This window comes from Thioalkalivibrio sp., assembly GCF_041685615.1.
In the GTDB taxonomy this organism is placed as follows: Bacteria; Pseudomonadota; Gammaproteobacteria; order Ectothiorhodospirales; family Ectothiorhodospiraceae; genus Thioalkalivibrio.
In genome coordinates this window covers 1-55,588 of the sequence record NZ_JAWLFK010000003.1, presented here as the reverse complement: position 1 = coordinate 55,588, position 55,588 = coordinate 1, and the positions used below count along the sequence as shown (strand labels likewise).

Below are 55,588 nucleotides of genomic sequence, written 5' to 3'. Positions count from 1 at the left end.
TGCCCGAGGACAAGGACGCCACCTACATGGACGAGGTCACCCGGCTGGTGGCCGTGGAATGGCCCATCCTGGAGGCGAGCGATGCGGTGTTTGCCGATCCGGATGCCCTGATGGATCGCTCGTTGCGCGAGTTGGCGCGCTACGCCGAACGTGACCCCGGCCTGAGCCTGCGTCTGGTACGGCGTGCCAACGCCTCGCGCCGCGGCCTGCGCCAGGAAGTGCACTCGGTGGGGGACGCGATCGCCATGCTGGGGCTGCAGAACGTCCACCGGGAGGCGGCCGAGGCCCCGCGCGTCGAGGATGCGGTCAGACGGCCGCAGGCCTACCGCGAACTGGCGGCGCAGTCGCGGCTGGCGGCGATGATCGCGACCGAGGTCGCGCGCGAGCGCCACGACACCGAACCGGGCGAACTGGCCCTGGCGGCCCTGCTGAATCAGCTGGGTCTGCTGGCACTGTTGGTCGAGGGCGAGCCGCGCCTGGATCGGTTGCTCGAGATGCTGGAACTCAGCGCCCTGCCGGACGAGGCGAGCTATGCCGCGCTGGGGTATGCAACGGACGACCTGTCGCGGGCCATGGCGGAAGAGATGGCGCTGCCGGAACTGGTGCAGGGCACCCTGCGCGCGGTGAACGCGGCGCATCACCGGGCCTACGAGGTCATGGTCGCGAGCGCTGTGGCCTGGCAGGTCTTCCGTGGCATGGATACCGCGCGTGGCGACCGCGACCTCGGGCTGCTGGCCGGCCTGATGGGGCTGTCGGACAAGGAGGCTGCGGACCGCGTGGCCACCGTGATCGAGCGTTTCAACGAGGACATCGCGGTGTACCATCGCGCGGCACTGGACCCGCAGATGCCTGGCCGCGTGTGGCTGGGCGAGCGCTATCGGCCGCGCCTGGCCCTGATGCCGCGGGCCGACCTGCTGGACAACGGCCTCCGTTCCCTGGAGCAGGAGCCGAATCGCGAGGTCCGCGTGCGGCGGATGCTGCGGGTGATGCAGTTCGGAGTGGGTCTGAACCGGGTGGTCTTCGCCCGCCTGTCCCGGGACGGCGAGACCCTGCGCGCCGAGCACCTGGTCGGGACGCTGCACGAACCGGAGTTCAGCCACTTCGTGATCAACCGGTCGGCCCTCGGGCCGCTGGCCCAGGTGCTGGATGACGATGCACCGCAGTGGTGGGACCGCAAGCGCATCCGCGAGCAGATGCCCGCGGCCGTGCGCCATCTGACCGGCGGGGTGGACTGCCTGGTGGCGCGCCTGTGCGACGGGGATCGCGTGCTGGGCATGGTGTATGCCGACCGCCGGTCCCGCGATCTGGAACTGACATCGACCGCCCTGGAAGGCTTTCGGAAGGTCCTCGCGGCCGCCTCGCGCCCCGCCGGTGGATGAGCGAATGTTTCAGGCGGACGTGAGGCTCAAGTCTGCGTCGCGGCAGTCGATACATGTACAAGGTCGTATATAGACGACCATAATCCGCAGCACTCATGAGGGTCGGCCACGGCGAATGGGCGACCCCGGGAGACGCTGGTTGAATCACTCGAACGCGCGATTCAATCAGCGTCTCCCAGGCGGGCCTGGCGCCCGCAGAAAAATCAAAAGGACGTGCGACATGCGCAAGAACCTGCCCGTCACCCAGACGGAGTATTCGCTGGATCAGCACGGGGACCTGATCTCCGCCACCGACGAAAAAGGGCGCATCCGGTATGCCAACGACGACTTCGTCCAGGTCAGCGGCTTCGACTGCGAGGAGCTGGACGGTGTCGCCCACAACATCGTGCGCCACCCGGACATGCCGGAGGCGGCCTACGCGAACATGTGGGAGACCCTGAAGGCCGACCGGCCCTGGATGGGGATCGTCAAGAACCGGCGCAAGAACGGCGACCACTACTGGGTGGACGCCTTCGTGACGCCCGCCTACGAGAACGGGCGCAAGACGGGCTATGAATCGGTGCGCGCGACCCCGGCGCGCGAACACGTCGCCCGCGCGGAGAAGGTGTATGCCGCGATCAACCGGGGCCGGAGCTTTGCACGGCGCTGGTACCACGGCCTCACCTGCCGCCTCGCGGGGACCTGGACGGTCGGGTTCCTGCTGGCGCTGGCCGTAGTGATCCTGGCGTCCGAGCCGCTGGTCCAGGCGGGCCTGCTGGTGCTGATCTTTGCCGCCGGTGGCATCGTCTCGCTGGCGCTGACTTCTGGCGTCCGACAGGCCGTCAACCGTGCCCGGGACCAGTTCGACAACCCGGTGATGGAGGCCATCTACACCGGGCGCCGCGACGACAGCGCCTCGCTGGAACTGGTGCAGCATTTCGGCGAGGCCAAGTTGCGCACCGTGCTGGGGCGGATCGAGGACAAGGCCGATGCGGTGAACGCCGACGCCCATGCCATGGCCAGCAGCGTCGACCAGACCGCCTCGGGCGTCGAGCGCCAGCAGAACGAGATCGATCAGGTCGCCACGGCCATGAACGAGATGACCTCGACCATCCAGGAGATGGCGAGCAACTCCGCGCGGGCCGCCGAGGCCGCCAACAACGCCGAGAAGGAGACCGGGGCCGGGCAGGATGTCGTGAACGACACGGTGTCCGTGATCAACCGCATGGCGGCGGAGGTCGAGTCCACCGCCGAGAAGCTGGGCAAGCTGGAGGCCAGTACCGAGGAAATTGACAAGATCCTGAGCGTGATCCGCGAGATCGCCGAGCAGACTAACCTGCTGGCGCTGAACGCCGCGATCGAGGCCGCCCGGGCCGGCGAGCACGGTCGCGGTTTTGCGGTGGTGGCGGATGAGGTGCGCTCACTGTCGCAACGCACCGACGAATCGACCGTGACGATCCGCAACATGATCGAGGGCCTGCAGTCCGGGGCCCGCGAGGCCATGTCCGCGATGCGCGCCAGCCAGGAGCAGGCCGCCGACGGGGTGGAAAAGGCGCAGGCAGCCGGTGACTCACTGACCACCATCCGCGAGGCCGTTGCCCAGATCACCGACATGAACACCCAGATCGCCACCGCAGTGGAGGAGCAAAGCGCGGTCTCCGAGGAGATCAACCGCAACGTGACCTCGATCCGCGACGTGGCCACCGAAACCGGCTCGGTCTCCGTCCATGCCCGCGACGCCAGCGCCCGCATGCAGGCCGAGGCCGACGAGCTCAAGGCCCTGATCCAGCGCTTCGAACAGACGTAAGTCCGATCACGCTTACTGGGTATGACACGGGCTGGTGCGGCTACCTGCTGATGGCTGGTTGCAGCGTCTACTTCTGACCGACCGCGAGGGAGGGTGTGCCGTGGTTTGGTTTTTCGCCATGAAACGCACGGAGGCACGAAGTAGGTCAGGGGTGATCGACAGGAAGACGCGAAGGCTGGAAGAGGGATTGGGTCAAACCGTAAAGGGTGTAGAGGGGGCGCTAGCCACTACCCCACACCTCAATAACCCTTCCCATCTTCCAACCTTCCTGTAATGCCCTTTTGACTGGGCTTTTCTTCGTGTTGCGCGTGAGCGCTACGCGGTCTGGCCGTAGCGGCGTTCGATGTAGGCCTCGACTCGGGCCTGGAATTCCTCGGCGATACGCTCGCCCTTGAGCGTCACGGTCTTCTCGCCGTCCTCGTAGACCGGGGCCACCGGCTGTTCTCCGGTGCCGGGCAGAGAGATGCCGATGTTCGCGTGCTTGCTCTCGCCCGGGCCGTTGACCACGCAGCCCATCACCGCGACGGTCATCTCCTCCACGCCCGGATACTGTTGCTTCCAGGTCGGCATCTGGTGGCGAATGTAGGTCTGGATGTCCTGCGCCAGATGCTGGAAGTACTCGCTGGAGGTGCGCCCGCAGCCGGGGCAGGCGACCACCGACGGCAGGAAGCTGCGCAGTCCCATGCTCTGCAGGATCTCCTGCGCGACCAGGACCTCCTGGGTACGGTCGCCGCCGGGTTCCGGGGTCAGCGAGATGCGGATGGTGTCGCCGATCCCCTGCTGAAGCAGGACGGACAGCGCCGCGGTGGAGGCGACGATGCCCTTGGCGCCCATGCCGGCCTCGGTCAGGCCCAGGTGGAGCGGGTAGTCGCAACGCGCGGCCAGATCCTGATAGACCGATATCAGCGGCTGTACTCCACTGACCTTGGCCGACAGGATGATGCGGTCATGCGGAAGGCCAATGCGCTCGGCCTCGGCCGCGCTCTCCAGTGCCGAGGTGATCAGCGCCTCCTGCATCACCGCCTCGGGCGCGGCCGGTTCGGCGCGCTGGCTGTTCTCGTCCATCATCCGGGCGAGCAGGGCCTGGTCCAGGCTGCCCCAGTTCACACCGATGCGCACCGGCTTGTCGAAGCGGATGGCGGTCTCGATCATCGCTGCGTACTGCGCGTCGCGTTTCGAGCCGCGCCCGACGTTGCCCGGGTTGATGCGCAGCTTGGCCAGTGCCTCGGCGCACTCCGGGTATCGGGTTAGCAGCTTGTGGCCGTTGAAGTGGAAGTCGCCGACCAGCGGCACGTCCAGTCCCATGGCCTCCAGCCGCTCGCGGATTTCCGGCACGGCCTTCGCCGCGTCTTCGGAATTCACCGTGATGCGCACGACCTCGGAGCCGGCACGTGCCAGCCCCGCCACCTGCACGGCGGTACGCAGGGCATCGGCGGTATCGGTGTTGGTCATCGACTGCACCATCACCGGGTGGTCGCCCCCGACGGTGACGTTGCCGACGCGGACGGGGACGGTCTTGTGGCGGGTGGGGATCGTGTTCATGTTGATCTGCGCGGGCGCGAGGAAACGGTGCGCGGAGTGTAACGCAGCAGTGCGCGACTGCCGAGACGCCGCTCTCGTGCCGGGGTTGGGCCTCGTTACGGATACCCATGTCGCACCCGTCGGTGATCCGGGATCTCCACGCTCAGGGCTGTCGTGGCGTGGGAGATCCCGGCTCTGCGCTTCGCTCCGGCCGGGATGAAGAGATGCTTGTGGCGCCCTGTGGCTTGCCGGACCCCGCAGTTTGGATCAGGGGGGCAGGCCGGCCTTCCAGGGCTGGAAGGTGTTTTCGACCGACGCGCGGCTGGCCGCATGGCGTGCTTCCACGCGCTCGGCGATGGCCTGCTGCCACGCCAGTCGGGTCTCGGTGTGCAGGGCGTCCAGGGCCTCGTGCAGGGCCTGTTCGAGGTGTTCGCGGTGGCGGGTTTCGTCGAGTCGCAGGAGCAGCCAGTCCACGCCGATGATCGTGGCCCCGGCGGCGGTGACGCCACAGCCCAGTGAGAACGGACCGCTCCAGGCGCAGACCCCGGCACCGATCGCACCCGCACGTCCGGCGCGCCCCAAGCTGCGGGCCAGCCCCGCCTGTGTCGCGCGGGCGGCCAGCCGGGCCTGCACGGCGCGGGCGATCAGCGGGGTGGCCAGACCGGTGCCGGCGGCGACCTTGGCGGCCAGGCCGGTGCGCCGGTCGAAGCGTTCGAGGTCGACGTCCAGCGCCGCGTGCAGGGCATGGCCTTGCTCGACCTCGACGGCCGAACTCCCACCGGCGCGCGGCGGCGGATCCGGGATGCGTGCCTCCGCGAGGCGGTCCGCCAGCTCCAGACGCCAGGCGTCGCGGACCTGGCGCTGCTGCTCGTCCAGGCCCCATTCGACGGTGGTCGCGAGTTCCTGCAGGGGCGTGTCCCACAGGGCCTCCGGCAGCAGGCGTTCGCGCAGCATGCGGGCGCCGGCATCCGGGTCGGATTCGCTCACCCACTGCGCGCCGCGCCGCCACAGGCGGCTGTATTCCGCGCCGAGGGAGTAGTACCACTCCGCAACGTCGGGAACGCGGTCGTGCAGGGCCTCGAACCGGGCATCGAGCTCTGCGTCCACGCGGCCCTGCCAGTGCTCCCGGGCTGCGGTGTCGCCGGCCTCCAGCCATTCCAGCGTGTACCGCTCGAGCGCGGTGAGTCGCTGGCGGTCGAGCTGGTACCGCTGTTCGCCCAGTTGCAGGGTCAGCGGCTGGTCGCCCGCCCAGGTACGGGGTTCGTGCTGGCTGGCGAGCCAGAGCAGGGCGAGGCTCGCCAGCAGGGTCATGGCCAGCCAGACGCCGCCCCGGGCCTTCCAGGCGGCCGTGGCTTGCGGCGCCGGCGTGAGCGTGGTCACTGAAGGGCGTCTCCCAGGGCCCGGACTATTCGATGACGGGCGCGTTGCGCGGGTCGCCCAGGGCGTCGGTTGTCGGCCGCAGCGGCAGCAGGCCGTTGGCCAGCAGCAGGAAGCCGGCCGCCAGGAAGGCCTGTTCCGCGAGCACCAGCAGCCAGCCGAGCAGGGCCGGCAGGGACTCCACGCCCTGCGGGAACCACTGCTGACCCAGCCACAGCCGCAGCGCGTCCTGGGTGGCGGCGAGCTGCAACCCGGCCTCCAGCAGGTGACTGCGGGCGGCCTCGCGGTGCACCAGGAACCAGACCGCCTGTTCCAGGGTGGCGCCGGTCAGGTCGGGGTAGCGGGCCTGCAGGGCCAGCACCAGCAGGGCGACGGTCAGCAGCAGACCCGTGACCCGCAGGGCCCCGCGGCGGACCAGTTCGGGGGCGAACCGTGGATGGGCATGGCCGCGCAGCAGGCGGGCGAACAGGACCTCGCTGATTACCAGCACGAACGCGGCCACGAGCAGAGCGACCCAGACCTCCTGCGTCGGGATGCGCGCGAGCGTGATCAGCAGTAGTCCGCCCAGTAGCGCGCCGATGGCCAGGTGACGCAGGGCCATCAGCGGCCCGCCGTGCAGGCGCCGGGGCCACTGGCTGGTGGGCTCCAGGTAGCCACGCAGGAATGCCGCGCGCCGAATCCGGTGGCGCCGAAAGCCGCCATGGGCGATCAGGAGGGTCACCGCGATCCACAGCGCGACGACGCCCGCTTCCGGCAGGACCCGCAGGTTCATGTGCGTCAGCCACAGTCCGATCACCAGCAGCGTCAGGGTGAAGGCATGGCGCAGGGCGATGTGCCGCGTCGGGAGCAGGCTGGATTCGGCGGACGGGGAAGATGGGGACACGGGGGCTCCACGGGGATGTGCACGTCCTGATGGTAGCAGGCGGCGGGCAAGCCCCGTGGAGCGGTATCCCGCGGGATGTTCGGGTTTCGTTCAGCCGGATGCGCTATAAGGGCGGGATGATGCGACTGCGATCTGACCGGTGTGGGTCTTCGTCCGCTGCATTGGCCTTGATGGCATGGCTGGTGCTGGCCTGGCCGGGCCCGTTGGCGGCGGAGGAACTGCGTCTGCACGCGGTCTTCGGGGACCGTGCGGTGCTGTCGGTGGGGAACGAGCGGGCGGTGGTCGCCAGCGGCGAGGCCGGACCGGGAGGCGTGCGCGTCCTGCGCACGCGTCCGGGTGCGGCCTGGGTGGAGTTCGACGGCGAGCAGCGCGAGTTGCGGGTGCAGCCCCGGGCCGGGCCGGGGCTGCCGGGTGCGTCGGACGGGGACGGTGAAGAGGTCCGGGTCCATCGGGATTCCCGCGGCGAGCACGCGCTGACGGTCGGGCTGAACGGGATTGCCGTCACGGTCGTCGTCGATCCGCAGGTGGATGCCGTCCTGTTGCGAGCCAAGGATGCCGAACGGGCCGGGATCGATGCCGACCAGGGTCGGTCGGTGCGCTTCCGGGGCGAGCACGGTGCGCGCCATGGTCAGAGAGTCCGCATCGAAGAGGTTCGGATCGGAGCGCTGCAACGCCGGGGCGTCAGCGCGATCGTGCTGCCGGACCACGACCTGCCGCGTTCGCGCCTGGGCCGCAACTTCCTCGATCACTTCGCAGTCGACACCGATGGCGATGCGTTGAGGATCCGGGAGCGGTGACGGCGCAGCGGCGAAGCTGCGTTAGCATGAGCCCCCTTATGGTCCCCGGAAACCCTGCATGCCGCTGATTCGGCGCTACCTCGAGAAAGCCCCTGCGCCGCGCCGCGAGATTTTTGGCTGGGCGATGTTCGACTTTGCCAACCAGGCCTACACCCTGCTGATCATCACGGTCATCTTTGGCGACCTGTTCACGCGGGTGATTGTCGGCGACGCCCCGGACTATCGCCTGGGCAACCTGCTTTGGAGCCTCGCGCTGGCGGTCAGCTATGCGATGGTGATCGTGGCCGCCCCGTTCGCCGGGGCGATCATGGACGCCACGGCCGCGCGCAAGCGCTTCCTCGCCGCCTCGTGGGTGCTGACGATCATCACCACGGCGTTGCTGTACTTCGTCGAACCGGGGCTGGTGTTCTTCGGCATGGCGCTGCTCATCGCCTCGAACTTTGGTTATGCCATCGGCGAGTCCTTCATTGCCAGCTTCCTCCCCGACCTGGGGCCACCGGAGAAGCTCGGCTGGATCTCCGGGCTGGGCTGGGGGCTGGGCTATGTCGGCGGGCTGGTGGCGACCGCCTTTGCCCTGGGGCTGCTGGGCGAGGTGAGCGCGGACAACTTCGAGCGGATCCGCTGGGTCGGGCCGTTCGCGGCCGCGTTCTTCCTGGTCTCGGCGTTGCCGACCTTCCTGTTCCTGAAGGAGCGCGGCACCCGGCGGCGCATGGCGCGCAACGTTCAGATGGGGCTCGGCTGGAAGCGAGTGAAGGCCTCGCTGGTCACGCTGGGCGAGCGCCGCGACCTGCGCGCGCTGTTCGTCTCCATCTTTTTCGTGATGGCCGGCATCTACATCATCATCGCCTTCACCTTCATCTATGGCGCGCAGGTGATCCAGTGGAGCGAGCCGGTGCGGGTGCTGATGTTCGTGGTGACCCAGGTCACCGCGGTGGTCGGTGCCGTGGGCTTCGGGTTCCTGCAGGACCGTGCGGGTCCGGTGCGGATCTATCGCATCACGCTGGTGCTGTGGTCCCTGGCGGTGCTGGCGATCTTCGCCACGCCGACCATTGCCCAGTGGCTGAGCGTGCTCCTGGCGCGTCCGGTCGAGGCGCAGATGGTGTTCCTCGGTGTCGGGATCCTGGCCGGGCTCTGTCTCGGTTCGGCACAGTCTGCCGGTCGGGCGCTGGTGGCACTGATGGTCCCGGCGCGCGAGGCCGGGCGCTGGTTCGGCTTCTGGGGGCTGTCGGCCAAGGCCGCGGCGATCTTCGGCCTGCTCGGCATCGGGTTGCTCCAGGCCTGGCTGGGCCTCGAGAACGCCATCCTGTTCTGCCTGTTCCTGTTCCTCGCCGGGCTGCTGGCGTCCATCCCCATCCGCCTCGCCGACCGCCGCCGGGCCGCGGCGGTTTGATTCACCACGAAGCGCACGCATGTGCGAGAAAGGTCAAGGGCGATTTACAGGAAGACGCGAAGATGGGAAGGGTTTTGGGGTGCGGGTCCTGGCTGGCGCCCGGGGCATACCTGGACCACCCGCCATGCCCTCTACATCTCAACCCAATCCCTCTTCCGATCTTCGCGTCTTCCTGTGAATCGCCCTTGACCTGCCCCTCCGGTTTTTACATCCGAAGAGCGGCGGGTGGCCGGGGCTATTCGGTGGCGTGGTGGGTCGTGGTGGCGCCGCGGTCGAAGCGGCCTTCGTAGAGGCGCAGCAGGGCCGGGATCACGAACAGCACCAGCACGGTGGCAACCGCGAGGCCGAAGACAATGGAGATTGCCATCGGGATCAGGAACTGGGCCTGGACCGAGCGCTCGAACAGCAGCGGGGTCAGCCCGGCGATGGTGGTGACCGAGGTCAGGATGACCGCGCGCAGGCGCTGGCAGGCGGCCTCGACGATCGCCTCCTGCAGCGCCAGCCCGGCCTCTCGCAGGCCCTGGTAGAAGCTCACCAAGATGATCGAGTTGTTGACCACGATCCCGGTCAGGCCGAACAAGCCGAACAGGGACAGGATGGTCAGCTCCACGTTCATGATCCAGTGCCCGACCAGGGCGCCGAGGATGCCGAACGGGATAATTGCCATCACGATCAGCGGCCAGCCCCAGGACCCGAACACCCAGGCCAGGGTGATGTACATCAGTCCCAGTGCCAGGATCAGCCCCGTGCGCATGTCGGCGAAGGTCTCGGCCTGGTCGGCGGCGCGTCCCTCGAAGGAGTACTCGATGCCGTGGCGGGCCGCGAGATCGTCCAGTGGACCGTCCTCCAGCGCGGCGCGGATGCGCGCGGCGTTGTTCACGCTGCGGTCGACCTCGGTGGAGACCTGGATGGCCAGCCGGGTATCTGCATGGCGCAGGGTCTCGAAGCCCTGGCGCGAGCGCAGGTCGACCACGTTTTCCAGCGGAACGAATTCTCCACTTGGCACGCGCAGGTTCAGCTGTTCGAGGGTCTCGCTGGAGTGGCGTTCGGGGTCCGGCAGGCGCACGCGCACCTCCACCTCTTCCAGCCCGTCCTGGTAGAGCTGCGCCAGGTGGCCATCAAAGGCATTGCGCAGCTGGGCGCCGACCGATTCGGTGGTCAGGCCCAGGGCGCGGCCCTCCGGCTTGACCTGGAACACCAGCTGCTCGCGGCCGAATGGTGTGTCGTCATTGGTGGCGAACGTGCCGGCGAAGTCGTCGAAGATCTCCGCCAGTTCCAGGGCCGCGTTCTTCAGTACGTGCGGGTCGTCCCCGGTCAGGCGTACCTCCAGGTCGCGCCCGGGTGGGCCGGTCTGGCGTTCGTCGATGCTGAAGTTCTCGATCCCCGGGGCCTGGCGGACGCGGTCTTCCCAGGCCTGGAGGAAGTCGCGGTTGCGCACCTCGCGCTGTTCCGGCGATACCAGCTCCACCTGGATGTTGCCGAACTGGTCGCCACGCGGGGCATTGCCGTCACCGGGGTCGATGCCGCGGCCGAGGCGCGTGACGGAGGCGCGCACCAGATCACCGCCGAGCGCCTCTTCGGTCTCGGCCAGCGCCTCCTCGACGTGGATCAGGAAGGCCTCCACCCGCTCCGGTGGCGTTCCGGCAACGAAATTGACCCCGGCGTTCACGATGGTGCCCTCGGGCGACGGGAAGAAAGTGAAGCCGATACGCCCGCTGGCGGCCAGGCCGATGGCGAGGATCAGCGCGCCGACCGCTAGCGCCAGGGTCGTGCCGGAGTGGTTGACCGACACCGTAACCGCGCGGCGGAAGGCCCGGTTGCGGAAGGTCTCGAAGCCGCGGTCGAAACGCTCGCGCGGGCTGCCGGTGCGCGGGGGCTTGAGCCGGTGCATCACGCCCTTCAGGTGCGCCGGCAGGATCAGGAAGGCGATCAGTAGCGTGGCGACGATCACGCAGATCACCACCAGCGGGATGTCGAACAGGATGTTGCCGATGACCCCGCCGATCAGCATCAGCGGCAGGAAGGCGGCCACCGTGGTGAGCGAGGCCGCGACCACCGGGCCGACCATGCGCCGGGCGCCGTCGCGCGCGGCGCGCCCGGCCGGGAGCCCGCTCTGGTGCAGGCTGTAGGCGTGCTCCGAGACCACGATCGCGTTGTCGACGATGATCCCCAGCGACATGATGAACCCGAACAGCGAGATCATGTTGATCGAGCCGCCGACCACCCACAGCACCACGAATGCGGCGGTGAACGCGATCGGGATGCCCAGCGCCACGCGCAGGGCGATGTGGCGGTTGAGGAACAGGAACAGGATTGCCAGCACCAGCAGCAGGCCGCCCAGGCCGTTCTTCAGCAGCAAGTTGATGCGCTCGGCGAGCAACTCCCAGAAGGCGTCGGTGACCTGCAGCTCCACACCTGGGGGCAGGGCGGGGCGGGTCTCGGCCAGCCATTCTTCCAGGACCTGGGCGGCCTCCAGCGAGTCGCCCGTCTCCGAACGCATGAGCTGCATCTCGATGGCACGCTGTCCGTTGGCCCGGGCGCGGACCTGGCCATCGCGATGGCGCAGGTCGATCGTCGCGATATCGCCCAGGGTCAGGCGGCCCAGCTCGTCGTCACCGCGCAGGACCAGGCGCTCGAAACTGACGATGTCGCGCGCCTGTTCCAGGCTGCGGACCTGGCGTGCCGTGTCGTCGCGGCCCACCGAGCCTGCCGGCAGGTCCTGCGCCATCGCGCGGATCTGCTCGCCGATGTCCGCCAGTGTCATGTCCAGCCGGTTGAGCGTCGCGGACGGTATCTGGATGGCCATCTCGTCTTCCGTCAGGCCGGTGAACTCGATGCGGGCGATGCCGGCATCCAGCAGATCGCGCTCGAACTGGCGGGCGAGGATGCGCAGTTGCTGCGGATCATCCGGGCCGGTCAGCAGGAGCCGCGCCACGGGCTCGTAGCGGATCACGCGGGTGACCACGGGGGTCTCGGCGGCCTCCGGCAGGTTGCGCTGCTGGCTCACGCGGTCGTTGACCTGTTCCAGCGCCAGGGTCATGTCGGTGCCGGCCTCGAATTCCATGGTCACCACGCCGATGCCCAGTGCCGCGGTGGAGGTCATGTTGCGCAGTCCGTCCACCGTGCGCAGGTCCTGCTCCAGAGGGTTGACGATGGCGCGCTCGACATCTTCCGCGCTGGCTCCAGTCCAGGGTACTTCGACGGTGACGATGTCGAGCTCGAAACTGGGGAAGAACTGGGTGTTCAGCTTGGTCAGTGCGAAGGCCCCGGCCAGCAGCATGAGCGCAATCAGCAGGTTGGCCGCGAGACGGTGTTCCAGGAACAGCTGGATCGGGCCGCGCGGGGGCGGGCCCTGATCCTGCGCGCCGCCACCGGGCATCGGCTGCCCGGATTCCGGCGCGCTGCCGGTCTCCGCTTCGCTCATCGACCGGAATCCTGTTCTTCAACCTCGACCCGCAGGCCGTCCACGGCATTCGGCAGGCGTGTGGCAATGAGGGTGTCGCCGGCGGCAATGGCATCGCTTCGGATCAGGGCCAGGGTGTTGCCGTCCGCGTCAATGAAATCCCCCAGCCGCTCGACCTGCAGGGACTCCAGGCGCCCGTCGACCACGCGGAATACCCGGTCGCGGCCGAACAGTGCCTCGAAAGGTACCGTGAGGCTGTCGGGCTCCTCGGGCAGTTCGAGGCGCAGCTCGACAAAGCGGTTCAGGGGCAGGCGCTCGCCTCCGGAGCGCACCTCGAAGACCCCGCGCATCCCGGCGTCGCCGGTGCGGGTCTCGCCCTCCAGGCGCATCAGTTCGGTCTTGATCTCCTGGCCGCCGACCGTCGCCCGGGCGGTCAGGGTGGTGCCCGCCTGCAGGAGGCTCTCCACGCGGGCCACCAGGTGTTCCGGGAGGCTGGCGCGAATCTCCAGCTCATCCACCGCGAACAGTCGCAGCAGCGGGTCTCCCGGACGGGCTCGCTCGCCACTGGCGACTTCGACCTCCACGATGCGGGCATCGAACGGGGCGCGGATGGTGGTGCGCTCCAGGTCGATCTCTGCCTGGGATTCAGCGGCGCGGGCACGCGCCAGGCGGGCCTCGGCCTGGGCCTTGCGCATCGGGGCATCGGCGACGGCCTGCTCGCGACTGTCCACGGTAATGCTGGCCTGCTGCAGGCGCTCGCGGGCGGCATCGACATCGGATTCGGAGCCCAGGTTGCGCTCGCGCAGGTCGCGGGCGCGCTCCAGGCCGCGCTGGGCAATGGTCAGCAGCTCGCGTTCGCGCTGCAGGGCCTCGCGATCGAAGCGGGCCCGCAGGTCCTCGCTCTCCACCGCGCCTTCCAGTTCCCGTCGCTCGGCTTCGCGCTGGTCCAGCAGGAGCCGGGCCTCGCGCGGGTCGATGCGCACGAGGGTGTCGCCGGGGGCCACGCGTTGCCCGGCGCGTGCCGGCACGGCCTCGATCTCGCCCTCCACGGCGGCGCGCAGCAGCGCGTTGCCGGCGGAGCGGCTACGCCCGTTGACGATGACCACCGGCCGGTGCGTCCCGGGCTCGGCGGTCAGGCCCTGTACCGGCCAGGTGCGCTCCCCGGCCTCGGGCGGCGGTGCCTCGGGCCCGGTCGCGCGCAGGACCATGAAGCCCACCACCGCGATGGCGAGGATCAGGACGGGGAGAATGGCTCGGCGTAGGGCGCGCGGCATGGGCGTCTCGATTGTGGCTCGGCAGCTTTGCGGGCCGGGCATGACCCGACGCTTGGAGGCGCGTGCGGGGTGGAGGTTCCCGCCGCGGGCGTTATCTTATCACTGGGATTTTTGAGGGAACGGCAGCAGTTGCGTTCGACCCCTAGTGTGGCAATATTACGTTCTACTTAACCAAGGATAAAGGCGATGAAGCGATCCAAGCGGATTTTGGGGGGGCTCCTGTTGTCTGGCCTTCTGGCGAGCGCGGTTGCGGCCCCGGTGGTGGCCGACGAGCCGCAGATCTGTGATTGCCGCGAAGGACTGGAGATGGAGGGCACACCCTGGATTCGCCTGATGCCGGGCGACATGACGGGGGGATACTTTGTGCTCCACAACCACGGCGAGCGGGACTACCGGATCGTGGCCGCGGACGCACCGATCTCCGAGGGGGTGGAGTTGCACGAGCATGCCCACGTGGATGGGGTCATGCGCATGCGCCAGGTCGACGCACTGGAGATCCCGGCGGGCGAGAGCCTGGTGCTGGAACCGGGTGGCCTGCACCTGATGTTCATCGGCCTGCACGAGCCGCTGACGGCGGGCGACTGGATCCCCGTGATCCTCGAGTTCGACGATGGCGGGACCATGGAGATCCATGCCCGGGTGCAGCGGGGCGAGGGCGCCCATGACAGCCGCCCGGGGGGCCAGATGATGGGCGACGACGCCACTCGAATGGATACGGAAGGCGGACATCCCGAGCATTGAGGCCCGGCAGCGCTCGGCCTTGCCCGTTTACTGATTGGCAGGCCGGGCCGGGATCTGGATGTCGGCCTCTTCGCGCAGCGTCTCCAGGAACTCCTGGATGGCGCGGCTTTCGAGGATCTCGACCAGCTCCGCCCGCACGTCTTCCAGATCGGGGACCGACGCGTCGCGGGTCTCCTCGAGACGAATGATGTGCCAGCCGAAGCGGCTCTCCACCGGGTCGGCGGTGGTCTCGCCCGTCTCCAGTGCGACCGCGGCCTCGCTGAACGCAGGCACCATCTGTTCGGGGGCAAACCAGTCCAGCTCGCCGCCGCGGGCGGCCGAGGCGGGATCGATGGAGTGGGCCTCGGCCAGTTCTGCGAAGTCCGCGCCGTCCTCCAGCTCCGCCAGGAGTTCACGGGCCTGTTCCGCCTCCTCGACCAGGATGTGGCGGGCCCGGTATTCGGTGTCGCGCATCTGCTCGACCTGGCGTTCGTATTCCGCCTCGAGGTCGTTCTGGGTGATCTCCAGATCGGCGGTGATGCGATCCATCAAGAGCGAGGCCAGCAGGTTGGTCTCCACCATGCGCAGGATGCGCCGGGTTTCCGTATCGGTGTCCAGCCCGCGTTCCACCGCCTCCTGGCGCAGTAGCTCCAGGCTGATCAGTTCCTCCAGCGTCCCGTCGCCATCGGCCAGACCCGGATCTTCGTCCATGCCGGTATGGGTGAACAGGTCGGCACGGGTGATCGGCTCGCCATTGACCGTGGCGACGGTATCGACGTCCCCGGTCTCCGTGGCGATCCCGTCCGGGCCGGTCTCCGACGTGGGCGTTTCCTGCGTGTCACAGGCGGCGAGCAGGCCGGCGAATACCAGGGCGCCCAGGGTCGTGATCAGGGGGTGACGTCGCATCAGAACACCTGCTTGAACGGCCGCACGTCGACCACGGTGTACACGCCGGCCGCCACGTAGGGGTCGGCGTCGGCCCACTCGCGTGCGGCCTCCAGCGACGGGAACTCCGCGACGATCAGGCTGCCGGTGAAACCGGCCGGGCCGGGCTCGTCGCTGTCGATGGCCGGGAAGGGGCCGGCCAGGACCAGCCGGCCGTCGTCGCGCAGGGCCTGCAGTCGGGTGACGTGTTCCGGACGCGCGGCGAGCCGGGCATCCAGCGAGTCGGGGGCATCCTCGCCCTGGATCATGTACAACATCGGCATTCTCCTCGGTAAGGGCATCATTCTAGCGATGTCGGTGGACGGGTGCCGTGTATGGCGCGTCCTTATGGGCGTGCCGGTGGATGCGCTACACTGCGCAGCCCATCACCGCGCCGACACGTTCCATGATCTCGATCCACCCCGACAACCCCCAGCCCCGGCTGATCCGGCAGGTCCTGGACCGGCTCCAGGAGGGGGCCGTGATCGCCCTGCCGACGGATGCCTGCTACGCGCTGGCCTGCCTGCCGGGAGACAAGACCGGGGCGGACCGGATTCGCCGTATCCGCCAGGTGGACGAGACCCATCATCTGACACTGCTGTGCCGCGATCTGTCGGAACTGGGCGTCTACGCGAAGGTGGACAACACCGCCTTTCGCCTGATGAAGGCCCTCACGCCGGGCCCCTACACGTTCATCCTGCCCGCGACCCGCGAGGTTCCGCGACGCCTCCAGCATCCCAAGCGCCGTACGATCGGTATGCGCGTGCCAGCGAGCCCGATCCTGTCGGCGCTGCTGGAAGAGTTGGGGTCGCCGCTGATGTCCGCGACCCTGCAACTCCCCGGGGACGAGAACCCGCTGAGTGAAGCCTGGAAGATCGAGGATCGGCTGGGGAAGGTGGTGGATCTGGTGGTCGATGGCGGAGCCGGGACCCTGGAGGCGACCAGCGTCCTGGACCTCACCGGCGACGCGCCCGACGTGATCCGGCACGGCCTGGGTGATGTGGGATTCCTGGATGAATAGCCCCGGTCGAGGCCGGGGCCCGCGAAGCGGCACGGCCGCAGGGAGGCGCAATGCGTAAGTGGGTGGTTCTCGCAGTGGTCGTGCTGGTGATCGCCGCCGCGTGGCCGGTGGTGGTTGGCACGCAGGTGGAGGGGACCGTCACGGAGATGCACGAGGCCCAGGTGGGCGAGGTGCATCTGCGCCACGAGATGCTCGAATACGAGCGCGGCTACCTGGGGGCCAGTGGCCGCAGCCGGCTGATCCTGGAGGACCCTGACGGCCGTTTCGAGATTCCGCTGGTGCATGACGTCCGTCATGGTCTCCTGGGCGCGCGCGGCGACTCGTTCGTGGACCTGGATACCCTGGCGGCACCAGCGGATTCCCTGATCGGCCACCTGCTGCGCTCGCTGGACATGCAGGTGCATTCGCGGGCGGGACTCGGCGGTGGCGTGACCACGCGTGTCGCGTTCGACGACCTGCGCATGGACCTGATGAGCGTGCCCGAGGTGGCCGAACATGCCGCCACGATGGATGGTCCGCTATGGCTGGAGCTGGCGGCGGGCCAGGGGCGCTTCGCCTGGTCGGCCGAGCAGATTCTTGTCAGCCTGGACCTGCCCGCGTTGCAGCTGTCGGACGACGATTTCACCTGGGACGCAGGCGATGCCCGCTACGCCACGGTCTTCGAGGCTGACGCCGACGGGGTTTTCGGGCGCCTGCCGGACTACGAGGGTGGCCTGGCAGCGTCCGCGGTCGAACTGCGCGAGGGTGACGCGACCCGTCTGCGGGTGGAACGCCCGCGGCTGGATGCCTTCCAGCAAACGACCAACGACCGCATGGACTCGCGCCTGCGCCTGCAGGTCGATCATGCGCGCGTGGATGATGGCGCCGGGGATGCGCTGACGCTGTCGGCCCTGGACCTGCAGACGGGTATCCTGCGCTGGGACCGCCCCAGCTTGTTGCGGCTTCTGGCGGAGCTGGAGTCGATCGACGCGCGTGGCCTCGAGAGCGAACAACGCGACGCGCTGATCGGTTCGGCGATGATCGATGCGCTGGGCGGGATGATCGAACACCGCCCGGCGATCGAACTCAAGGCCTCCCTCAACGAGGAACCGCCGCGCCAGCTCGCACTGGATGCCGAGTTGAGCCTGCAGGGAACCCAGCAGGACTTTGCCACGCGCCCGCTGGAGACCGTGCGGCTGGACAGCGAGCTGCGTCTCGGGCTGGAATGGGTGGCCGAATTCGACGCCGCATATCCGGATATCGACCTGGATGCACAGCTGCATGCGCTGGCCGCGGATGGATGGCTCCGACGGGATGCCGAGGCCGGGCACTGGCACAGTACCCTCGCGATGGCGGGCGGTCGCGTGCACATCAACGATGTGGACCGCACCGCGATGCTGCTGGCCATGCTGTTTGCCTTTTCCGGCGGCATGTTCTGAGACGACTGACCGGGCGTGGCTGCGTCCGAATTTCTCCGAAGGAAGGGATTGATTCCGTGAGCAGTAATCAGGGTAGCAACCAGCGGGTACTCTCCGGCATGCGGCCCACCGGGCGCCTGCATCTGGGCCATTACCACGGTGTGCTGAAGAACTGGATCGAGCTGCAGCACAACTACGAGTGCTTCTTCTTCGTGGCCGACTGGCATGCGCTGACCACCCATTACGAGGATCCGGGCGACCTCCAGCAGCACGTGACCGAGATGGTCATCGACTGGCTCGCCGCCGGGGTCAGCCCCGGTTCTGCTACGCTGTTCGTGCAGTCGCGCGTGCCGGAGCATGCCGAGCTGCACCTGTTGCTGTCGATGATCACTCCGCTTGGCTGGCTGGAACGCGTGCCGACCTGGAAGGACCAGCAGGAACAGCTGCGCGAGAAGGACCTGGCCACCTACGGCTTCCTCGGCTATCCCGTGCTGCAGAGCGCCGACGTGCTCGCCTACCGCGCCGGCATGGTCCCGGTAGGCGAGGACCAGGTCTCGCACCTGGAGGTCACGCGCGAGATCGCGCGACGCTTCAATCACCTCTACGGCCGCGAGCCGGGCTTTGCCGAGAAGGCCGAGGCCGCCGCCGACAAGATGGGCAAGAAGGCCGCCAAGCGCTACCGCGACCTGCGCAAGCGTTTCCAGGAGCAGGGCGAGGACGAGGCGCTGGAGGTGGCCCGGGCGATGCTCGAGTCGCAGCAGAATATCTCGCTGGGCGATCGCGAACGCCTGTTCGGCTACCTCGAGGGTGGCGGCAAGATCATCCTGCCGGAGCCGCAGGCACGCCTGACCCCGGCCTCGAAGATGCCGGGGCTGGACGGGCGCAAGATGTCCAAGAGCTATGGCAACACCATCAGCCTGCGCACCGAGCCGGCCGAGGTGGAGAGCCTGATCCGCACTATGCCCACGGACCCGGCGCGGGTGCGGCGCACCGATCCGGGCGATCCGGAAAAGTGCCCGGTCTGGGATTTGCACAAGGTCTACACGAGCGAGAGCCAGCGCGAAGAACTCTACTCAGGATGCACCACGGCCGGCATCGGCTGTCTCGATTGCAAGCGCCCCCTGATCGAGGCGGTGCAGGCGGAACTGGAGCCGATCCAGCAGCGGGCGAAGGAATACGCCGAGGACCCGGCGCTGGTGCGTTCCATCATCGTCGAGGGTTCCGAAGCGGCCCGCGAGGAGGCCCGCGAGACACTCGAGGAAGTGCGCCGTGCGATGGGGCTGGACTACCTGCGATGAGTGATGGACACGCGCGATGAACTGAACGCAGCCCCCGACCCGTCCGCGACGGCAGAGACCGGCGCGGACGGGGAGGTGCTTTATCGCGTCCATGGCGAACCGGTGGCGGAGTTGCCGGCCGACCTCTACATCCCGCCCGATGCCCTGGAGGTCTTTCTCGATTCCTTCGAGGGGCCGCTCGATCTGTTGCTGTACCTGATCCGGCGACAGAACCTCGACATCCTCGCGATTCCCATTGCAGAGATCACCCGCCAGTACATGGCCTATATCGAGGTGATGCGGGCCCTGCGCCTGGAACTGGCCGGCGAATACCTAGTGATGGCCGCGCTGCTGGCCGAGATCAAGTCGCGCATGCTGCTGCCGCGGCCGAAGGAGGCCGACGCGGACGAGGATGCCGATCCGCGCATGGCCCTGATCCGTCAGTTGCAGGAGTACGAGCAGTTCAAGACCGCGGCCGAGCGCCTGGATGCCCTGCCGCGCATGGATCGCGACGTGTTCGCCGCCGGCGCGAGTGTCGAGGCGCTGGAGGGGCCACCGCCCCCGGCCCCGACCCTGGACGAGCTGATGGAGGCCCTGGCCGCGGTGATGCACCGCGCGAGCCTGATGGCGCATCACCACGTCTCCACCGAGCAACTGTCGGTACGCGAGCGCATGTCCAGCATCCTCGACAGCCTGCACCCCGAGCGCTTCACCGACTTCGTGGCCCTGCTGATGACGGCCGAGGGGCGTCAGGGCGTAGTGGTATCGTTTCTCGCGGTGCTGGAACTGACCAAGGCGGGCCTGATCGAGTGGGGACAGAGCGAGCCCTACAGCCCGATCCGGCTGCGCCGGCGCGGGACGCCCGTGGACGATGAAGAGGGAGGGCCGGTGTGAGCGAGTCGACCCCGGTGGATTATCACACGCCCGCCGAGCGTGGGGACGACGAGCAGATGCGGGCGGTCGAGCTGGCGCTGGAAGCGGTGCTGTTCGCGGCCGCCGAGCCCGTTGCGGTCCGGGAGTTGAAGGCGGCCTGCGAGGGCCTGGGCGAGATCGACCAGGCATTGCTCGAGCAGGCGCTGGGCCGCCTGCAGGAACGCTACCAGGGGCGTGCCATCGAGCTGGTTCGGTCCGCCGGGGGGTACCGCTTCCGGGTGCGATCGCGTTTCTCCGCGACGGTGCAGGCGGCCCAGCCGGAGCGGCCGGCACGCCTGTCGCGGGCCCTGCTGGAGACCCTCGCGATCATTGCCTATCGCCAGCCGGTAACACGTGCGGAGATCGAGGCGGTGCGCGGGGTGGCGGTCAGCTCCGGGATTATGCGCACCCTGCAGGAGCGCGAGTGGGTTCGCGTGGTGGGGCACAAGGAGGTACCGGGCCGGCCCGCGCTATACGCGACCACCCGCCGCTTCCTGGATGACCTGGGCCTCAAGCGCCTGGAGGAACTGCCTCCGCTCGAGCAGATCCGCGATCTGGCCGACGTGGCCTCCGACGCCGGCCTGAGCCTGGCGCCGCCGGACACGGAAGAGGACGCCGGCACGGGCACGAACCAGCGCCTGGATTTCGATACCGGCGATGCCGACCTGGAGCCGGTTCCCCCGACGCGCTCACTCTGAGTTCAGCACTGGGCTGTTTCGGCGACCTCTGGACAGTCGTGCTCGACCGGGCGGTCGTCCGCCAGCCATTCCATGATGCCGTCGGTCACGTTGTAGATGTTCTCGTAGCCGAGGCCGTTGGCCAGGGCGCGGGCGAGGGCGCCGGTGCGGTTGCCCACGCGGCAGATCAGCACGACTTCCTCGTCGGGCTTGACCAGGTCCGTGAACTGCCGGCCGAAGTCCGGATGGAGTTCGCCGTCCTCGTCGAAGGCGGTAATCCGATGGCTGCCCTCGATTACGCCGGTCTCGGCCCACTCGTCCGGGCGACGGATGTCGACGATGGTCGCGCCCTCGTCGATTTTCTCGGCGAGCTCCTCGTTGTCCAGTCCGCTGAAGGGCGCGCGTTCGACCTCGAGGACCTCCACCTCGAAGCGCAGGGTCGCGTTCGACGGGATGATGTTGCCGGCACCGCGCTCGCCGTACCCGAGTTCCGGGGGAATGACGATCTCCCGCTTGCCGCCCTCGCGCATGCCCGTCACGCCCCGCTCGAAGCCGGGGATCACCTGCCCCGCGCCGATGGTCAGCGCGAACGGTTCGCCGGATTCGCGGCTGGAGTCGAACACGGTGTCGTCCTCCTCCAGGCGGCCGGTGTAATGCAGGATCGCCGTGTCGTGGCGAACGATCTCTGGACCTTCACCACGTTCAACGTCGTGAATCTCGATGGAGGGGGACGATTGCGCGTCGGCCGTTCCTGCTGTCATCAGCGCCACGCCCAGTGCGATCGAGAATATCACAGTGGCGCAATATGCAGAATGGGAAATATTGATATGCATTATGTAGCTTCCTTTAATATTAAAGGACCGTTATGGGCCTTTAATGTCAGCCAGTTGGGAGTTTTTTGATATTGGGATTCTACACGGTATTCCCCGGCCCGAATACAGGCGTTAAAAGCGGTATTCTGGATTGTGTAAAAAATCCCGAACTTTATTGCAGGCTTTTGGCGGATGTACTAGAAGTTTATCCAGCTGTCACACGGAGAAAGGGGCAGCGCATGCAATTTCGTTCCGAGAACAAGCCGGAGGCTGGCAAATGACCGACCACAACAACGATCGTTCCGAACTGGACAACAAGTCCGTAGAAGAGATCAAGGAAACCGGGGAGTTGACCGGGACGGGCGCGGCCCGCCGCAGGTTCCTTGGCAAACTGGGAAAGGGCGGTGCCGCCCTGGCCGTATTTGGCATGGGCGCGGAAACCGCCATGCAGACCATGTTCAACCGCAGCACCCTGTCCAGCGCCGTAGCCGCCGGCATCGAGGGCTTCAGCGTTTCGGGCAAGGTGGATGGCTTCATCTACCTCAATGATCGCCCGATCAACGGCGAGCTGCCGCCGCACCTGCTGCACGACGAAGTTACTCCATTCCCCAACATGTTTATCCGCAACAACGGGGTACCGCCGGCGAAGGACGACATCGATTCCTCGGAGTGGACCCTGACCGTGAGCGGCGAGGCGGCCAACCGCGAGGTGACCTACTCGATCGAAGAGCTGAAGAACAAATTCGAAAACGTCGAAATGCAGATCTGGATCGAGTGCGGTGGCAACGGCCGAGCCGCCTTCGAGCCGTCCCCGCGCGGGAACCAGTGGGATCTGGGGGCCATCGGCTGTCCGACCTGGACGGGCGTACGCCTGCGTGACGTACTGGAAGATGTCGGCTACGACGAGGACAAGGCCGTTTATATCGGTTACCAGGCGGGCGATGCCCACCTGAGTGGCCGCGACGACCTGGATGCAATCTCCCGTGGCTGCCCCATGCGCAAGGCGGTGGAAGACGAGACCCTGATCGTCTGGGCGATGAACGGCGAGGATATCCCCGAGCAGCACGGCTACCCGCTGCGCCTCATCACCCCGGGATTCCCGGGTTCCGCGAGCGGCAAGTGGCTGCAGGGCATCCTGATTCGTGACCGCGAGCACGATGGGGCCAAGATGACGGGGCAGAGCTACCGCGTGCCTGCCTACCCGGTCGAGGCCGGTGCCGAGGTCCCGGAAGAAGACATGGTGATCCTCGAGGAAATGCCGGTGAAATCGCTCATCACCTCTCCGGAGACCGGAGTTCGGGTGTCCCAGGGCGATGGCCTGAAGGTTCAGGGCAAGGCCTGGGACGGCTGGGGTGATGTCGAGGAATTGCACGTGTCCATCGACCACGGCCAGACTTGGCAGAAGGCCGACCTCAAGCGGCCGGTCAACAAGTTCGCCTGGCAGCTGTGGGAGGCCGACATCGAGTTCCCGACCACCGGTTTCTACCAGGTCTGGGCGGTGGCGACGAACAGCAAGGGCGAGCGCCAGCCGATGGTGCTTCCCGGCTGGAACCCGCGGGGTTACGGCAACAACAAGGCCCACCACATCGATGTCCACGTCGAAGCCTGAGGAGCTGGAATGAAGTCGAAGAGGGTCCTGCTGCTGCCGGCCATCCTCGGCCTCCTCTGGGGGGTGCCCGCAACCGCGGGCGACCACGTCGAGGCCGCCGAGGAATACGAGACCGATTCGGAAACCGGCCTGATCAAGGCGCCGGGGTTCGATACCGTCAAGAACAATTGCACGGTTTGTCACTCGGCCCGGTTGTTCACGGGTCGTGGATACACCCGCAAGATCTGGCTGGAACAGATCCGCTGGATGCAGGACACCCAGGGGCTCTGGGAGTTCTCCCCCGAAGTGGAGGAAGAGATCCTGGACTATCTGGAGACCTACTACCCACCACGTTGATCCTGACACGGTGACGACGAAACGCCCCGGCAGGTCCGGGGCGTTTTTTTGGAAGCGTCAACGTCTCCCGGCGGCGCTCGTTGTGGAGTCTCGCGAGGCTGTCCACAAACGATGCCCGGTGCGGTTCTATTCGCCGGACGCGGGCGTGATGGCCCAGCAACGATGGGGCGGGGGCGGGCGGCGGTAGTCCTCGTCCAGGGTCTCGCGGGTGATGTCGCGGGCATGGAGCCCGGTCAGGGCCTCGTGGTCCAGCTCGAAGCGGCGGCGGTTGGTGGAGAAGTAGAGCACGCCGTCCGGGGTGAGCAGGCGCACCGCCAGGAGGATCAGGTGGACATGGTCGCGCTGCACCTCGAAGTCGTCCTCGGTGCGCTTGGAGTTGGAGAAGGTGGGCGGATCCAGGAAGATCCGCTCGAAGACCATGCCCGGGGTGTCGCCGGCTCCCTCCAGCCAGCGGACCACGTCCTCGCGCAGCAGGGCGTGGGTACCGGGCAGACGGCGGCTGCGGCCGTCGCGGATCTCGGCCTCCAGGCCGTTGGCGTGGAAGTTGGCCTCGGCCCACTCCAGGTAGGTGTTGGACAAATCCACCGATACGGTTTGACGGGCCCCGCCAACTGCGGCGTGCACGCTGACCGCTGCGGTGTAGCAGAAGAGGTTCAGCAGGCGCAGGCCGCGGCATTCCTGTTGCAGCCGCAGTCGCATCGGCCGGTGGTCCAGGAACAGCCCGCTGTCGAGGTAGGCGTCGAGATCCACCCGCAGGCGGCAGCCGTGTTCGACCACCGTGAACGGCGCGGCCTCGGCGGTTTCGGTGCGCTGGTACTGCGAGCGTCCCTTCTGGGCCCGGCGCTGTTTGTAGTGCAGGTGAGCGGGTTCGACGCCGGTGACCTCCAGCATCGCGGCCAGTGCCCCGCGCAGGCGCGCCTCGGCGCGCGCGGGATCGACACTGGCAGGGGCGGCGAACTCCTGCACATGCAGGTGCACGGTTCCGTCCTCGGCCTCGTAGCGGTCGATCTGCAGGGGATACTCGGCCAGGTCCGCGTCGTAGATGCGATAGCAGGTGACCCCCTGGCGGCGTGCCCAGCGGGCCAGGTGGCGCTGGTTCTTCTGCAGCCGGTTGGCGAAATCCGGCGCCGGGGCCGCGGCCGGCTCGTCGCGCTGATGGATCTCGAACTGCAGCAGGTGACAGGCGAGGGTGCCGTTGTAGAAGCGGTGCTTGTGGCTGGCGCGCAGGCCCAGGCGTTGCGAGTCCGTCGTGTCCGCCACCAGCAGGGCGACATGCCAGCCCCCGAAGGCGCTGCGCAGGCGCTCGCCCAGCAGGCTGTAGAGCTTGATCAGTTCGGGGGCGTTGCCAAGGCGCTCGCCGTAGGGCGGGTTGCTGACCAGCATGCCGTGGTCGGCCGGGGGCTCCAGGGTCAGGGCATCGGCCTGCTCGAAGCGCGTGCAGTCGCCCACGCCGGCGGCCTGGGCCGCCTTGCGGGCGGCGGCCACCGCACCTCGGTCGCGGTCGCTGCCCAGAAGCGCCGGGCCGTCCCAGGCCCGCACCGCGTCACGCGCCTCGGCCACGCAGCGGTCCCAGAGCTCGGCATCGTGGCCGGACCAGCCGTGGGGGCGGAAACCCTCGCGCAGCAGGCCGGGGGCGGTACGGGTGGCCATCAGGGCGGCCTCGATCACCAGGGTGCCGCTGCCGCAGAAGGGGTCGAGGAACTGCGCGTCGGCATGGGTCTCCAGGTGTTCCGGCCAGCCGGCGCGCATCAGCAGCGCGGCGGCGAGGTTCTCGCGCAGCGGGGCGTCGCCGCCGCTGCCGCGATAGCCGCGACGGTGCAGGCCACCGTTGCCGAGGTCCAGGCTGACCTGTGCCTGCCGGCCCTGCAGTTGCAGCAGCACGCGCACGTCCGGATCGGCGGCGTCCACGTCGGGGCGTTCGCCGGTGGCGTCGCGGAAGGCGTCAGCGATGCCGTCCTTCACGCGCACCCCGGCGAAATGGGTATGCCCGATGTGCGAACTCTTGCCGGTGACATCCACGGCAAAGGTGGCGTTGAGGCCGAACAGGGCGGGCCAGTGCAGGGTCCGGCTGGCGACGTAGCAGGCATCGCCGTCGGGTTCGTCGAAGCGCGCCAGCGGCAGCAGGATGCGGCTGGCCACGCGGCTGCCGAGCAGGCAGCGGTACAGTGTGGCGAGATCCGCGCGGAAGTGGATGCCGGCGCGATCTTCCCGCAGGTCCAGGGCACCGAAACCCTCCAGCTCGCGAGCGACCAGCGGGGCGAGCCCGCCGGCGGCCGTGGCCAGGTACTCGTGGTCGTCGGCCGTCGGGTCGAAGGGGGCAATGGGTTCGCCGGAGGAAGACTCGGTCATCGCGGGCTCGGGCAGGCTGGGAAGCCCGACATTCTGGCACAACCGGGCGCAGTGCCGGAGCGGGACCGGGGGCTCGCGGCGGTCAGCGCAGCAGGCGCCGGCGGATCAGGTAGGTCGCCAGGACAATGGCGCCGAGGCCGTAGACGGCGATTACGGCCAGGTGCGGAAGCCAGGCGCCCGGCCAGGCGCCGGTCATCAGGGGCCGCACGATCTCCAGTACGTGCGCCAGCGGCAGGGCCAGCGCCAGGCCCTGCACCCAGCCGGGCAGCTCGGTGAGCGGGAAGAACACGCCCGAGAGCAGCAGCATCGGCGTGACCGCCAGGGTGAAGTAGTAGAGGAAGAAGTCGTAGCTGCGCGCCAGGGCCGTGATGACCAGGGCCAGCGCGCCGAAGGTGAAGGCGGCGAGGAAGATCACCGGCAGTGCCAGCAGCGCGCGGGTATCGCTCACCAGCCCCAGCAGGCTGGCGACGATCAGGATGGTGATCGCGCTGATCAGGCCCTTGGTCGCGGCCCAGACGGCCTCGGCGAAGACGATGTCGTCCAGCGTGAGCGGGGTGGCCAGCATGCCCAGCCAGGTGTTCTGTTCCGCCATGCGGGTGTAGGCGGAGTACATGCCCTCGAAGCTCGCGGTGAACATCGCGGACGAGCAGATGATACCGGAGGCGATGAAGACCATGTAGCGTATGCCGTCGAGATCGCCCACCAGGCTGCCAAAGCCGTAGCCGAAGGCCAGCAGGTACAGGATGGGCTCGCCGAAGTTGCCCAGCATCGACGGCACGATCAGCTTGCGCCAGACCAGCAGGTTACGCCGCCAGACGGCGGCGAAGCGCAGGCTGGGGCGGGGCAGGATGGGGTGGTCGCCGGACATGGGTTCAGTCCCTCAACTCGTGGCCGGTGAGTTTCAGGAAGACGTCTTCCAGGTCCGCCTCGCGCAGGGTGGGCTCGTGGCCCAACGTGCGCAGGCGCTCGCGCAGCCGGTCCGGCTCGGCGGTGTAGACCAGCCAGGTGTCGGCGACCTGGTGGGCCCGGTCCTTCGGGCCCAGCTCGCGTTGCAGGACCTCGCCGGCGTCCGTGCCGCCGACCGTCAGCACCCAGGGCTCGATGTGCTCGGCGATCAGCCGGCTCGGGGCATCACAGGCGATGATGCGGCCGTGGTCGATGATCGCGATGCGGTCGCACAGCTCCTCGGCCTCTTCCATGTAGTGGGTGGTCAGCACGAGGGTGACGCCCGAGGCGCGCAGCGCCCGAAGCTGGCGCCAAAGGTGATGGCGGGCCTGCGGGTCGAGACCGGTGGTGGGCTCGTCCAGCACCACCACCTCGGGCTCGTTGATCAACGCACGGGCCAGGGTCAGGCGCCGCTTCATGCCGCCGGAGAGGGCGTCGATGCGCGCGCCGCGCTTGTCGTTCAGGTTGACCTGCTCCAGCAGCCGGTCGATACGCGATTCCACCTCCGGCCCGGCCAGGCCAAAGTAGGCGGCGTAGGTGCGCATGTTCTCGATCACCGTAAAGTCGGGATCGAGGGTGTCGAACTGGGGCACGATGCCCAGGCGTTCGCGCACGGCGCGTTCACCCTCCGGCATGGGCAGGCCCAGGACCTCGACCTGCCCGCCGTCGATTGGCGTCATCCCCAGCAGCATGCGCAGGGTGGTGGTCTTGCCGGCGCCGTTGGGGCCCAGCAGCCCGAAGAACTCGCCCGGGGCGATCTCGAGGTCCACGCCGTCCACGACCGCAACGCCGTCGTACGCCTTGTACAGCTGCTGGATGCGGATGGCGGACACGGCGAGACTCGTGGTGAGTAGAGGGTCAATACCATACCGGTTCGGGGCGGTCGCCCCAATGGGTCCGTTGCGGGACCATGAAAAAGGCCCGGATCTCTCGATCCGGGCCTTCCCGTGGATGGATTGCGAGCCGGGGCTACGGCTTGCTGTAGGTGTAGCCCTGGTGCTGCAGCCAGGAGATATGCGCCACGCCGCTGGGGATCACGTCGTCCTCGGAGGCATCGAACAGTGAGCTCAGCTCGATGTTGCGCCCACGCAGGGTGTTCGCGCAGACCTGGAACTCCACGTCCTGCATCTTCAGGTTCTCGATGCGCCCGCGCAGGTTCTCGTTGGTGTTGGCGGTCTGCAGCAGGCCGAGGCCATCTCCGTGCATCACCACCTTGATCTCCATGTTCTCGGCGCCAACGGCGTTGATGTGGTTCTGGATGTTGCCCATCGCGCCCATGTAGCGCTGCTCGTCGTCGTAATTCACGTGGTAGACGACCTTGTGGGTGCCGTAGTCGAACTCGCTCGCGGCCGCCAGGCCGGGGGTGCCGAGGATTATTGCGAGCAGTACGGGAAGGATCAGTTTTATTGCGTTCATTGCACAGGTTCCTCCTGAAACAACAATGAACCCGGGCGGGTTTGTAGTGCGCCACGGGGCCTTGCGCCGGGGTTGGCGCGCTGCGATCGGGGACTTTGCGAAGAAGGCGATCGGCAGTTATGGATAAGACGCACCGGGGATGCTTCTATTCCCGTTATGCCGGGCCACGGCATCTGTCATGCGGCGCCGGTTCGGCGTCGCCAAAGAAAAGGGCCCGGGAAGACCCGGGCCCGAAGCGGCGACCGGGAGATGGCGGTCGCCGGGGTGCTTGCCGCAGGGGTATTACGGACGCACGTAGGTGTAGCCCTGCTGCTGCAGATGAGACAGGTGGGCCACGCCGCTCGGGATGATGTCGTCCTCGGAGGCGTCGTAGAGGTCGTTGGCGATATCGATGTCCCGGCCGACGACGGTGTTGTTGCACACCTGGAAGTCCACGTCCTGCATCTTCAGCTGGTCGACGAAGGCTTTCAGGTCCTCGTTCGACTTGGCGTGCTGGAGCAGGCTGAGCCCGTTGCCGTGCATCACGACCTTGATGCTCATGCGGTCGGCGCCCACGGCGTTGATGTGGTTCTGGATGTTGCGCATCGCACCGATCTGCCGCTTTTCGTTGTCGTGGTTCACGTGATAAACGACTTTCTGTTCGGAGTAGACGTCCTCGTCGGCGAGGACGGTCCCCGGCAGGGCGAAGACGGCGGCGGCCATGGCTAGCGGAAGAATGAAGCGTTTTTTCATGATTGGGCTCCTGTGTTTGTTCCCATGTCTTTTTTCGATACGCCCGGGGGCGTATGTCGCGCTGCAATTGGCAGACCGGATCCGATAGTGGACGCCGGGCCCTTTCGCATCCGGTTACGGGTAGGACAGGGAACCCTGTTCGATTATTCCCCTCGAATGCACGATAACCGTTTGATCATAAGTAGGAATTCAGAATATTACCGGGTTCCGGTTTGCGCGTTCCGGGCGGCGTGCGTGGCCAGGGTGAGCAGCACCAGGCCACCGGCGAACAACGTGAGGGTGCCGGGGGCCTCGGCCAGGAACAGCCAGACCCAGAGCGTGCCGAATACCGCCTCCAGCACCAGGAACAGGGCCACCTCGCCGGCCGGCAGAAAGCGGGTCGACAGGGCGATCAGGGTCAGCGCCAGGGGGAGCTGGAGGAGTCCCATGATTGCCAGGACCGCGAGGCTGTCGAGCCCGACCGCGAGTGGCGTTGCCAGCGGCCATGCGATCAGCGCGGCCAGCATCCCGCCCGCCGCGATCACGGCCAGACGGTCCACTCGGGGCGAGCGGCGCAGCAGGGTCAGGTTGATGCCGACCACCAGGGCCGCCAGCAGCGCCAGGGCGTCGCCCCGCCAGCCGCCGGCCTCCAGCGAGCCGGCCAACACCCCGACGATCCCGCCGATACTGATCAGCATGGCGATCCAGGTCCGCAACGGCACCCATTCGCGCAGCAGAAGACCGGAGAACCCGGCCGCGAACAGGGGCGAGGCTGTAAGGATGACCACGACGTTGGCGACCGTGGTGTGCAGAATGGCCAGGACGAACAGGATGGTGGTCGCCGCGAAGCCGGCCGCGACCCAGACGGCATCCCGCCCGCCCAGTCGCAGGTGGGTCCAGGCCCAGCGCCCGTCAAGGATACGCAGCAGCAGCGTAAGGGCGAGGGCCATCAGCAACCCGCGCCAGAAAACGATGTCCATGCCCTGGGTGTCGGCCAGGCGCACCAGCAGGCCGTCGAAGCTGAGCGCCATCACGCCGGTGAAGGCGAGCAGGGAGCCGTGCAGGTGTTCGTGTTGCATGATCCGGTTCACCCTCCATGTGCCGCTTTTCCAGCGGGGTTGTTACAGTGCGTGGGTACCGTTTTCGGAGTGCCGTATGTCCGCATCCCAGATCCCGCCCGAACTGCAGCCGATCGGGGCCATTGGCCTCGGCATCATGGGAGCACCCATGAATCGCAACCTCCTCGCCGCCGGGGCCGACGTCCAGGTCTGGGCGCGGCGGCCGGAGGCGGCGGACGCACTGGCGCAGGACGGGGCTCGGCCGTACCCGAGCCTCCCGGCGCTGGTTCGCGGCGTGCGGGTTCTGGTGCTGAATGTCTCCGACACGCCGGATGTCGAGGCGCTGATGCTGGGGCCGGACGGGGTCCTGGAGCACGCCCGCCCTGGCCTGATCGTGATCGATCACAGCACCATCGACCCGATGCGTACCCGCGCCATCGCCCGCGCGGCTGCCGAACGCGAGGTGACCTTCGTGGATGCCCCGGTCTCGGGCGGCGAACCGGGCGCGCGGGCCGGGACGCTGAGCCTGATGGTAGGCGGCCCCTCCGCGGTGGTCGAGTCGTTGCGATCGATCTTCGAGGTGGTGGGTTCCACCCTGACCCACGTGGGGGACAGCGGGGCGGGGCAAATCGCGAAGGCCTGTAATCAGCTGGTGGTGGGCGAGACCCTGGTCGCGGTGGGCGAGGCGTTCGCGCTGGCGGAGCAGTCCGGTGTGGACCCGGCGCGGGTGCGCGAGGCGTTGATGGGCGGGTTCGCTTCCTCGCGCATCCTTGAGGTGCACGGGCAGCGCCTGCTGGACGGCGACTTCGAGCCCGGGTTCCAGGTCGGGTTGTACCACAAGGACCTGGGGATCATCGCCGATCTGAGCCGCGATCTCGGGCTGGCGACGGAGGGGCTCAGGCCGGTGCGCGAGGCCGTGGATGCGGCGCTCGCGGCCGGGCAGGCGCGGCACGACGTGGCCATCCTGGCGCGGTTCTGCGTGCGTGCCGGCGAACCGGCTTCCTGACGAAGTGCCCCGGGCGTCAGAGCCCGAAGCGCCAGACCAGCCAGGCCAGCGAGAATCCCGCGAGGAAGACGATGCCGGCCCAGGCGAGGCCGCGCAGGCCGGGGCCCGGTTTCGCGGCGGCCGGCACATCCGCTGACATCACCGCGCGGAAGGTGAGCCAGGCGAGGATCGGGGCGGACAGGAACGACAGGGTGGTGGCGATGTCGACGAAGCGCGTGAACTGGTCGCCGGCCAGCCAGATCAGCGCCAGCGCCCCGGTCGCGACGATCAGCAGGGCGATGCGATAGCCCCACCAGTCCAGCCCGCGTTCGCCCCGCGCGGCGGGCTCCATGTCCTGTGCTCGATGGCCGTTTTCCCGCAGGGTACGGATGATGGCCATGATCACCCGGGGGTAGGCGTCGGTCACGGCCAGGGTGGTGGAGAACATGGTGGTCAGTGCTGCGATGGCGATCAGCGAGCGGCTCCACTCGCCCAGGCTCTGGGCGTAGAGATCCACCAGTTGTGCCGAGAACGCGGCGGCCTCCGGGGCGAAGCCGATGCCGGTGCCGTACATCAGCAATGCCCCCAGCAGCATGAATGCAAGCGCCAACAGGGTGGCCCCGAGGTAGCCGAGGCGGAAGTCGAACACGGCCTCGCGCACGCTGGGATGATGCCCCGTCATGCGGGCGCGCTCCTGGGTCCAGACCGAGTGCCAGGCGGCGACATCCAGCGGGATCGGCATCCAGCCGAGCAGGGCCAGCACGAAGGCGAAGCCGGCCAGGGTCCACAGGCTCGACCATTCCGGCGCACCGGAGAGGGTCTGCCAGTCCGGGGCCTCCTGGAAGGCCAGGGCGACCGCGACCACCGTCGACACGCTCAGCGCGGCCATGATGACCTTCATGCCCAGGTCCAGGCCCTTGTAGGCCTCGACCATCAGGAAACCGATGCAGGCCGCCAGGATCAGGGCGGACAGCGCGACCATCGACAGGTCCAGCCCGAACACCAGTGCGAACAGCCCCGCGGTGGTCAGGGTGACCACGGCCTGGATGATGAACAGGGTGCCCAGGGTTACGGCGATATAGAGCCCCAGCGCCCAGTGGCCGAGGCGGTGGTAGCCGGTGAGCAGGTTATGGCCGGTCGCCGCCGCGTAACGCGGGCCGAACTCCAGGAAGGGGTACTTGAACAGGCACGCCAGCAGCACGATCGGGATCAGCAACAGCCCGTATTCGGCCCCGCCCCGGGTGGCCTGGACGAGATGTGACACACCGACGGCCGCTCCAGCCATCAGCAGGCCCGGTCCGATGGCGGCACGCAGCGCGCCGCGGGTGGAAGCAGTCATGGATCAGTGGTTCCCCTCGGGTGTTGGCAGGTTCGGATCGGGCAGCGAGTCGGTGGAGGCGAGGATGATCCGGTCGCGTCCGCTGTTCTTGGCCGCGTACAGGGCCTGGTCGGCGCGCCCCAGCAGGGAGTCCGTGGTGTCGCCCGGACGAAAACTGGCAATGCCCGCCGAGCACGTCTGGCTGCAGGGCATTACGGCGCGCAGGCGTTCCAGTACCAGCCGGGATTGTTGCGCATCCACATGCGGAAGCACCACCACGAACTCCTCGCCGCCGAAGCGTGCCAGCAGGTCCGTGGGGCGCAGGAGGGGGCGCCAGGCGTCCACCATTTCCTGCAGCAGGGCGTCGCCGGCGGCATGGCCGTGGGTGTCGTTGAAGCGCTTGAAATGGTCGACGTCCAGGAATGCGAGGGTCAGCGGACCCTGGTTGCGTTCCGCACGGGCGATTTCGCGGGCCAGCTGTTCCTCCAGGTGGCGGCGGTTACTGGCCCCGGTCAGGGGGTCCGTGTGCGAGAGGTGCTCCAGACGCCGGGCCTGGTTCTGGGTCTCGCGCAGCAGTCCGGCCATCCGGTACAGCACCAGCAGGAACAGCAGGATGGAAGCGATCGCCGCCACGCGGATGATCTCCATCCCCGTGTCGGCGGTAAACAGGATCACCATGGGCACCAGGACGGATGCGGCGCCCAGCATGAGCAGGCGGCGGCCGGAGAGTTCGGCGGGCGAGGTGTGCGCGCGCGGTTCCATCTTTGCGGAAGGGTGCCAGGCGGCCGCCACGATCAAGGAATAGGCAATCAGCCAGAACGCATCGGTCAGTCCGCCGGCGGTGTACCACCCGGTGGAATTCCCGTGGGCGTAGAGCAGGTCCGCCGCGAGGTAGGCGAGCATGCCCAGGAGCAGGAAGCCGTGGGCGGTGATGCGCGTTCGGTGCAGGAACACCAGACGCAGGACCAACGGCAGCAGGATCAGGTCCGCGACCGGATAGCCGGCCGATACCAGCAATTGCAGCCAGGTCAGGTCAGGGTCATAGGTGTAGGGAGCGATCAGCAGGGCCCAGCCGAGTACCGCGGCCGAGATGCCCACGATCAGGGCATCCACAAGGGCGCCGTCGTCTCGCGCAGTCTGGGCCCCCAGCCGCCACAGTGCCACGGCAAACAGGGGATACACGGACAGGTAGAAGATATCCGCGACCGAAGGAAAGGGCTCGAGGCCGTGCAGGTCCAGCCAGTACCAGATGGCGTGGCCAGTGGCCGCCAGTGCCAGTGCGACGGTGACCAGGGCCCAGGCGGTTGCGGCGCGGGGTCGCGGGTGTTGCAGCAGGACCATGCCGACGCCGACCGCGGCACCTGTGGTGGCGATCACGTAGAGGCTGCTGGCCGCGAGGCCGTAGGGCAGGGCGACATAAACTACGGTCAGCAGGAGGCCGACACCCAGTAGGACCTGCCAGGCCTTCGGATGCACAAACCCGACGCCTCGGCGGTATTGCCCGCCTGCCGAGCGCGCTTCGTCACGCGGTATGCCGGCCGATTTCCCCATTGCCGATATGGTGACAGACTGGCGATGGGTTGTCCCGTTTCGGCATGCGGCGATTGCCAGCCACGAGGGAGCGCGCTGGCTCAATCCCCCGGTGGCCCGACGCTACAGGCCGATCAGTTCCGCATGCACGCCGGAGGCGGCCACCGTGTCCAGCAGCGTTCGGCTGTTGACCTGGTCGGGGTCGTATTCCACGACCATCAGGTGGGGTCGTTCGTCGTGGCTGGAGGCGGCCATCACGCCGGGCAGTTCCCGCAGGGTGTCCTGAATGCGCTCGCGCGTCGCGTGATCGGTGTTTTCGTCGATGTGGATGGTGACATCCGCCATGTGATTGCTCATCGGGGGCTCCTTCGGCCGCTGGGCCGTGCGCCGTCTCCATGAATATAGACGGCGTACGGGCTGACTCAAGCGGAGGCCTGGCCGATGGAGGAACAGGCGACTATGGTGAAGGGATGAATGCAAAACGGAGAACGACGATGCGAGCGATCTGGCTGGGGCTGGCCCTCGCCGCGGTGGGCAGTAACGCCGCGCAGGCCGAAGAACTGACGGGCGATACGCTGCTGGAGGCGGCCAACGCCGAGATCACCAACATCGACAAGGAGGGCCTGCAGGAGCTCATCGCCGAGGAGCCGGACCACGTGGTGATCGATGTGCGCACGCGCACCGAGATCGAGGCCGGCGGCGGCCAGATCCGCTCCAGCGAGACGCTGAACATCCCGCGTGGCTCGCTCGAGTTCGAGGTGCCCGGCGAGATCCCGGAAAAGGATATCCCGATTGTCGTCTATGGCGATGAGAACCTGCGAAGTGCGGCGGCCGCGCAGACGCTGCAGCAGATGGGCTACACCAATGTGCACAACTACCCTGGGGGCTTCTTTGAGTGGCAGGACGCGGGTCTGCCGCTGTACGTGCTGGACAAGGCGCGCGATTCGTTCCTCTACGACTTGCCGCGGGAGGTAACCGACGGCGTGTGGTCCGCGATCGGCGCGACTCAGCCCTCCACCTACGAGAATTCCGGGCACAACAACAACCTTTCGTTCATCATCACCGATGACGGCGTGGTGGTGATGAACGCGGGCGACAACTACCTGCTGGCGAAATCACTGCACGAAGAAATCCGGACGCTCACCGACCAGCCAGTGAAATACGTGGTGCTGGAGAATGCCCAGGGCCACGCCATGCTCGGTATGACCTACTGGCAGGAACAGGGTGCCACCGTGATCGCCCACAAGGACGCGTGGCGCGAAATCGAGGCCAACGGCCAGGCCAGCCTGGAAGGCGCGGCCAATCGCACCCGTGACAAGGCCTTCATGACCGAGCTGGGCACGCCGGATGTCACCTTCGCCACCCGCCTGGACCTGGACATGGGTGGTGAAACCATCCAGATCCGCTCTCTCGGGCCGGGCCATGCGCCGGGCGACATCGCCATCTGGGCGCTCGAGCGCAAGGCGCTCATTACCGGTGATCTGGCCTTCCACCAGCGCATGCTGCCGATCTTCGAATACACGGACACCGCGGGCTGGATCGAGACCTGGGACGAACTGGAGGCCCTGGACGCCGACCACATCATCCCCGGGCATGGCGAGCCGGTGAATGACTTCGGCGTGCTGCGCCGCTACACACACGACTACCTTGTGTTTCTGCGCGAGGAGGTCCAGCGCATCCTCGACGAGGGTGGCACGCTCAACGATGCCTATAACATCGACCAGACCGACTACCGCCACCTGGACACCTACGGCGAACTGCACCGCCAGAACGCCGGTCGCGTGTTCCGCGCGATGGAGTTCGAGGACTTCTGAAGCCCAATCCGGCTGCGGGCACCCGGTCTTTGCGAGTGCAGCGAAGCAATCGCCATCCGAAACCCGGGCTGCCAATCCGCGGCCCGTTCCCCTCCAGGGTATCGACCGGGCCTGTGCAGCGCGCGGGCTCGATCGTTTTTCCGTGATGTCTCGTGGCCGGCGTATGGCATTTCCCGTATGTTCGCGCTAGATTAGAACGAACGTTCGGTTCGGTTTTGGTGATGACAGGAAACCTGGGGCAATCGGTGCGCGGTGCCGCGCTGCGCAAGCTTGTGCTGGATACCGCCCTGGAGCGGTTCAGTCGTGATGGCTATTTCAATACCTCCATCCATGACATCCGTCGCCAGGCCGGGGTCTCCATTGGCTCGATCTATCACCACTTTGGCAACAAGGAGGCCCTGGCCAAGGCGCTGTACGACGACCTGTTGCAACGCATGGACGCCGGTCTGGCCGGGGTGATGGAACGCGAGCGTGACTGCCGCGCGCGCTGTGACGGGATCATCGCCTTCATGTTCCGTGCCGCCGCCGAAGATCCACAGACCCTGCGTTTCGTGCTGGAGGCGCGGCATCGCGAATTCCTGCCGGAAGAGCCGCCGGTTTGTTCCTCGCAGCCGTTCCAGCGCATGCGCGAGTGCATCGAGCAGGGCATTCGGAACGGCGAAGTTCGCCCGATGGAGGTACCCGTGGCCGCCACCGCCGCGTTCGGCGGCGCGATCCGCCTGCTGCATTTGCACCTCGACGGTGTCCTGGAGAGACCGCTTCCGCACTACCTGTCCGAGACGCAGGACACTGCCTGGCGCGCCATCGCCATGGCTCCAGCGGATCGACCGTGACCCCGCTTTCAATCATTGAAGGAGAGTCCCCTGATGAAGATCGTTGCTTCCCTGTTGCTGCTGGCCCTGTCCCTGACCGCCCTGAGTGTCCAGGCCGATGCCCCTACCGACGCCCGCGCCCTGGAGGGCGTCGAGAAGGGCCGTGTCGTCTTCGACCTGAACAATACGGACCCGGAGACGCTGGCGCTGTACCTGATGGTGATTCGCGAGACGCATGAAGACCTGACCGACCAGGGCGTGGAGCCGGACATGATCCTCGCCTTTCGTGGCCAGGCCGTGACCATGATCAGCGAGGACCGCGAGCGGTTCGAACTGACCGAGTTCGAGCATCTGGACGCGATCGAGGAGCACATTGCCGCCTTGCGGGAGAAGGGCGTGCGCATGGAGTCCTGCTCCGTCGCCACCCGCCTGTTCGGCGTGGACACCGGCGAGCTGCTGCCCGGCATCGAACCAGTGCGCAACACCTTCGTCTCCCTGACTGGCTATCAGGCCCAGGGGTACGCGGTCATACCGATCTACTGAGTCCGAGTGATTCAGACACCGAGTCCGGGTACGAGACAACCGGACCCCGGGAGATGCTGACAGCGTCTCCGTGAACCACGAAAGGAGGAGAACCACCATGCGAAAGCGACTGCTGATCCTGTTGCTGGCCCTGCTGCTGCCGTTCGGTCTGGCGTCCACGGCCACCGCCGAGGATCTGGACAACCGTGAGGCGACCGAGGGCCTCGAGACCATGCAGGCGGTCTACGACGTGCGCAAGTCCGATCCCGACGCGATGCTGGCCTATCTGCGCGGCATCGCCACCAACCACGAGAACCTGATCAAGGAGGGCGTGGAGCCCGATCTGCGCATGGTGTTCATCGCCGAGGCCGTGAAGTTCATCACTACCGATCCCGAGCCGGAGATCGCCATCGATCACGGCGATACCCTGGACGAGATCGCGGAGGCCGTGGATCGCCTCGACGAGCTGGGGGTCCGGATGGAGGCCTGCGCCGCCGCGACCCGCGCCTACGGGGTGGACAACGACAAGCTGCTGGACCCGATCCAGCCGGTGCGCAGTGGGTTCATCGCCGTTATGGGTTACCAGAACCAGGGCTACGCACTGGTCCCCGTCTACTGAGTTCGATCCCATACGGGGCCTTTCTTGTCGTCGCGGGGAGGCGACGACGGCCCCGGGGTCGCGAGTGGGAAAACCGCAGCGGATCTGTCCGGGGCCGTCCGCCGGACGGGGCATTCGCGAGCAGTCCCCCCGGATCATCGATTCGCGCCTCTACCGGTCTGGGGCGGTGCCCTTCACTCGGCCCCGTGCTTTTCGGCTATCATGAAGCTTGAACTTCGGGCGTTGCTCCGTCGGGAAACCTTGTGGGCGGGGCAGTGTCCCAGATTCGCGCGCTGCCAGGCGGCGTTTGCGCAAAGTGATTTCGTGCCGCAGGCCCCGGACGATCGAACCGGGGTGCCTGCGGCCCTCACCGAATCCACGGGATCAACGCAATGCCCAGCAGTCGTGATCTGCTTGACGGACTGGCCCACCTGACGGGCAACCGCAATGCCCAGCGTCTGGAGTACAGCCTGCTCAAGACGCTGGACGGCATTTACGAGTCTGCCTGCATCTGGGCGATCCAGTTGAAGGCCGATGGGCGACCCAGGAGCCTGCATTCCTTCGATCGCAAGCACGATGCCGTGATGACGGTTCCGTTTGATCCCGCGCACCAGCCCACACCCGCCGGGTTGCTGGAACAGGCATTGGCGACTGGCAAGCCGGTCGCGGATGTCGACGGATCCGGCTCTCGGGTCTCGGTCTTTCCCATGTCCGGACTCAACGAATTCAGTATCTGCCTGGTGTTTTCTTTCGATGACGATGGTAGTAACGAGTCGCTCGATACCCTTCTGGTCGAGAGCTTTCTCTCGGTCTACCGCAATTTCGTGCGATTGATTGACGATGCGCAGACCGACGAGCTCACTGGGTTGCTCAACCGCAAGACCTTCGACGAGAACTTCCGTGACCTCGCGACGCTGGGGCGCAGTGTTACCCGACCTGGGCTTGAGGAAGATCGCCGTCAGGAGCCCGGCCCCGAGGCAACCGAGATCTGGGTGGCCGTCATCGATGTGGATGACTTCAAGAAGATCAATGACAGTTTCGGACACGTCTACGGAGACGAAGTCCTGATCCTGCTGGCTCGGCTGCTGCAGCAAAGCTTTCGCGACAACGACCTGATCTATCGTTTCGGTGGCGAGGAGTTCGTCGTGCTGGCCCAGATTGCCGGCGCCGACCGGGCTGTTGCCACATTCGAACGGCTCAAGGATGCCGTCGCCGATTATGGCTTGCCGCGGGTCGGCCGTGTCACGACCAGCATTGGCGTGACGCGGTTGCAGTCTTACAAGACCGTTAGCGCCGTGCTGGACGAGGCCGACCAGGCCCTGTACTACGCCAAGGCGCATGGCAAGAACCGGGTCTGCCTGTACGACCGACTGGTGGCCGAAGGTGCGGTGGAGCCCTCCAGTATCCAGACTGGCGAGATCGAACTGTTCTGAACGACCAGCGTGGATGCCGGACTAGCCGTGCGCGAGGCGGCGGTTGAGCATGTAGACCGACAGTGGCGCGAAGACCAGCGCAATCCCCAGGGCCCAGGCCAGCGACCCAAGTGCTGGCTCGAGGGCCGGACCATCGGCATTCATCAGGCCGCGGGCGGCATCTGCCAGCAGCGACACCGGGTTGGCCTGCACGAAGCCCTGCAGCCAGGTCGGCACCGTGTCCACGGGCACGAAGGCGGAGCTGACGAAGGTGACCGGGAACAGCGCGGTAAAGCCGAACAGTTGCACATGCTCCGGGTCGCGCGCGATCACGCCGACCAGCACCATCACCCAGGAAAAGGCCACCGCGAAGGCCAGCACCAGCGCCACCATCGCCAGGAGATGGGCCCAGGACGTCTCCAGGCGAAAGCCCAGCAGGAATCCGACGGCCAGCAACAGAGCAATGCACAGCAGCTGCTTGACCACGTCCGCCAGGATGCGCCCGGCCAGCCGGCGCCGCATCCCGCCGGAGTAGGTTTGGGCCGGGCGCTGACCGGCCTCGCGCAGGTCGAAGTCCCCCAGCAATTCATCGGCGCGGGCCCGGGCCTCCCGGCGTTTCAGGCCCAGCAGGCGGGCGATCATCTTGATGGCGGCAAACACCAACGCTGCAATGATCAGGAAGTCCACCAGGCGCTTGATGAATGTACCGTAATTGATCGTGACCGCCGCCACGCCGTTTTCCGCCTCGCGCAGCACGATCATCAGATCGGAGAAATCGACCCCGCCGATCAGCAGACCGATCGGCGGCATCACCACATCGGATACCAGCGACGAAACGATCTGGCCGAATGCCAGCCCGATAATGACGCTCACGGCCATGTCCACTACGTTGCCACGCGCCACGAACTCCCTGAATTCGTTCACGATGCCCATGCCTCGTCTCCAGTAGGTGATTACGGTTCGATCTATAGGCCAGCGCCTGGGGTGTTGCGAGGCGTTGCCGGGAAAGAACCTCGGCAAACGCGGGGCGCTCAGCCGCGCACACATGCATCCGGATTATCGCGTGGCTCGACTCGCGCCGTTTCACGGTGGCCGGCAGGTATAGCTGCAACTGCTATAAAGGTTATATGGCAGGACTTGGTCGGTCCGGCCCAGAGGAGAACATCCATGAAACAGACGAGATGCATACAAGCTCCCATCACCCGGGACTATCCGGCTGCACGCGGCATGGCGTGGCTCGCCCTGGTCCTGCTTTGGTGGGCGGCCCCCGCAGCCCAGGCAACACCGGGGCCGGATTTCAGCGCGCTGTTCGGCGACAGCGACTTTATCGAGATCATCGAGCGTGACGAAGGACTCGAGACTCGCCCGACCGGGTATGTCTCCCAGGATGCCGAGCCGGATCATGTGTTCCGGATTGACCTGGACGAGGGGCAGGTGCCGATCGGGCAGGGCGTGGTCTACGACGGGTTCCTGATCGACGGAAAGCTGCCAGGACCGACGCTGCGGGTGACCGAGGGCGACATCGTGCGCATGGAGATCACCAATAGCGGCGATGTGATGCACGGCGCGTCGATCCATGCGGCCTATACCCAGACCTCGAAGCACGTCGGGCACATCCTCCCCGGGCAGACGAAGTCGGTGACCTTCCGTGCCACCACGCCGGGGGTCTTCATGTATCACTGCGCCCCGGGGGGGCACGCCATTCCGATGCACGTGATGTTCGGCCAGTACGGGATGATTGTGGTCGAGCCGCGCGACAAGCCCTACAAGCTGGGGGCGGACCTGGGGCAGGAGCCGGATCTGAAGCTGTACATGTTGCAGCACGAACTGTATGCCAGCGGCAAGGAGGCGGTAGAGGGCGACGCCAGCTACACCGCCTTCAATGGCCAGCTGTTCCGCTACGTGGAGAACCCCATCCCGGTCCGCCCGGGTGACTACGTGCGCATGTACTTCCTGAACGTGGGTCCCAATCTGCTATCGACCTTTCATATCGTCGGCATCATCTGGGATTACGTGTACTGGCAGGGGCACCCCGAGGCGCTGTGGCCGGGTGGACAGACGGTAACCGCGGGCCCGTCGGACTCCTGGGTGATCGAGTTCCGCATACCGCCGGAGGAGGGCGCCTACACCATGCTGGATCATGGTGTCGGGGCGACCAGCCGGGGGGCGATCGGACTGCTGGATGCCCGTTCCGACGCGGACAGGCCTTCCGAGATCCTGGCTGAAGGGCCGTCCCACGAGCCGGCGGAGCGCGAAGAGCTCCTCGGCGAGGCCCGCAGAGTCCTATCGCCGTTCGGTATCCCCGACGCGGATACCAATCCGGTACCCGCTCGGGTGGACCGTCCGGTCCGGTTTGGGTCCGATATCGAGGAAGTCGTCATCGAGATGAAGGGCAATGCCTTCTATCCGAAGATCGTCGAGGTGGCACCCGGCACCCAAGTCACCTGGGTCAACGAGGATGTCTTCACCTATGGCTTCGGGGAGACCTCGGGTGTCCATAATGCGGTGGCGATGAGTGGACCGCAGTCTTTCGCGACGTCAATGCTGGCCCACGCCGAACGCGATAGCGTCACCTTGACCGAGCCGGGCAGGTACGAATACATCTGCGCCCCGCACCCCTATATGCAAGGGCGCATCGTCGTGCGCGATCTCGACTGACGCTTGTCCGTACGGGTGGCGGCTGGCGGGCCCGGCGGCTGCGCCCGCCGCACCACAGACGGATTCAGGATCCATGGGCGGTGCGGGAGTCGCCCGGGGCCTGTTCGCGGTCGTGCATGCCGTAGTCGCGGACCACCTCGGCTACCCGCAGGCGGTAGTTGGCGAAGATGCCGTCGCGTCCGGCAGCCTGCACCAGACGATGCTCTTCCTGGTTGCGCCATTCCTGTATCGCGGCTTCATCCCTCCAGAAGGACAGCGACAGCACCTTGCCCGGCTGGCTCAGGCTCTCGAAGCGCTCGATGGAGAGGAATCCGTCGACGTCCTTGAGGTGTTCGCGCAGACTCGCGGCGGCATCCAGATAATCCTGCCTGCGTTCCGGGTGGGGCTCGACTTCAAAGATTACGGCAATCATGGCGGGCTTTGGTATGGGTGGGATGGAGGACTGATTACACCACGCCCATGCCGTTCTCGGGGAAGGCATTCGAGGGGCGGCGTGCCGGTTGGGACGTGGGCCGTGATGTCCGGGTGTCAGGCCGTCACGGCTGCGCTGGCGGTGGGTGTCCAGCGCCGGACCAGGTGGTCGACATAAAGAAAGCCGAAGGGCACGACCCCGAGGACGAAGACCAGCAGCCACTTCCATACCGGCCAGCCGCTCAGATGGCTGGCGAGCAACGAGGTCGCGCCATAGACGATGAACAGGATGCCGTGCACCCAGCCCGAGTAGGTCACGGCCAGCGGCATGTCCGCGTAGGTGCGCAGCGGCATGGCGACGAAGAGCAGGACGAGGAGCGAAATGCCCTCGATGACGCTGATCAGACGGAAGAGTTTCATGGAAGGGACCGGTGGCATGGGACTCGGCGCGGAGGGTAGCACAGGCGGTCTGAACGCCTCTGGTAGTCTTCCGGCACGAGCAGCCTCGCTTCGACAACCAGGACCCCGTATGAGCACAAGACAGCACTGGGAACACGTCTACCAGACCCGTGCCACCGATGCGGTAGGCTGGTATCAGGCCGAAGCGCGAATGTCGCGGGCGCTAATCGAGGTCGTTGCCCCGGATCGGGATGCCGTGATTGTGGATATCGGCGGCGGCGCCTCTGTCCTGGCGGACGAGTTGCTGGCCGCGGGCTACCGTAACCTGACGGTGGTCGATCTGTCCGGGGCGGCGCTTGCGAAGGCACGGGAACGTATCGGGGCGCGCGCGTCAGAGGTGGAGTGGCAGGAAGCAGACGTACTGGAATACCCGTTCCCGGAGGCGTCGCTCGATGTCTGGCATGACCGTGCGGTGTTCCACTTCCTGACCGATCCGGATCAACGTGCCCGCTACGCGAGCAAGATGCGGCGGGCACTGCGTTCGGGCGGACTTGTGGTGATCGGGACCTTCGCGCCCGACGGCCCGGAAACGTGTTCCGGCCTGCCGGTCGAGCGTCACTCTCCGGATACCCTGCAGGACGTATTCGGTCCGGAGTGTGTGCTGGTGCAGTCGCAGCGGGAGGTGCACGTGACCCCGGGCGCGACCGAGCAGCCGTTCAACTGGTGTGTATTCCGCAAGAGCGCGTGAGTCACCTGCCGGCCCGCCGCCGCTTGCCGCTCAGCGGCCTTTGACCTTCGCCGCGTGGGCCCTGGTCCGGGCACGGATCTCTTCGAAGAACAGCGCTTCCCAACGGGTGTTGCGCTCGTCCCGCGATAGTGCCCCGGTGTCTTCTTGTACTCGCTCCAGGCGTGCATCCGCCGCGGCCTCGGCGTCATCCAGGATCTGCTTGAAGCTTTCCCGTGCCGCGGCCGCCTTCGGATCGATCCCCTGGCGCTGCAGGACATCGGCCAACAAGGAGCCCCCTTTCTTCCACTTTGACCACAACCTCATGCGAACTCCCTCGGGGCCACACGGAACCATGCACGTGTGCGAGCCCCTCCTGCGGGCAAGCGCTTGCGGTTGCCACCCCGCGGCCATTGTACCGGCCGAATCGGGGTCGTCCGCATAAAACCCGCCGGGCCCGGCGCTGTCACCGCCCCGTGCATCAAGGTCAGGCGATGCGGTAGGCGGAGGCCAGGTCGCGTACACGCGAGGCGATGTCCGCGACCTCCTGGCTGGCAGTTGCCGTCTGGCGGGAACCATTGGCGGTATCGCCGGTGATATCGTTGATGGCGTAGATGTTGCGGTTGATCTCCTCGGCCACCGCGTTCTGTTCTTCCGCCGCGCTGGCGATCTGCGTGGTCATGTCGCTGATCCGGCCGACGGCCTGGACGATGGACTCCAGCGCCTGGCCGGCGCGTTCGGCGTCGTTGCTGGTGGCCTCGGCCATCTCGCGTCCGCGCCCCATGGCGGTCACGGCGTTGCGGGTGCCGACCTGCAGCGCCTCGATCATCGCCTGGATATCAGCCGTGGAGTCCTGCGTGCGCGAGGCGAGGGTGCGCACCTCGTCGGCGACCACGGCGAAGCCGCGTCCCTGTTCGCCGGCGCGGGCGGCCTCGATCGCCGCATTCAGGGCCAGCAGGTTGGTCTGCTCGGCGATGCCGCGGATCACATCCAGTACCGTGCCGATCTGTTGACCCTTCTCGTCCAGGTTGCGCACGGTCTCCTCGATGGTGGCGACTTCGCCGGACAGGCGGCCGATATCGCTGACGACGGTGCGCACCACCTCGCCCCCTGCCCGCGACTCCTGGTCGGCTTCCTGGCTGGAGGACGCGGCATCGGAGGCGTTGCGGGCGACCTCCTGTACCGTCGCCGCCATCTCGTTCATCGCCGTGGAGACCTGTTCGGTCTGCGAGCGTTGCTGGTCGATGTTGCCGTCGGTCTGTGCGCTCACGGCGGAAAGCTGCTCGGCGGCCGAGGCCATCTGGTCGGTCAGGGTACGCAGTTCGCGGATCGAGTCCTGGAACTGGTCGAGCATGCGGTTCAGCGCATTCGCGGTGGCGCCGATCTCGTCATCGGCGCTGACGTCCACCCGGCGCGACAGGTCATGGTGCTCGGCGATCTGGCCCAGGGTCTCGCGCATGTGGGCAATCGGGAGTGCCACCGAGCGGTACGTCCACACGCCGGTGATCACCACGGCAACCAGCACGAGCAGCATCAGCCCGCCGGTGCGTACCAGTACCTGCGTGTAGAACTCCGACACGCGTTCGGCCTCGGCGCCGGCCACGCCGATCTGCAGGTCGACCAGCTCGGTAATGTGGTCGCTGATCGGGTCGATGCTGTCGTACAGCGGACCATTGAAGGCGTCAAGCTCGCCCTGAACATTGCCGGACATCCCCTCAAGGGCTTCCTCCAGGCGGTCCAGATCAGCGTTGGCGGCACGGAACAAGCTGCGGGCGCCATCGGCGAGTTCCTGCTCGCGGGGCGTGAGTGTGGTGGCTAGGTAGGTCTCCCAGATCTCGGCGATCTCCGCGCGCGCCTCGCGCACGTTGGCCAGCGCCTCTTCGGCCGTCATGCGTCCAGCATCGGCCTTGTTCACCGCATCGATGACCAGCACCGCGTAGTTGTCGGCGATGGTCTTCAGCTGCTGCAGGGGCACGACCCGGTCGTGATAGATATTCTGCACGCCATCCTCGATGTTGGCCGTGCCGCGGGCAGACAGGGCCGCGAGCAGCAGCAGTGCGGCCACGGGTACCACGATCGTGATGACCAGCTTGGATCGAACGGAAAGCGAACGGAGGTTCATCGGCGGGTCCTTTGTATTGCCGGGAATGGGCGAGCCTGACGCATCAGACCAGTGGCACTTTAAACGGCCTGGCACGGGAAACCTTGAGACACATCAACGGGGGTTCCGTCCAATCGAACAGGCGTAAAGATGCTTGTGATTTTCGCTGTGATTGATGAGGACGCTGCCGCTTGCAGGAATGGACCGGCGTGGGAAGGAGGCTCCCGGTCACATATGGTGCTCGGCCCAGAAAGGCAAGGTGGACGTCCTGCTTGGCGTGATGCTCAGGTCCTCGTCAGTCCTTCTTGTCAAGCAAGTCGGCGAAACCGTGGTTGACGTCGCGGTGGCCGGCCTCGTCGGCGCGAACGGCGCGGATCACGTCGGACAGGCGGGCATCTTCCGGAAGTCTCCAGTACTGGATCGCGCGTTCCGGCGCGGCAACGTTGTCGAGCGCGCCGGACTCCACTTCCGCCAGGTACTCGGTGTAGCTGACGACCGCTTCTTCTTCGAAATAGCCCACGACCCGATGCGCCGTGCGCGCCGAGACGATGTAGATCAGAAAGAACAGCGTGTAGAAGAAGCCCTGCGCCAGAATGATCAGGGAGCGCTCCAGCCAGTTGGGCGAGGTGATCTCGATAAAGGTGAGCAGGTGCATGCGTTCGTTCTCGGCCTCGTCCATCAGCGTGCGGATCCAGCCGTGGTCATCCTCCATGCGGCGCAGCGAGCGCAGATGCTGCAGGGTCGCGCCCACCATGCCGGGGACGCCCGCAACGGTCTCCAGTACCACGGCGCGGTGCCCGTAGCGCCGGGCAAAGAACGTGTCGGCGAAGAAGCGCATCAGCGAGGTAAAGCCGCGCGCGACGCGGTCGGAGAGATCGCGTGGCTTGTGGTGACGGGTCAGCTCGGTGTCCCGATCGTTGGTCATGATGCCCTGCGTTTACGGTGCCGTTTAGGGCGGTGGATATCTATGGATCATAGTGGGCAGACCACGATATGTCGCGGGCCGACTTCACGCAGTACGAACGCGTACATTGAACAGTGTTTCCCCAGGCCAGGCCGCAAAAATGCTGTGCAGGCAACGGAGAAGGAACCCGGAGTCGAGAAGGTGGCCACACAGAGAGGCTGAACGCAGAGGAGAGCGCATGACAGACGACACGAACGACCCGCAACTGGAGATCAGTGTGAACGCGGCGCGGGAACTGGTGGATATCGGCCTCGCCGTGCTGCTGGATATCCGTCAGCCCTTCGAGCTGGAGCTGGAAGGGCAGGTGGAAGGCGCCATCCCCGTGCCCCTGTTCCGCCTGAAACAGTTGCTGGGCCGGGGGCTGTCGGAGGAAGAACAGGAACTGCTGGATGCCGACGAGCCGGACGACCGGGATTTCCAGCACTTCATCTCCCTGATCAATCGCTACCACGTCACCCAGGACCAGATCCTCCTGTGCCTGTGCAACAGCGGTCGCCGCAGCCTGCGAGCCGCCGAGCTCCTGCGGGACCTGGGGTATACCCGCTGCCTCTCCGTCCGGGAAGGCTTCCGCGAATGGCACAGCTAGCGCACGTCCGCGTTGGTGCCCCATGTTTTCCGAGTTGGCAGGTACGAAATCAGGCCAAGAGCAGGCCGGTACCCACAAGCGCCAGGGTCACCAGAAGGGTTGCCACATTGCCCCCCATCCATGGCACTAGTGCGGCAGCGTTCGTTGCATGACGACGGACCCGCGATGCTACGAGCAGGCCGACCGGAAGGGACAGAAGTCCCGCTGCAGCACCGATGGGGAGTCTTCCCGCCAGAACCGACAGAGCCAGGGACACGTAGGACGCCGCTACCAGGAGGCCGAATATGTCGGCCGCACGCCTGCGTCCCAGTACGATGGGCAGGTGTCGGCGTTGCGCCTGTCGGTCGGCCTCGACATCCGGGAACTGGTTAAGCAGCAACAGCGCACTGCCCAGAAACAGGGGGATCAGCGCAGCAAGAAAGGCCTCGATCGCGAAGCTTCCGACCAGTGCGTAATGGGTGCCCGGTACTATCAGCGCGACACCCAGTCCAGGTGCCACCAGGCAGGGAAGGGGAGAGCGCGTAATCCACCCTGAGTAGGCGAGGATCAGAACCAAACCGGGAAGACCCAGTGCGAGCAATCCCGGGCCCGCCGCGACGACCAGCAGCAAACCGATCCCGACCACGATCACAAGGGATGCCCATGCGGCAATGCGCACCGATGACGCCGCCGCTGGCTGTGCCGGCAACGCCCCGCTGCCACCACTGAATGGCGTCCGCCGTGTCTGCAGATCGAGGCCCGAACGAAAGTCGTCGTATTCATTGAACAGATTGACCGCCGCGTGAGCCATCAATGCGCCCACCAGGATCAGCACCAAGCGCCACGAATCGAGATCTTCCCCGGCGGCGACCGCGGTGCCGGCACCCAACATCACGCACAAAGGAGTCAACAGAAGAAAGGAGGGGCGGGATGCCCGTATCACGGTACGCAGGTACGCCCCTCGGCTGGCCGCTTCTTGTTGCATGAAGGATTCCGCACAGCTCCGCGTGTTCTGACTGCAGGTCCTGCCTTTCGCCTGTCCAGAGTGGGCCAAGCCCGAACCATATCGCGGAGCAGGTACCGGCCCCGGGATTGTTCTGTATCCACCTTGCGCCGGGTCTGAACGCCGTGGAATAGCATACGGTAATGACGGTCTTCGCACAGTTTCGCTGTTGAAATGGGCCTTTCTACGGAGACGCTGATCCATGCGCCTGCCCGCGTTGGCGCCCCACTTTTCCGAGATAAGGCGCGGTGCGAAGAGCCCATAGTCATTCTACGATCCCGTGTCGATCATTGGGGCGCGACGCAGGATCGGGAAAATCTGGCCCAGCCCCGAAGGGGCCCCGGTCGCCCGTGCTTGATAAAAATGGGCCCTCTGACTGCGTGGCGGCTCGCTTATGTAGCTCGTCTACACTTCGCTCACCGCGTCTTGTCAGAGAGTAAAATCGGCTTGAGCGCGAACGCGCGAATGGATCTGCGTTTCCCCAAGGCCTTTTCTGGTCGGGGGTAATCCCTTATTCGGCGCTGATCCCGCAATGGGGTTCCAGCCCGGCTGCCAGAACGTGGATGTCCCCATTCCTCCGTGCCATTCCGCCCCAAGCGTGAACTGCATCGTCGGCGAAGGCCCGGTACCGGTCGAAACGTTCGTGAACGGGAGCTTTTCTGTTGATATTCAGTGTTTCATCCCATCCAGCATCATTGGCTCGACGATTTGGCTGAAGGCCTCTTTCCATGCCTGCTCACAAGCCTCCGACCACGCCCCGTTGGCGTTATCGCAGTATTCGGCGATCACCTCGATCATCGTCTGCGAGAAGTTGTTGAGATCGTCCGCCCCGAGCCCGAAGTCCGCATGGGCTTCGCCCACGCGTGTCAGATGAGGGCGGATCGCCGCGGCGCTGTCGGCATTCGACGAGACCATCGCGAGGGTGCGCACCATTCGGTCCATTTGCTGCGGCAGGTTCTCTTCATTGAACAGACTGGCGTATTCGGGGTAACGCTCGAACAGGCGCGAATAAAACGTCTCTGCGATCGCGGGGTGATCATCCGCTATGTCGTTCCAGCTCTGTGCGATCAGTTGGGTATTCATCAATCTTGCTCTCCTGCATCCGGTATCAATCGGGGCGCCCACCGGTGTCTCAGCGATCCGGCCCGAAGCGATCCTGTTGTCGACTGCAGCCAGGCCCGAGCCACCGGAGAGATCCCGGACCCGGGCGCAGCCACCTATGAAGCTAGTCGTCATCGGCCACAATTTCCATAGGGCCTTCCCCTGGCCGTGACGGCCACACGTGCTCCGGTTCGAGCGTGGAGCGCCGGCTAGGTGTGGATCGCGTCGGAGGAGGGGCCTGGTTTTCGGGGTCTATCTTCGGATTGGCCAGACCGGGGAGATGCAGTCAGCAGGGGCAAAAGCAAGATCTCATACCACGGCTCTCGATCCTCCGTCTCGGCAAGAGGGGAGTCCCATTCTTGTTCGAATACTTGAAAAATGGTGGCCCGGACGGGGGCGAGCGCATCGAGCAGGGCGTGCGCCGTGGCTGTTCGCTCGCCGCCGCAGCACGCTTGCCAGGAACCTGTGGGTGGGGTCGGTGAATGCCGGCCCCACCGGGTGTCCGCAGGAAATGGTGACTCGTTGGCGGCGTGGAAGCAGGATCGAGCGCACGGTCATGCGCTTCTATCTTGCACTGCAGGCGTGGCTCGACGTCCGCGACCTGCCGGCCCAGGAGCAGCTTTTGGCCCGTCTCGAGCGCTGGTTTGACCTGACCGACGCGTACCTGCGCCAGCTACGCGAACTGGACCGCGAGACCTATCTCGACCAGAAGCAGCGTGAGTATGCGAACCAGCAGCGCCTGCAGGATGACCCACCGCCCCGTCGGCGCATCCTGCCCCTGGATTGACGGGTTCGGCGAATGTCCCTGTCCTTGCCGTGGCGCGGTATCGCGCGAGGCCCAGGAGGCCCGATCGGCCCCTGCACGCACGACTTTGGTGGTGGCCTAACCGAAGGGCTCGGCCTTGCGTGTCTCGGCCTCCGCGCGCTGTTCCGGGGTGAGCTGCTGGTGGATGTAGTCGCGCGCCTCGGCCGCCGGCTTGTGGCCCTGATCGGCGGCCCGCGCGAACCAGACCCAGGCCTCCACCCGGTCGACCTCCACGCCATCGCCCTCGGCCAGCACGATACCCAGGTTGTACTGCGCCGGGGCCAGACCCTGGCGGGCAGAGGCTTCATACCAGCGCGCCGCCGCGGTCTGGTCTCGGGGTACACCCAGGCCTCGATCCAGCATTACTCCAAGATTGGCCTGGGCCTGGGGATGGCCCGCTTCGGCGGCCGCCCGGTACCAGTGGGCGGCTTCTGCCATGTCTTCCTGCGTGCCCTTGCCATCCCGGCAGAGATTCCCCAGGTTCGCGGCGGCGTCGGGGTCGCCGGCCTCCGCGGCCTGCCGATACCAGCGGACGGCGGCGGTCAGGTCCTGCGCGACACCGTCACCTTGTTGCAGGGCGAGGGCAAGGTTGTAGGCCGCATCGCGGTGGCCCGCGTTGGCGGCCTGCGCGTAGTACTCGACCGCAGCGGCCCGATCCCGCTGACAGCCGGTGCCCTGCTGGTGGACGACACCGAGGCTGTTCAGCGCATCGGGATCGCCACGTTCCGCGGAACGTTTCCACCACTGGACCGCCTCTTTGGCGGCCGCTTCACCGCCCTGGTTGAGCAGCAGCACCGCCAGATTGTTCTGTGCCACCACGTGCCCGGCCTCGGCCGCGCGGCGATACCAGTCACGGGCCGCACCGGTATCCGCCGGGTCCGCCTTCTCGGCCATCACGCCCAGGTTGAAGCTGGCATCGCTCAGCCCCTGTTCCGCGGCCTGTGTCCAGTATTCGCGCGCACGCCCCGCGTCCGCCTCCAGCCCCAGCCCCTCGGCATAGAGGATGCCCATACCCAGCTGCGCCCAGGCCGATCCGGCCTCCGCGAGCGCCTCCCAGATGTCCCGAGCGACTCGGTACTCGCCCCGCTCAAAGGCGACGAAACCTTCCCGGTCGGTGCCGCCCAGACCTTCGGCGTTTGTGGCGTTTGTGGCGTTTGTGGCGTTGGGGGGCTGGCTGGGCGTGTCCATGGCTGCTGTACTCGGTATCAGGTAATCGCTCGAGGATACAGGCCGGGAAGCCCGTCGCAAGTCATGGGCGGGGGTCGCCCATCGGGCTGGTCGCAGAAATTCTTGGTGGCCCGTTTCCAGCCCGGAATTGTCTCTTTAGCTCTTCAGGGAGGACTGGGGCGGCTTGCATTTCCCCTGTTTTTACTCGCTTTTGGAGGCCCGCCCCCGCTATGGAGACTTGCAGTGGCCCCTATGCGGCGTAGGGCGCGACACCCGACATTCCCTCGCACGGTCGTGGGGGGCAGAAGCGTTTCAGAGTGGGCTCCATCGGTCTGGAATGCAGGCTTTTCGGGGGCGATTAATCGAGAAAGGCGACGGATTTGACGAGGGCGTGGGCGCGGGTGCCGGGCTGGAGGTCGAGGCGTTCGGTGGAGAGGCGAGTGAGTTCGGCCATCAGGGTCTGGCCGTCGTCCTGGCGGCAGGTGGCGAGTACGCGGGCGGGGCCGTGGTGGCCGGGGGCTTCGTCCAGGGCCTCGATGGTGACGGGGACGATGTTGAGGATGGAGACGTCCTGGGGCGGGGACAGGGCGATGGAGACGTCCCTGGCGTCGATGCGCAGGCGGGCCGGGCGGCCGGCGCCGTTGCTGACGCCGGGTGTGGACGGTACGCGGTAGCGGGCCTCGGGCGGGCCGAAGGTCTGCAGGCCGTGGGCGTCCACTTCTCCCAGGGTGCCTTGCAGGACGGAGACAGCGCCTTCGTCGCGAAACAGGGGGGAGTCGGCGCGGGCGAGGGCGTCGCGCAGGGGCTCCAGGCGTTCGATCTGGCCGTCGTGCATGAAGGCGACGCGGTGGGCGAGGCGTTCGACCTCGTCCGGGGCGTGGGTGACCAGCAGCGTGGGGATGCCGGTCTTGTCCGACAGGCGGGCGAGGAAGGGCATGATCTCGCGCTTGGTCTGGGTGTCCAGGGCGTTCAGGGGTTCGTCGAGCAGCAACAGGTCCGGGCTGATCAGCAGGGCGCGGCCCAGGGCGACGCGCTGGCGCTGGCCGCCGGATAGCTGGTCGGCGCGGCGCTCCAGCAGCTCGGTGATGCCGAGCAGGTCCGCCACTTCTGCAAGGTGCAGGCGGCGCAAGGGCTCCGGCGTGCGTTTGTAGCCGTAGAGCAGGTTGCTGCGTACGGACAGGTGCGGGAGCAGGGTGGATTCCTGGAACACGAGGCCGACGCGGCGGCGGTGCAGCGGGACGAAGGCCCTGCCGGACTGCCACACGGTATTGCCGAAGTGCACCTCGGCACCGGGCGGGTGTTCCAGCCCGGCGATGATGCGCAGGAGGGTGGTCTTGCCGCAGCCGGAGCGGCCGAACAGGGCGGTCACGCCCTCCAGCGGGATGGCCGTGTCCACGTCCAGCGCGAAGCCGGAGCGCTCCAGGCGCGCCTGGATGCGCAGCCCATTGCTGACGGACTGGCTCACGGTTTGGCTCACAGCCGCACCGTGTCGAAGCGACGGTTGATGGCGTAGACCACGAACAGCACGACGAAGGCGAATATCAGCAGGCCCAGCGACAGACGGTGGGCGGAGGCGAAGTCCATCGCCTCGGCGTGGTCGTAGATCAGGATGGACAGCACCTGGGTCTCGCCGGGGATCGCGCCGCCCAGCATCAGGATCACGCCGAACTCGCCGAGGGTGTGGGCGAAGGCGAGTGTGGCGGCGACGATGAAGCCGCCGCGCGACATCGGCAGGATCACGGTAAAGAAGCGGTCCAGCCGGCCGGCACCCAGCGAACCGGCGATCTCGGTGGGCCGGCGGCCGAGGTTGGCGAAGGCCTGCTGCAGGGGCTGCACGGCGAACGGCAGGGAGTAGATCACCGAGGCGATCAGGATGCCCTGGAAGGTGAAGGCCAGGTGGTTCAGGCCCCAACTCTCCAGCGTGCTGCCGACCGGGCCGGCCGGGCCGAGCAGCACCAGCAGGTAGAAGCCGAGCACGGTGGGGGGCAGCACCAGCGGCAGGGCGACCAGCGCCTGCACTGCGGTGCGCAGGCCGCCCGGGGCGCGGCCGTTGGCCAGCCACCAGGCGATGGGCGTGGCGATCACCAGCAGCATCAGCGTGGTGTAGATCGCCAGCTTGAGGGTAACCTCGATCGCCATCCAGTCCGTGGGGCTCAGCTCGAACATGTCGGGTTACGGGGTGGCGTCGTCGGGCAGCTCTTCGCCGGGCATCACGAAGCCGTAGCGGCGCATGATGTCGCGGGCGGTGTCGCCGTTCATGTACTCGGCGAAGCGCTGCGCGGTCTCGTTGTGTTCACCGCGCCGGGTGATGATAAAGCCCTGGGTCAGCGGTTCGTGCAGGGCATCGTCGATCAGGTGGTGCGGGTGCTCGGCGAGATCGGGAAACTCGGCCAGCGACAGGGCGATGATGCCGATCTCGGCACCGCCGGCCTGGATCATGCGCGCGGTCTGCGCAATGTTGTCGCCGTTGACGATCTTCGGCTTCAGGTCGTCCCAGATGCCGACGGACTGGAGCGCCTCCTTCGCGCGCACGCCATAGGGCGCGTGGGTGGGCGACGCAATGGCGACGCGGCGGATGTCGTCGCGCGTCAGGTCTTCCAGCGTCATCGTGGAGGCATCCATGCGGTTGCTCCACAGCACGATGCGGCCAATGGCGTAGACCTCCGGCTCGGTCACCGCGTGGCCCTCGGCGCGCAGCTTCTGCGGGTAGGCGATGTCGGCGGAGAAGAATACGTCGTAGGGGGCGCCGTTCATGATCTGCGTGGTCATGCGGCCGGAGGAGCCGTAGGTGACGCGTACGGCGTCGTCCGGGTGTGCCTCGCGGTAGGTATCCAGGATCTCGTCCAGGGCGAAGCGCAGGTCGGAGGCGGCGGCGATGGTCAGCGGGCCGCTGGCGGTGGCCAGGCCGGGTAGCAGGAGCAGCAGGGTCAGGAGGAGGGCGCGCAGGTGCATGGTGGGGGTTCTTCCCGGTGGCTGGGTCCAAGTGGGCTCGGGTGGTTCCATTCGCGATTACTCGCTGCGCTCGCCCTTCGGGCCGGCCTTTGGCCGTTCAACGCAGCTTCGCTGCTTTTGTGCTTCGTCGCGGTGCTCCTCGCAGTGACGGCGAAGCTGGGGTATGCCAGTTCGTTATATTTCAGTTTACATATCGCCAGGCAGAAGCCTACACCGGAACGGCTTCCGGCTGCCAACGGATTCTCAGACTCAGCGGCCTGTCAGGCCATGTGCACGATCCCGACCACGGCGCCGGTCATCAGCGTGGCCAGCGTGCCGGCGACGATGGCGCGGATGCCCAGGCTCACGATCTCGCTGCGCCGTTCCGGCACCAGCGCGCCGAGGCCGCCGATCAGGATGCCGAGGCTGCCCAGGTTGGCGAAGCCGCTGAGCGCATAGATCAGGATCAGCTCGCTGCGCGCGGACAGCGCGTCGTCCCCCAGCTCGGCCATCTGCAGGAAGGCGACCATCTCGTTGAGGATGGTCTTGACCCCCAGCAGCGAGCCGGCGGTGGTGGCCTCGGCCCAGGGGATGCCCATCAGCCAGGCCAGCGGGGCGAAGACCCAGCCGAGGATGCGCTCCAGGCTCAGCGCGGCCCCGGCGACCTCGGGCAGCGCACCGAGCATCACGTTGACCAGCGCGACCAGGGCGATCACCACGATCAGCAGCGCGACGATCTGCAGCAGCAGCTCCAGCCCGCGCAGGGTGCCGCGGGTAATCGCGTCCATGGCGCTGGTCGCACCCTCGGTCTCGGGGAGCAGATCGCCGGCGGTGGAGGGCGCCGTCGGCGGGATCATCACGGTGGCGATCAGCAGCGCGGCCGGCAGGCTGATCAGCGAGGCGACGATCAGGTGGCCCAGCGCGTCGTTCAGCACCGTGCCGATGATGGTCGAGTACAGCACCAGCATGGTGCCGGCCAGCGTCGCCATGCCCACACTCATCAGCGCGAACAGCTCGCTGCGGGTCATCTGGCGCAGGTACGGGCGGATCACCAGCGGCGACTCGACCATGGAGAGGAACACGTTCGACGCCGTGCCGACGCCCAGCGCCCCGCCAATGCCGAACGCCCGCTGCAGCACCAGCGAGGCCCCGCGGATCAGCACCGGCAGCACGCGCCAGTAGAACAGCAGCGCCGACAAGGCTGAGAGCACCAGCACCAGTGGCAGCGCCTGGAACGCGAGGATGAAGTTGTTGGCCGGGTCGTCGACCGCGAACGGCGGGTCGTCCCCGCCGATATAGCCGAACACGAACGAGGTGCCGGCCTGAGTGGCATCGGTCAGTGCGATCACGGCCTGGTTCAGCCACAGGAACGCATGCTGCGCGCCGGGGACGCTCAACAGCAGTACGCCGATACCGAACTGCAGCGCCAGCCCGGCCAGCACCTCGCGCCAGGGGAAGCGTGTCTTGTGTTCGCTCAGCAGCCAGGCGATGGCCACGAACGCGAGCAGTCCCAGCCCGGCTTGCGGTGCGAGCATGCGCCTTCCTTTAGTCTGTGACGGCGTTTAAAAACCGCACAGGATACCGGCTTTGGGCCGGATGCCAATGCGGGCGCGCGCAGGACCCGTCAGGACCCGCTCGGATCAGGGTTCGTAGTCGTCGGCGAGGAAGTCGGCGAAGGCGTGCAACTCGTCGCGCAGGGCCTCGCAGGCCTTGCGTTCCATGTCGCGGTAGCGTGCCAGCACCGTCTCGCCGAATGCGGTGAGGTGTGCGCCGCCGCCACCGGAGCCACCCTTG

General features: G+C 67.0%; 50 protein-coding genes and 4 pseudogenes (1 of these 54 cut by a window edge). 22 read left to right on the top strand and 32 right to left on the bottom strand.

Features of this window, described 5'->3' with window-relative positions:
• On the top strand, positions 1-1,379 hold the 3' portion of the coding sequence (locus tag ACESLR_RS01120) for an HDOD domain-containing protein (protein ID WP_373024275.1). The gene continues 1 nt to the left of window position 1, outside the view; 1,379 of the gene's 1,380 nt are visible here — the last part of the coding sequence; its start codon straddles the left edge of the window (only 2 of its three bases are visible, at positions 1-2); its stop codon occupies positions 1,377-1,379.
• Positions 1,380-1,599: 220 nt separating this feature from the next.
• Positions 1,600-3,165: a PAS domain-containing methyl-accepting chemotaxis protein gene (locus ACESLR_RS01115; protein WP_373024274.1), complete on the top strand. Its 1,566-nt coding sequence runs from the start codon at positions 1,600-1,602 to the stop codon at positions 3,163-3,165.
• Between the two features lie 315 nt (positions 3,166-3,480).
• On the opposite strand, the gene ispG is transcribed toward ACESLR_RS01115, so the two are convergent.
• From ispG to ACESLR_RS01100, 3 genes are all read right to left on the bottom strand, one after another.
• The gene (gene ispG / locus ACESLR_RS01110) at positions 3,481-4,707 is read right to left on the bottom strand and encodes a flavodoxin-dependent (E)-4-hydroxy-3-methylbut-2-enyl-diphosphate synthase (RefSeq protein WP_373024273.1); all 1,227 of its coding nucleotides are present in this window, start codon (positions 4,705-4,707) and stop codon (positions 3,481-3,483) included.
• 246 nt (positions 4,708-4,953) lie between these two features.
• Positions 4,954-5,997 carry a hypothetical protein gene (locus ACESLR_RS01105; RefSeq protein ID WP_373024308.1) on the bottom strand — a complete coding sequence of 348 codons (1,044 nt, stop codon included), beginning with the start codon at positions 5,995-5,997 and terminating at the stop codon, positions 4,954-4,956.
• 94 nt (positions 5,998-6,091) lie between these two features.
• Entirely contained in the window at positions 6,092-6,946 is an 855-nt protein-coding gene (locus tag ACESLR_RS01100) for a hypothetical protein (protein ID WP_373024272.1), read from the bottom strand.
• Between the two features lie 170 nt (positions 6,947-7,116).
• Here ACESLR_RS01100 and ACESLR_RS01095 point away from each other — a divergent pair, with 170 nt between their 5' ends.
• Together ACESLR_RS01095 and ACESLR_RS01090 are read left to right on the top strand one after the other, a co-directional pair.
• A complete protein-coding gene (locus ACESLR_RS01095; protein WP_373024271.1) occupies positions 7,117-7,743 on the top strand; it encodes a TIGR02281 family clan AA aspartic protease in 627 nt (208 codons plus the stop codon).
• A 58-nt stretch (positions 7,744-7,801) separates the two neighbouring features.
• Positions 7,802-9,133, top strand: coding sequence for an MFS transporter (locus ACESLR_RS01090; protein ID WP_373024270.1), 1,332 nt, complete (start codon positions 7,802-7,804; stop codon positions 9,131-9,133).
• Between the two features lie 235 nt (positions 9,134-9,368).
• Here the strand turns inward: ACESLR_RS01090 and ACESLR_RS01085 are convergent, their stop codons facing one another.
• Positions 9,369-12,557, bottom strand: a complete 3,189-nt coding sequence (locus ACESLR_RS01085; RefSeq protein WP_373024269.1) for an efflux RND transporter permease subunit — start codon at positions 12,555-12,557, stop codon at positions 9,369-9,371.
• On the bottom strand, positions 12,554-13,810 hold the full coding sequence (locus tag ACESLR_RS01080) for an efflux RND transporter periplasmic adaptor subunit (RefSeq protein ID WP_373024268.1): 1,257 nt from the start codon (positions 13,808-13,810) through the stop codon (positions 12,554-12,556). Before ACESLR_RS01080 ends, ACESLR_RS01085 begins: the two co-directional genes overlap by 4 nt.
• Positions 13,811-13,996: 186 nt before the next feature.
• On the opposite strand from ACESLR_RS01080, the gene ACESLR_RS01075 reads away from it, so the two are divergent.
• Positions 13,997-14,551, top strand: coding sequence for a copper chaperone PCu(A)C (locus ACESLR_RS01075; RefSeq protein WP_373024267.1), 555 nt, complete (start codon positions 13,997-13,999; stop codon positions 14,549-14,551).
• Positions 14,552-14,578: 27 nt separating this feature from the next.
• Here ACESLR_RS01075 and ACESLR_RS01070 read toward each other — a convergent pair whose 3' ends face one another.
• Both ACESLR_RS01070 and ACESLR_RS01065 read right to left on the bottom strand, forming a co-directional pair.
• A complete protein-coding gene (locus ACESLR_RS01070; RefSeq protein WP_373024266.1) occupies positions 14,579-15,436 on the bottom strand; it encodes a peptidylprolyl isomerase in 858 nt (285 codons plus the stop codon).
• On the bottom strand, positions 15,436-15,732 hold the full coding sequence (locus ACESLR_RS01065) for a YciI family protein (RefSeq protein WP_373024264.1): 297 nt from the start codon (positions 15,730-15,732) through the stop codon (positions 15,436-15,438). Before ACESLR_RS01065 ends, ACESLR_RS01070 begins: the two co-directional genes overlap by 1 nt.
• A gap of 128 nt (positions 15,733-15,860) precedes the next feature.
• Here ACESLR_RS01065 and ACESLR_RS01060 point away from each other — a divergent pair, with 128 nt between their 5' ends.
• The 5 genes from ACESLR_RS01060 to scpB are packed head-to-tail and all read left to right on the top strand — an operon-like array spanning position 15,861 to position 20,759.
• The gene (locus ACESLR_RS01060) at positions 15,861-16,475 is read left to right on the top strand and encodes an L-threonylcarbamoyladenylate synthase (RefSeq protein WP_373024307.1); all 615 of its coding nucleotides are present in this window, start codon (positions 15,861-15,863) and stop codon (positions 16,473-16,475) included.
• A gap of 50 nt (positions 16,476-16,525) precedes the next feature.
• The gene (locus ACESLR_RS01055; RefSeq protein ID WP_373024263.1) at positions 16,526-17,893 is read left to right on the top strand and encodes a DUF945 family protein; all 1,368 of its coding nucleotides are present in this window, start codon (positions 16,526-16,528) and stop codon (positions 17,891-17,893) included.
• 56 nt (positions 17,894-17,949) lie between these two features.
• Positions 17,950-19,170 (top strand): tryptophan--tRNA ligase, encoded by a 1,221-nt coding sequence (locus ACESLR_RS01050; RefSeq protein ID WP_373024262.1) that lies wholly within the window; start codon positions 17,950-17,952, stop codon positions 19,168-19,170.
• A gap of 3 nt (positions 19,171-19,173) precedes the next feature.
• Positions 19,174-20,043, top strand: a complete 870-nt coding sequence (locus tag ACESLR_RS01045; RefSeq protein ID WP_373024261.1) for a segregation and condensation protein A — start codon at positions 19,174-19,176, stop codon at positions 20,041-20,043.
• A gap of 56 nt (positions 20,044-20,099) precedes the next feature.
• Positions 20,100-20,759: an SMC-Scp complex subunit ScpB gene (gene scpB / locus ACESLR_RS01040; RefSeq protein ID WP_373024306.1), complete on the top strand. Its 660-nt coding sequence runs from the start codon at positions 20,100-20,102 to the stop codon at positions 20,757-20,759.
• Between the two features lie 2 nt (positions 20,760-20,761).
• Here scpB and ACESLR_RS01035 read toward each other — a convergent pair whose 3' ends face one another.
• Positions 20,762-21,499, bottom strand: coding sequence for an FKBP-type peptidyl-prolyl cis-trans isomerase (locus ACESLR_RS01035; RefSeq protein ID WP_373024260.1), 738 nt, complete (start codon positions 21,497-21,499; stop codon positions 20,762-20,764).
• Between the two features lie 328 nt (positions 21,500-21,827).
• On the opposite strand from ACESLR_RS01035, the gene ACESLR_RS01030 reads away from it, so the two are divergent.
• Positions 21,828-23,159 (top strand): sulfite oxidase, encoded by a 1,332-nt coding sequence (locus ACESLR_RS01030; RefSeq protein WP_373024259.1) that lies wholly within the window; start codon positions 21,828-21,830, stop codon positions 23,157-23,159.
• A 9-nt stretch (positions 23,160-23,168) separates the two neighbouring features.
• Complete coding sequence (locus ACESLR_RS01025; protein ID WP_373024258.1) at positions 23,169-23,495, top strand: hypothetical protein; 327 nt, start codon at positions 23,169-23,171, stop codon at positions 23,493-23,495.
• Between the two features lie 126 nt (positions 23,496-23,621).
• Here the strand turns inward: ACESLR_RS01025 and rlmKL are convergent, their stop codons facing one another.
• The 6 genes from rlmKL to ACESLR_RS00995 all read right to left on the bottom strand — a co-directional run bounded on the left by rlmKL (position 23,622) and on the right by ACESLR_RS00995 (position 29,995).
• On the bottom strand, positions 23,622-25,844 hold the full coding sequence (gene rlmKL, locus ACESLR_RS01020; protein ID WP_373066579.1) for a bifunctional 23S rRNA (guanine(2069)-N(7))-methyltransferase RlmK/23S rRNA (guanine(2445)-N(2))-methyltransferase RlmL: 2,223 nt from the start codon (positions 25,842-25,844) through the stop codon (positions 23,622-23,624).
• An 82-nt stretch (positions 25,845-25,926) separates the two neighbouring features.
• Positions 25,927-26,712: an ABC transporter permease gene (locus tag ACESLR_RS01015; RefSeq protein WP_373024256.1), complete on the bottom strand. Its 786-nt coding sequence runs from the start codon at positions 26,710-26,712 to the stop codon at positions 25,927-25,929.
• Between the two features lie 4 nt (positions 26,713-26,716).
• Positions 26,717-27,622, bottom strand: a complete 906-nt coding sequence (locus tag ACESLR_RS01010) for an ABC transporter ATP-binding protein (protein WP_373024255.1) — start codon at positions 27,620-27,622, stop codon at positions 26,717-26,719.
• A 136-nt stretch (positions 27,623-27,758) separates the two neighbouring features.
• Entirely contained in the window at positions 27,759-28,205 is a 447-nt protein-coding gene (locus ACESLR_RS01005) for a DsrE family protein (RefSeq protein WP_373024254.1), read from the bottom strand.
• Positions 28,206-28,487: 282 nt separating this feature from the next.
• Positions 28,488-28,937: a DsrE family protein gene (locus ACESLR_RS01000; protein ID WP_373054281.1), complete on the bottom strand. Its 450-nt coding sequence runs from the start codon at positions 28,935-28,937 to the stop codon at positions 28,488-28,490.
• Between the two features lie 197 nt (positions 28,938-29,134).
• Entirely contained in the window at positions 29,135-29,995 is an 861-nt protein-coding gene (locus ACESLR_RS00995; RefSeq protein ID WP_373025470.1) for a DMT family transporter, read from the bottom strand.
• Positions 29,996-30,071: 76 nt separating this feature from the next.
• Between ACESLR_RS00995 and ACESLR_RS00990 the strand changes: the two genes are divergently transcribed.
• Positions 30,072-30,980, top strand: coding sequence for an NAD(P)-dependent oxidoreductase (locus ACESLR_RS00990; protein ID WP_373054282.1), 909 nt, complete (start codon positions 30,072-30,074; stop codon positions 30,978-30,980).
• Between the two features lie 16 nt (positions 30,981-30,996).
• Here ACESLR_RS00990 and ACESLR_RS00985 read toward each other — a convergent pair whose 3' ends face one another.
• The 3 genes from ACESLR_RS00985 to ACESLR_RS00975 all read right to left on the bottom strand — a co-directional run bounded on the left by ACESLR_RS00985 (position 30,997) and on the right by ACESLR_RS00975 (position 34,164).
• The gene (locus ACESLR_RS00985; protein ID WP_373025472.1) at positions 30,997-32,298 is read right to left on the bottom strand and encodes an NRAMP family divalent metal transporter; all 1,302 of its coding nucleotides are present in this window, start codon (positions 32,296-32,298) and stop codon (positions 30,997-30,999) included.
• A 3-nt stretch (positions 32,299-32,301) separates the two neighbouring features.
• Entirely contained in the window at positions 32,302-33,828 is a 1,527-nt protein-coding gene (locus ACESLR_RS00980) for a GGDEF domain-containing protein (RefSeq protein WP_373025473.1), read from the bottom strand.
• Between the two features lie 102 nt (positions 33,829-33,930).
• Positions 33,931-34,164: an ATP-binding protein gene (locus ACESLR_RS00975; protein ID WP_373025474.1), complete on the bottom strand. Its 234-nt coding sequence runs from the start codon at positions 34,162-34,164 to the stop codon at positions 33,931-33,933.
• Between the two features lie 137 nt (positions 34,165-34,301).
• Here ACESLR_RS00975 and ACESLR_RS00970 point away from each other — a divergent pair, with 137 nt between their 5' ends.
• The 5 genes from ACESLR_RS00970 (at position 34,302) to ACESLR_RS00950 (ending at position 38,986) form a co-directional block, all read left to right on the top strand.
• Positions 34,302-35,621: an MBL fold metallo-hydrolase gene (locus tag ACESLR_RS00970; protein ID WP_373025475.1), complete on the top strand. Its 1,320-nt coding sequence runs from the start codon at positions 34,302-34,304 to the stop codon at positions 35,619-35,621.
• 221 nt (positions 35,622-35,842) lie between these two features.
• Complete coding sequence (locus ACESLR_RS00965) at positions 35,843-36,454, top strand: TetR/AcrR family transcriptional regulator (protein WP_373025476.1); 612 nt, start codon at positions 35,843-35,845, stop codon at positions 36,452-36,454.
• Positions 36,455-36,487: 33 nt separating this feature from the next.
• Positions 36,488-36,976, top strand: a complete 489-nt coding sequence (locus ACESLR_RS00960) for a DsrE family protein (RefSeq protein WP_373025477.1) — start codon at positions 36,488-36,490, stop codon at positions 36,974-36,976.
• Positions 36,977-37,073: 97 nt separating this feature from the next.
• Complete coding sequence (locus tag ACESLR_RS00955; protein ID WP_373025478.1) at positions 37,074-37,574, top strand: DsrE family protein; 501 nt, start codon at positions 37,074-37,076, stop codon at positions 37,572-37,574.
• A 371-nt stretch (positions 37,575-37,945) separates the two neighbouring features.
• The gene (locus tag ACESLR_RS00950) at positions 37,946-38,986 is read left to right on the top strand and encodes a GGDEF domain-containing protein (RefSeq protein WP_373025479.1); all 1,041 of its coding nucleotides are present in this window, start codon (positions 37,946-37,948) and stop codon (positions 38,984-38,986) included.
• 21 nt (positions 38,987-39,007) lie between these two features.
• Here ACESLR_RS00950 and ACESLR_RS00945 read toward each other — a convergent pair.
• Both ACESLR_RS00945 and mscL read right to left on the bottom strand, forming a co-directional pair.
• Positions 39,008-39,475 (bottom strand): annotated as a pseudogene (locus ACESLR_RS00945) (ABC transporter permease); the annotation flags it as partial.
• Between the two features lie 93 nt (positions 39,476-39,568).
• Positions 39,569-39,898, bottom strand: a pseudogene (mscL, locus tag ACESLR_RS00940) (large-conductance mechanosensitive channel protein MscL); the annotation flags it as partial.
• A gap of 294 nt (positions 39,899-40,192) precedes the next feature.
• Between mscL and ACESLR_RS00935 the strand changes: the two are divergent.
• Positions 40,193-41,623 (top strand): plastocyanin/azurin family copper-binding protein, encoded by a 1,431-nt coding sequence (locus tag ACESLR_RS00935; RefSeq protein ID WP_373054287.1) that lies wholly within the window; start codon positions 40,193-40,195, stop codon positions 41,621-41,623.
• A gap of 64 nt (positions 41,624-41,687) precedes the next feature.
• Here the strand turns inward: ACESLR_RS00935 and ACESLR_RS00930 are convergent, their stop codons facing one another.
• Both ACESLR_RS00930 and ACESLR_RS00925 read right to left on the bottom strand, forming a co-directional pair.
• Entirely contained in the window at positions 41,688-42,035 is a 348-nt protein-coding gene (locus tag ACESLR_RS00930; RefSeq protein WP_373025480.1) for an antibiotic biosynthesis monooxygenase family protein, read from the bottom strand.
• 116 nt (positions 42,036-42,151) lie between these two features.
• Positions 42,152-42,454 (bottom strand): DUF3817 domain-containing protein, encoded by a 303-nt coding sequence (locus ACESLR_RS00925; protein WP_373025481.1) that lies wholly within the window; start codon positions 42,452-42,454, stop codon positions 42,152-42,154.
• Positions 42,455-42,563: 109 nt separating this feature from the next.
• On the opposite strand from ACESLR_RS00925, the gene ACESLR_RS00920 reads away from it, so the two are divergent.
• Positions 42,564-43,181: a class I SAM-dependent methyltransferase gene (locus ACESLR_RS00920; protein WP_373025482.1), complete on the top strand. Its 618-nt coding sequence runs from the start codon at positions 42,564-42,566 to the stop codon at positions 43,179-43,181.
• A 30-nt stretch (positions 43,182-43,211) separates the two neighbouring features.
• Here the strand turns inward: ACESLR_RS00920 and ACESLR_RS00915 are convergent, their stop codons facing one another.
• The 3 genes from ACESLR_RS00915 to ACESLR_RS00905 form a co-directional block, all read right to left on the bottom strand.
• Positions 43,212-43,484, bottom strand: a complete 273-nt coding sequence (locus ACESLR_RS00915) for a hypothetical protein (RefSeq protein WP_373025483.1) — start codon at positions 43,482-43,484, stop codon at positions 43,212-43,214.
• Positions 43,485-43,644: 160 nt separating this feature from the next.
• Positions 43,645-45,279, bottom strand: a complete 1,635-nt coding sequence (locus ACESLR_RS00910; protein ID WP_373025484.1) for a methyl-accepting chemotaxis protein — start codon at positions 45,277-45,279, stop codon at positions 43,645-43,647.
• A 274-nt stretch (positions 45,280-45,553) separates the two neighbouring features.
• Positions 45,554-46,183, bottom strand: a complete 630-nt coding sequence (locus tag ACESLR_RS00905) for an alternative oxidase (RefSeq protein ID WP_373025485.1) — start codon at positions 46,181-46,183, stop codon at positions 45,554-45,556.
• A gap of 217 nt (positions 46,184-46,400) precedes the next feature.
• On the opposite strand from ACESLR_RS00905, the gene ACESLR_RS00900 reads away from it, so the two are divergent.
• Positions 46,401-46,808: a rhodanese-like domain-containing protein gene (locus ACESLR_RS00900; protein WP_373025486.1), complete on the top strand. Its 408-nt coding sequence runs from the start codon at positions 46,401-46,403 to the stop codon at positions 46,806-46,808.
• A gap of 49 nt (positions 46,809-46,857) precedes the next feature.
• Here the strand turns inward: ACESLR_RS00900 and ACESLR_RS00895 are convergent, their stop codons facing one another.
• Both ACESLR_RS00895 and ACESLR_RS00890 read right to left on the bottom strand, forming a co-directional pair.
• Complete coding sequence (locus tag ACESLR_RS00895) at positions 46,858-47,772, bottom strand: prenyltransferase (protein ID WP_373025487.1); 915 nt, start codon at positions 47,770-47,772, stop codon at positions 46,858-46,860.
• A 687-nt stretch (positions 47,773-48,459) separates the two neighbouring features.
• Positions 48,460-48,873: a globin gene (locus ACESLR_RS00890; RefSeq protein WP_373025488.1), complete on the bottom strand. Its 414-nt coding sequence runs from the start codon at positions 48,871-48,873 to the stop codon at positions 48,460-48,462.
• A 559-nt stretch (positions 48,874-49,432) separates the two neighbouring features.
• Between ACESLR_RS00890 and ACESLR_RS00885 the strand changes: the two are divergent.
• Positions 49,433-49,678, top strand: a pseudogene (locus ACESLR_RS00885) (hypothetical protein); the annotation flags it as partial.
• Positions 49,679-49,774: 96 nt separating this feature from the next.
• On the opposite strand, the gene ACESLR_RS00880 reads toward ACESLR_RS00885, so the two are convergent.
• The 6 genes and pseudogenes from ACESLR_RS00880 to ACESLR_RS00855 form a co-directional block, all read right to left on the bottom strand.
• Entirely contained in the window at positions 49,775-50,884 is a 1,110-nt protein-coding gene (locus ACESLR_RS00880) for an SEL1-like repeat protein (protein WP_373025489.1), read from the bottom strand.
• 337 nt (positions 50,885-51,221) lie between these two features.
• The gene (gene modC / locus ACESLR_RS00875) at positions 51,222-52,328 is read right to left on the bottom strand and encodes a molybdenum ABC transporter ATP-binding protein (RefSeq protein WP_373054284.1); all 1,107 of its coding nucleotides are present in this window, start codon (positions 52,326-52,328) and stop codon (positions 51,222-51,224) included.
• A gap of 8 nt (positions 52,329-52,336) precedes the next feature.
• Positions 52,337-53,029: a molybdate ABC transporter permease subunit gene (gene modB / locus ACESLR_RS00870; protein ID WP_373025490.1), complete on the bottom strand. Its 693-nt coding sequence runs from the start codon at positions 53,027-53,029 to the stop codon at positions 52,337-52,339.
• A gap of 6 nt (positions 53,030-53,035) precedes the next feature.
• The gene (gene modA / locus ACESLR_RS00865; RefSeq protein ID WP_373054285.1) at positions 53,036-53,815 is read right to left on the bottom strand and encodes a molybdate ABC transporter substrate-binding protein; all 780 of its coding nucleotides are present in this window, start codon (positions 53,813-53,815) and stop codon (positions 53,036-53,038) included.
• Between the two features lie 260 nt (positions 53,816-54,075).
• Complete coding sequence (locus tag ACESLR_RS00860) at positions 54,076-55,329, bottom strand: NupC/NupG family nucleoside CNT transporter (protein WP_373054286.1); 1,254 nt, start codon at positions 55,327-55,329, stop codon at positions 54,076-54,078.
• A gap of 105 nt (positions 55,330-55,434) precedes the next feature.
• Positions 55,435-55,588: pseudogene (locus ACESLR_RS00855) on the bottom strand (LysR family transcriptional regulator); the annotation flags it as partial.

Excerpts from the sequence above, each read along its gene's own strand:
- ACESLR_RS01115 (WP_373024274.1), top strand. The coding sequence starts at position 1,600 with ATGCGCAAGAACCTGCCCGTCACCCAGACGGAGTATTCGCTGGATCAG.
- ispG (WP_373024273.1), bottom strand. The coding sequence starts at position 4,707 with ATGAACACGATCCCCACCCGCCACAAGACCGTCCCCGTCCGCGTCGGC.
- ACESLR_RS01105 (WP_373024308.1), bottom strand. The coding sequence starts at position 5,997 with ATGACCCTGCTGGCGAGCCTCGCCCTGCTCTGGCTCGCCAGCCAGCAC.
- ACESLR_RS01095 (WP_373024271.1), top strand. The coding sequence starts at position 7,117 with ATGGCATGGCTGGTGCTGGCCTGGCCGGGCCCGTTGGCGGCGGAGGAA.
- ACESLR_RS01090 (WP_373024270.1), top strand. The coding sequence starts at position 7,802 with ATGCCGCTGATTCGGCGCTACCTCGAGAAAGCCCCTGCGCCGCGCCGC.
- ACESLR_RS01085 (WP_373024269.1), bottom strand. The coding sequence starts at position 12,557 with ATGAGCGAAGCGGAGACCGGCAGCGCGCCGGAATCCGGGCAGCCGATG.
- ACESLR_RS01080 (WP_373024268.1), bottom strand. The coding sequence starts at position 13,810 with ATGCCGCGCGCCCTACGCCGAGCCATTCTCCCCGTCCTGATCCTCGCC.
- ACESLR_RS01075 (WP_373024267.1), top strand. The coding sequence starts at position 13,997 with ATGAAGCGATCCAAGCGGATTTTGGGGGGGCTCCTGTTGTCTGGCCTT.
- ACESLR_RS01070 (WP_373024266.1), bottom strand. The coding sequence starts at position 15,436 with ATGCGACGTCACCCCCTGATCACGACCCTGGGCGCCCTGGTATTCGCC.
- ACESLR_RS01065 (WP_373024264.1), bottom strand. The coding sequence starts at position 15,732 with ATGTTGTACATGATCCAGGGCGAGGATGCCCCCGACTCGCTGGATGCC.
- ACESLR_RS01060 (WP_373024307.1), top strand. The coding sequence starts at position 15,861 with ATGATCTCGATCCACCCCGACAACCCCCAGCCCCGGCTGATCCGGCAG.
- ACESLR_RS01055 (WP_373024263.1), top strand. The coding sequence starts at position 16,526 with ATGCGTAAGTGGGTGGTTCTCGCAGTGGTCGTGCTGGTGATCGCCGCC.
- ACESLR_RS01045 (WP_373024261.1), top strand. The coding sequence starts at position 19,174 with ATGGACACGCGCGATGAACTGAACGCAGCCCCCGACCCGTCCGCGACG.
- scpB (WP_373024306.1), top strand. The coding sequence starts at position 20,100 with ATGCGGGCGGTCGAGCTGGCGCTGGAAGCGGTGCTGTTCGCGGCCGCC.
- ACESLR_RS01035 (WP_373024260.1), bottom strand. The coding sequence starts at position 21,499 with ATGACAGCAGGAACGGCCGACGCGCAATCGTCCCCCTCCATCGAGATT.
- ACESLR_RS01030 (WP_373024259.1), top strand. The coding sequence starts at position 21,828 with ATGACCGACCACAACAACGATCGTTCCGAACTGGACAACAAGTCCGTA.
- ACESLR_RS01025 (WP_373024258.1), top strand. The coding sequence starts at position 23,169 with ATGAAGTCGAAGAGGGTCCTGCTGCTGCCGGCCATCCTCGGCCTCCTC.
- rlmKL (WP_373066579.1), bottom strand. The coding sequence starts at position 25,844 with ATGACCGAGTCTTCCTCCGGCGAACCCATTGCCCCCTTCGACCCGACG.
- ACESLR_RS01015 (WP_373024256.1), bottom strand. The coding sequence starts at position 26,712 with ATGTCCGGCGACCACCCCATCCTGCCCCGCCCCAGCCTGCGCTTCGCC.
- ACESLR_RS01005 (WP_373024254.1), bottom strand. The coding sequence starts at position 28,205 with ATGAACGCAATAAAACTGATCCTTCCCGTACTGCTCGCAATAATCCTC.
- ACESLR_RS01000 (WP_373054281.1), bottom strand. The coding sequence starts at position 28,937 with ATGAAAAAACGCTTCATTCTTCCGCTAGCCATGGCCGCCGCCGTCTTC.
- ACESLR_RS00995 (WP_373025470.1), bottom strand. The coding sequence starts at position 29,995 with ATGCAACACGAACACCTGCACGGCTCCCTGCTCGCCTTCACCGGCGTG.
- ACESLR_RS00990 (WP_373054282.1), top strand. The coding sequence starts at position 30,072 with ATGTCCGCATCCCAGATCCCGCCCGAACTGCAGCCGATCGGGGCCATT.
- ACESLR_RS00985 (WP_373025472.1), bottom strand. The coding sequence starts at position 32,298 with ATGACTGCTTCCACCCGCGGCGCGCTGCGTGCCGCCATCGGACCGGGC.
- ACESLR_RS00980 (WP_373025473.1), bottom strand. The coding sequence starts at position 33,828 with ATGGGGAAATCGGCCGGCATACCGCGTGACGAAGCGCGCTCGGCAGGC.
- ACESLR_RS00975 (WP_373025474.1), bottom strand. The coding sequence starts at position 34,164 with ATGAGCAATCACATGGCGGATGTCACCATCCACATCGACGAAAACACC.
- ACESLR_RS00970 (WP_373025475.1), top strand. The coding sequence starts at position 34,302 with ATGCGAGCGATCTGGCTGGGGCTGGCCCTCGCCGCGGTGGGCAGTAAC.
- ACESLR_RS00965 (WP_373025476.1), top strand. The coding sequence starts at position 35,843 with ATGACAGGAAACCTGGGGCAATCGGTGCGCGGTGCCGCGCTGCGCAAG.
- ACESLR_RS00960 (WP_373025477.1), top strand. The coding sequence starts at position 36,488 with ATGAAGATCGTTGCTTCCCTGTTGCTGCTGGCCCTGTCCCTGACCGCC.
- ACESLR_RS00955 (WP_373025478.1), top strand. The coding sequence starts at position 37,074 with ATGCGAAAGCGACTGCTGATCCTGTTGCTGGCCCTGCTGCTGCCGTTC.
- ACESLR_RS00950 (WP_373025479.1), top strand. The coding sequence starts at position 37,946 with ATGCCCAGCAGTCGTGATCTGCTTGACGGACTGGCCCACCTGACGGGC.
- ACESLR_RS00935 (WP_373054287.1), top strand. The coding sequence starts at position 40,193 with ATGGCGTGGCTCGCCCTGGTCCTGCTTTGGTGGGCGGCCCCCGCAGCC.
- ACESLR_RS00930 (WP_373025480.1), bottom strand. The coding sequence starts at position 42,035 with ATGATTGCCGTAATCTTTGAAGTCGAGCCCCACCCGGAACGCAGGCAG.
- ACESLR_RS00925 (WP_373025481.1), bottom strand. The coding sequence starts at position 42,454 with ATGAAACTCTTCCGTCTGATCAGCGTCATCGAGGGCATTTCGCTCCTC.
- ACESLR_RS00920 (WP_373025482.1), top strand. The coding sequence starts at position 42,564 with ATGAGCACAAGACAGCACTGGGAACACGTCTACCAGACCCGTGCCACC.
- ACESLR_RS00915 (WP_373025483.1), bottom strand. The coding sequence starts at position 43,484 with ATGAGGTTGTGGTCAAAGTGGAAGAAAGGGGGCTCCTTGTTGGCCGAT.
- ACESLR_RS00910 (WP_373025484.1), bottom strand. The coding sequence starts at position 45,279 with ATGAACCTCCGTTCGCTTTCCGTTCGATCCAAGCTGGTCATCACGATC.
- ACESLR_RS00905 (WP_373025485.1), bottom strand. The coding sequence starts at position 46,183 with ATGACCAACGATCGGGACACCGAGCTGACCCGTCACCACAAGCCACGC.
- ACESLR_RS00900 (WP_373025486.1), top strand. The coding sequence starts at position 46,401 with ATGACAGACGACACGAACGACCCGCAACTGGAGATCAGTGTGAACGCG.
- ACESLR_RS00895 (WP_373025487.1), bottom strand. The coding sequence starts at position 47,772 with ATGCAACAAGAAGCGGCCAGCCGAGGGGCGTACCTGCGTACCGTGATA.
- ACESLR_RS00890 (WP_373025488.1), bottom strand. The coding sequence starts at position 48,873 with ATGAATACCCAACTGATCGCACAGAGCTGGAACGACATAGCGGATGAT.
- ACESLR_RS00880 (WP_373025489.1), bottom strand. The coding sequence starts at position 50,884 with ATGGACACGCCCAGCCAGCCCCCCAACGCCACAAACGCCACAAACGCC.
- modB (WP_373025490.1), bottom strand. The coding sequence starts at position 53,029 with ATGTTCGAGCTGAGCCCCACGGACTGGATGGCGATCGAGGTTACCCTC.
- modA (WP_373054285.1), bottom strand. The coding sequence starts at position 53,815 with ATGCACCTGCGCGCCCTCCTCCTGACCCTGCTGCTCCTGCTACCCGGC.
- ACESLR_RS00860 (WP_373054286.1), bottom strand. The coding sequence starts at position 55,329 with ATGCTCGCACCGCAAGCCGGGCTGGGACTGCTCGCGTTCGTGGCCATC.